Genomic DNA, 57,671 nt, shown 5'->3' on the forward strand with positions numbered 1-57,671 from the left:
ATCCTAAAGTTTTTGCCTTGGGAGTTGTCACATTTCTTTGTATATCGACTCATTTATATAGGTGATGGCGAAGTACCGTTCACCCAATATTTGCTAGCGGGGCTTATCTATGTACTTATATTTGCATACATATTAACAGCCGTTTTTACGAGAAAGAAACAATCCCTATACGATATAGTGTCAAAAACACATGTGGTTAAGGTCTAAATAACATATCTATGTGATATTTAAAATTTTTATTGCACCAACGGGAGCACTAGTTGAAGATATCTGCTTCAATATCTCGAAACCAAGTCTTCCGTTATAGGGGCGATTATCTAACAAGAGGAAATCGTCCTTTCGTTATTTATATAAGTGGAGTCGAATAGTAAAATAAAGGAAAGAAATTGAGGAGGACCTGAATATTGAAAGTAGAGGGAAAAGACTTGATCCTTAGCGTTTTTAATTAATAATTCTCCCACAATAGGAGGACAAATCTTATTCTACGCTGGGTTGTTATGTGGATTATTGTGTTTGGGAACATCTGCAATTATATGTTTCCGACTTGATCATCTAGATAATGAAGTGAGATTTAGATAGATTATCTTGAAATCGAGTCTTACAGAATAGGTACTTTAATGGGTTGTTAACAGGAAGGAACTTTTATTCAAGGGGACATAACAGATATAAATAAAGAAAGTGGAGATATGGAGATCGATATCGTTTCATGGACAACAATTAACAATCCAGAATCCTCTAAAGGGTCACATCAATTTGAAAAGAAGGCAAATTCACAAACTATACGAGTTTCTAATCCGGAAAAATATCATGAGAGGCAAAAAGTACAAGTAAAAGTCATAAAAAATTATGAAGAAGATGACTGGGATATAGATAGATTAAAATTTGATGTAAAAAAGTTAAATTAGTGAATTAACCTATTGGCTGCGTTAGTTGAAAACCTTAGATATATCTTGAAATCAAGTCTTAAGCAATCGGGGGCAATTCTGAATTAAAAAAATTGCCCCTTTCTTAATGTGATGGGGGAGTTGCCTTTGACTACGGGGAAGGATCGACATATGAAGCGATCATAACGGAATTAGAAAAACCCCATATCTTCGAATTCCGTGAAGTAGATGATTTGTTGCAAATTTCATTCCAAAAAGAAGGTGAAGGATGTAAAATGATCTTCACCCATACTTTTGACGACGATTCATGGGCAGTTAATACCGCTGCAGGATGGCACAGGTGTCTGGATGCCCTTGACCAGATTGTCCATGGGGAACCAGTTGAATTGAAAGACAATGCAGTTGATTTAAGAGAATATTATAAAGAAGCTTTTGCTTCCCTTTAATTTGCATGATTAAAACAGAAACGCTTGGATTTCAAATATCCAAGTGTTTCTGTTTCCTATTTCCTCTTTACAGTCTAGCTCTGTACCAAAGGGTCTTTATTATCTTGAAACTGATTTTTAAACAATCGGGGGCGATTATCTAAAAAAGAAATCGTCTCCCTTTTGTGTACTTGGGAACTGGTGTGGTGGAAGTTTAATTTCAAGATATTGGTCTAATTATTAAGTGGATTACCTTGTAATAGAGACTTCTTAAATTTGTTGAATCTAAGAGTACTTACTCCTCTTTTGTGCTAATTTTATGGAGGTTTTTGGGTTATAATCCAGAAGTTATTCTACATAAGGGCAAGTTGAATTAGAAGGATAGGGCGATTTAAAGGATAACGTGAAATACGTTTACTTAAATTAGTAAATTACAAGGGGGAAATTTTGGTGTGCAAATAATGCTTCGAAGCGTAATTGAAGATGACCTTCCGGTTTTCTTCAAACACCAACAGGATCGGGATGCAAATTATATGGCGGCATTTACAAGTAAGGACCCGGGGGATTGGAGCAGTTTCTTAACCCATTGGAATAAAATTCTGGAGGATAAAGACATCATCAAGCAAACGATCATTGTTCAAAATAATGTTGCTGGAAATGTTCTATGTTTCGAGCAGTTCGGCGTACCAGGAATTAGCTACTGGATAGGAAAAGAATACTGGGGAAAAGGAATCGCTACCAATGCTTTAAGAGAATTTTTAAAACAAGTTACCATTCGTCCACTTTATGCCCGTGTTGCCAAAGACAATATTAGGTCACTCAAGGTACTGGAGAAATGTGGTTTTACTATCTATGGTGAAGATGGTGGGTTTTCTAACGCACGTGGTGAAGATGTAGCAGAATTAGTTCTTACACTTGAATAAAGATTATTAGCATTACAGAATATCTGTTAATTACGGGTGTCTTGGTTAAAAAGATACTTGTTAATTAATTTTTTCTGTTAAAGGGCGTTTGTGAGGTTTTCAGACCTCACAAAAAACCTCACGAATCGGAAAAGTTTACCGAAGTGAAACGAATGTATGTTCTGTTTTTTGTGATGTAGTTTAACCAAATTGAGGAAATTAATGGGGCGAAAAAGTGTAGGAAAACTCATTCAAGTATGGGCGGCATGATGTAATAACGCCCAAAACCCTTTAGTGGTGGGGTTTATAGCCTTGTTAACCTCTTAAATGACATACATTTTTGCCATTAAAAATTAAATATAGGTTTTAAATTAGCCTCTCAACAAAACAGTTGAGAGGCTTTTTGTTTTGTTCGAAGTATTTTTATATTTGTCTAGCGGCTTTTTTGTTTGCTGAATTTGAAGCTAGCTAGCGATGAAGAACCATATGTGAACAACGGTGCTAAAATCCCTAATAACAACGGTTTCAAATTCCCCAATAATAACAGATAATCATTTCTATACTAGATAAAGATTTGGAGTGTAGAAATGATGATCAAGATTGGGGAATTCATAATGATTAGAGAACTATTTCAAAAAGGGTGGTCAATCACAGCTATCTCTAAAGAGATGTATTTGGCAAGCGAAAAATGTATGAAATGGCAATCAAAAATGCATGCCACTCGCCACCTCGATTTTCACTGATGTAATAATGACTCTTTATAACGAAAACTCTCTCCTGTAAATACGACTAAGTGAGAGTGATGGATTAGGCGATCGATAACCGCCTCGGTTAATATAGGGTCACCAAAGACGTGATTCCATTGGCCAAACTGTAAATTAGTAGTGATGATGAGGCTCTTAACTTCATAACACATGGATATCACCTGGAAAAGAAGCTCTGCTCCTTCTTTGTTCAAAGGGATATATCCTAGTTCATCTAAAATGAGTAGATCTAACTTCTGAATCTGTTTAAGCAACTTAGGAAGTGTTTTTTTTGGTTGGCTTCAATTAACTGATTGACTAAAGATGCCACGGTATAGAACCTTACTTTACTGCCAAAGCTATGTATGGCATTTAGACCAATCAAGGTTGCCAAGTACGTTTTCCCGGTTCCCACCCCGCCATAGAAGATCATATTTTCTTTGTCCTCTATGAACTCACCATTCAAAATTGCGTCTCGATCAATCCCTTGTGGGATTTGAATATGCTCCCATACATAAGGATGGTTACTCGTTTTAGGGAATTGAGCTTGATTGAGTAATAACTGGACTTTCCGTTCCTCACGATTTTTAACTTCTTTCTCGAATAGCTTACATAAGTACTCTTCATGGCTGTCGGCTTCGATTTCATGATGATGTTCTCGGATCCAGCTAAGCTTAAGACGCTTAGCGTACTCTTCGATTTGCTCTCTCATTTGGTCACCTCCACCGCAGTTGTAAAGAAGGTATCGTAATGGGAGAGTCCTCGTGTTGCTTCTGGGATGGAAGGTACTTTAACCTTAGTCTCCATTTCCTGATGCTCGCGATCATTCTTCCGTAATGTGTAAAAGCAATGCTTGATGTGGTCAGAGCTTGGATGACTATGTGCTGATGCAAGTTCCAACGCTTGGTTTAACGTTTTAAAATCATTGTTTTTCAATAAATTGCCTAAAAGCCGTAAGGCTGCTTTTTGCTCTTCTTCCGTACAGTTTTGAAAATACTCAGTCCATATGGGGGGAAATTGATTATATAAATTACTATATTTTATCGCTTCTGGACGTCTAGAAAGTAAATGTAAATAAGGCTGCCAAATCATAGATTTCCTCTTCGCCCCATACAATCGGGAGTGCCTTACAATCACCTCATTTTGATCGTTAAGAATGACAATCTCGTTGTAACTAATTTGACCCCGTACTGATTGCTTGGCGAACCGAGGAGAAGTAGAATATAGCTTTTTATCAATGGTCACCATGCCTGATTTATCCGCCTTCACTTCCTCTCTTCGGACACAGTCAAATTTCTTCTCAGGAAGAATAAGCCACTCCTGTTTATCTTCTAAGAACAACTGTGATTGAAGAACCTTTTTATCATAATGCAGTCGATCTCGATCTTCTTCAGCTAGTTGCCATTGAGCTTCATTAAAATGATCAAGATCAGTAATAAAGCATTCAGGAAGCAGGAAGTTGTTTCGGACATATTTAACCATCGCTTCCACATGGCCTTTCTCATTGCCCTTTCCAGGATTGCAGAATTCGTATTGGAAGCCGTAGTGTAAGACAAATCTTTCAAAGGTATCGGTGAGCTCACGCTCTCCTTTGGCACCAATCTTCTTTACTGCCGGAGAAAGGTTATCAAATCGTATCGTACGTGGAACGCCTCCCATGTAATGGAACATACGCTGCAATCCTTCTAATAGACATTCAGTATTTTCCGAAGGAAAGATCTGATAATAAAAAGAATTGCTATAAGGGAAGGACATTACCAGATAAGGGAGTCAATAACTTCACCATGGTACTGGAAAGGCGCAGTGCCAAAGTCGACTTGTGCTGTTCCGGGGATGGTTTCTAATGGCAGTGAAGATCCCTCTGCGTACTCTAATAATTCTTCTTTTCTCTTAGACACGTAATTACGTACACTTCGGTCAGAACCTTTAAAACTATGATTTTTAACTAATTGCTGATACATACGTTTAGCTGTTCTATGATTTTTCTTTTTCTTCTTTAAGTCTTCTTTGATCCACTTATCAATGATTGGTTTTACAGGGTCCATAACGGGAGAAGGGCGTACTTTTACTTTTCGCTGCTTGAATTCCTCTTGATTCGCATATTTCTTAACCGTTCTGGCATCTATTTTCATTCTTCTGGCTACATCTGAATATGTACACCCTTTTTGGTTGGCTTCCAATCTGATATAATCAATTTGTTCCACTTGTAACATCTCCTAATTACCTCCTACTGAACGTTGTTGGTCCAACGAGGAGTTTAAAGTTATTGGGAGAGGTTGGCAAGTGGACTTTTTTTTATGCCTTCATGTTCGAAGAACACCTACATAAACTGACTGCCATTACCTACATTTTTAGAATGCCATAAACAAAAGAGACTGGCTTTGACCCTAAAACTATCAGGAAGTACATAAAATCTGAAGAATTACCAAGGATGAAGAAAGTACCTAGTAAAGGTAGTAAGCTAGATCCCTTCAAAGATTACTTAGAGAAACGTATGAAGGAAGGTACCACGAACTGCACCGTATTATTAGATGAAATTATATCTATGGGGTACGAGGGCAAAATGACAATCCTCCGGGATTTCATTCGACCATATCGGGTGCGACCAAAAAAGCAAGCTACTATAAGATACGAGACTCCTCCTGGGAAACAAGCTCAGATGGATTGGGGACACATTGGTAAATTCGCTGTTGATGGTGAAATGAAGGATATTTATGCTTTTGTAATTTTACTAAGTTATTCGAGGCTTAAATATGTAGAGTTTACAGACAGCATGGATTTAGAAACGTTAATGAAGTGCCATATGAATGCCTTTGCTTATTTCAATGGAGTGCCTGAGCAAATCTTGTATGACAATATGAAAACTGCTGTTATCAAGCATAGCCCAGTCGAAATAAGATTGTTGTTCCAAAGGCATGTAAACCACACCGGCCACAAACAAAGGGAAAAGTAGAAAATGTTGTTGGATATTTAAAGAAGAACTTTCTGCAGCGCAAGCATGAACCTACGTTAAAAGCATTAAATGAAGATGTGAGAGTGTGGTTAGATCAAGTAGCAAACCGTAAGGTTCATCAGACAACGCTCGAATCACCTCATACTCGTTTCCAGCACGAACAAAAGCATTTAATGACTTCAAATACGAAACCATTGTTCCCTATTCATCATTGGGAAATTAGAAAAGTGAGTAAGGATTGCTTTGTTTCCTAAGTAAGAGGTATTCAGTATTTTTTCGGTACGTTGGACAAGAATTAAAGATAAAAGAAACATTAGATCATCATTTAGAAATTTATGACCATTATGAATGCGTGGCTAAACATCCTATTATGACTGGAAAGGTGAGAGATCATATAAACCTTGAACATTATAAAGGACTGCAAACGACTACTGATGGTTTGCCGACCCCCAGCCGTTTACAGTCCCCTGATATTGAAGTAGAACAACGTTTCCTTCAAATCTATGAGCAACTAGAAGGAGGTGATCAATCATGAACACAAACCTTTTAGTTGAACGCTTAGAATAAATCGGTTGGCATTACACCGCCGATCAAATAGATGGTCTGCTTGAAGACGCATCTAAAAATAATGTACCATATTCGGACTTCTTAATCACGCTATTATCACAAGAAATCGAACAAAAGGAAAAAGCAGCTTTAGATAAGCGTCTAAAGAAAGCTAAGCTTCCCTACATTAAAAGCATTCATGACTTCGATTTTAGTTTTCAACCAAGTATAGATGAACGAAGAGTTAAAGAAGTGTTATCGGGTCGATATATCCATAATGGAAATTAAATATCTAAGAGACTCATGCATAACTCCCATGGAGAAGACTCTATTGGATTCTTGTATTCTACTGGGGGCTTAATGGGGAGGTAGTAAAACTGAACAGGGAGAATTTCAATTTTTCGGAAAGATCGATTATTGTAAAAGGAAAAGGAGATAAAGAAAAGAGAAGTCTATTTTAATATAGGTTGTTCGTTTTGGTTGCAGAAATATTTAGAGGAGTGAACGGAACGGAATGGGGTAAAGAGAAGACATAAGAATAGAATGAGTATTGAGGTTCTTACGCAATAAGAAGTGATTGCTCAATACTATATTTCTTATTTTCTTATACAAAGTGTTTAAAAAGGCAAAACTAGGAATTAGGCTTACGTAACAGATTAGGAATAATAGTAAATTTTTTGGAGGGTTAATATGATTAATGTCTACATTTATGCACTGGATACATTAGCAGACTGGGAGCTTGGATATGTAACGTCAGAACTAAATTCGGGTCAATACTTTAAAAAAAGTAGTGCTAATGTTTCCGTTAAGACCGTTGGGGTTACCAGGGATGCAATTGCAACAAAGGGAGGTATGAGAGTTATACCAGAGGTAACCACCAATGAAATCATTTCTGCTCCAACAACAGTTTTATTGTTGCCAGGAGCAGATACGTGGGATGACCCGAAACACATACCGATTATAAAAAAGGCTACTGAACTGTTAGAATGTGGCGCAACTGTTGCTGCAATTTGCGGTGCTACAACTGTACTTGCTGAAGCTGGCTTATTTGACAAACGTATACACACAAGCAACAGTCTTGATTACCTCAAGATGGTAAGCCCGAATTATAAAGGAGAACCTTATTATAGAAATGTCAAAGCAATTTCTGACCAAAACTTGATAACTGCTAGTTCTGCTGGTGCGCTGTTATTCGCTCATATTATATTAGCTAAGTTAGATGTTTTCTCTGAGGGAACCCTTGAGGCTTGGTATAACTATTTCAATACGGGTGATTCTAAATACTTTTACGATTTAATGCAGACACTGACACCAAAATTAAAATAACTTAGCAAGTTTAAAAAGGTGGTCTAAACAGTGGTTAAGTATCCTCAGCATTAAAAACAGAGGAAGGGATTGCTGTAACAGCGTCATCAAGTAGTAGAAAAGCATTAACAAATGCTAATTATAAAGCTAAGGAAAACATTGAAAAAGGAGGCAGATTAATGACAAACCAAACAACAACGAAACCTTTATATGAAACTTTTACTAGTGATAAATTATATAAATATTCCGAACTTATCTAATGGCCCGATGACACGCGGACTCTCATCTGGCAACGTTCCCGATGAGGAAGTGGAGACGTATTATATAGCAGACGTGCTGAGAATGAAGTCGGATTGATTATTACAGAAGGAACAGGAATTGATCATCTAGCTTTTGTATCTGGTGTGATGATTCCTATGTACATGGAGAGAAGACGTTGTGCTGGGCCAATGGTGTAAATGAAAGCGTACATGAGGGCGGCGGTAAAGTTGCCACGCAGCTGTGGCATGTAGGAATGACTCGCAGCAAAGGGAATATTCTAAGAAGAGGCATAGTCGTAAGATTGGATGGGGAGAAAGCGAATGAAACATCATTTACATAAGAAGTAGAGGCGTTGGTGGAATCCTGTTCCAAATCAGCAGCGGATACCATAACGGTCGGTGCGTTTATTATTGTTCCCAGAAGAACTGGTCGATCAAATAACTTAAACATTGCAAGCTGGACGAAAAAACCATCTGGCCAACCGGCTAACCTTCTGTCGAGTTTGACGGTGTCTTTATACGAAGTAGAGCAAATGATCTGTTATCCTTTAATAAAGAAGTACACAAAAACTATATTAATGATAAAGTTCGAATACAGGCGTCCTTCTATCAGGACGTCTGTTTTTTGTCTTCATTTACAAATGTCCCATAAAGGTAAGCATAGAAACAGGGAATTTTCTTGTCCAAGTTCCATAAGCGGAATTTTACTTTTCATTTAAAAAAGTTCGACTAAGCTGTTGTAAGCGCAAGTGAAGCATTGTAATAATGTGGGCGGAAGGAGGGGAGGGATATTAACATTTAGAAAAAGACTCAATATAAAAGGAGGGCCCAATAATCAGTTATACCATTTTTATCCAGATTATCGATGAGCTGGTGAAATGATTAGACTTAATCTACAATTCCTCAGAGGAAGATAGCAAAGCTCTCCATGAATTTTCTTCATCATAAGGATTGGTTGGTGCCTTCAAATATTTAATGACTTTTTAAAGTTCTCAAAATCTTCCGGAAACCAGCTTATCCTAAAGATATTATTTTGTGAATCGATCAATGAACAGTGTCGTCTTAGTGTTAGGTTATATAAGAAGAGCAGTAGCTTTTGCAAGAATAAGATTCAATGCATAAATTAAAAGCACAATTCTATTTCAGCTACTTTAGTTTTTACAGAGTTGGGTTTGGTGTGAAGATACAATACTTGCAGGATTTTACGGACTCTAAAGCATTTGGATGCTCTCTAGAGGTCGTTACACGCTTGGAGAACAATGGGCACCGGGCCAGGAGAAAACCTGGTCTCTGTTATGACTTCGTCTAGTCGTAACCGCGTTCCCCGCGTTTAATTTTGAGTAAAGTGTATCGGTCCTTAATGAAGCTTCCAAACTAAATGTAGCCTTGCTAGTGTTTATTTATTATCGAAAAGTTGGAAACGTTTAATCTTGAACATATAAGGCTCTGATAGTATTATTCCCATCCTTTAACAATTTTGTGGTAGTTCTTTTAAACTGCATTTTGAACTACTTCGGAGATGTTTACCAGTCAATTTTATGAGAGACCTCTTTGGTGAATCTAGTCATACAGTATTACTTATAGGAAGGCGCCTTATCCCTTTTAAAGATGAGTATGTGTTGATTATATCGTTCATTAAGGACAAGCCATTAACGAGAAATTTAGTTATTTAGGATAGATAAATCAGTGGACTGAATTGGCCGAACATCGAAGATAACTTTAGTTATATTGCATTGATACCGTATGACTAACAAGGTTATATTAAAATTGCCAAAAAATTCAAAAGGAGAAGGTGCATGAAAAAAGTAATTACAAGTGTTTGTCTTATCTCTATTATTGTTCTAGGAAATGTAACCCCTATCAATATCCAAGCTACAGAAGTGGAAAAAGAGAATATCTTACCTAACCAACATTGATGGAAAACGTGTGGACATTTTTAGGATTAGTAAGTGTCCGCACGTTTTATGTTATGTTTATTCTAAACTTTTTCATTTGTTTTTTTATTTCATCACGCATATGGAATTGTTCAGTATTTTCAAAAATGCTAACAGCACTAAATATGTATGAGCTTCCAAGTTGTTGATTATCTAGGTTTAAATAACTATACCCCACCATATACTTTAATTCACCTAATAAGTAGAGGCTTTCATTGGTTTTACAAGATTCAATACCATCTAGAGAATATTCTATTGCTTCCTCGTATCGACCCATTTGTGCCAGGTTTCTAGAAATACTATAGAGAATTCTAACTTCAAATAATTCATCTTTTACTTTTGGCAATGATCTTAAATGCTTAAGCACATCTATGTAAGTAATGTAGGCGCTATGATAATCCTTCGTTTCATTTTGAATAATTCCAATACTATTCATTATCTCTAATTCTCTCTCTTTATGAAATTTTGGGTTATAAGTCATGTTTTTTGCTTTTTCAAGAAGATTCAGAGAAGCAGTTTTATTTCCTTCTAAATAAAACTTGACAATTCCTAAGTGCCAAAATAAAAATTGTTGACTTTCATTATCACTAAATAAAGGGTTGCGTATCGATGATTGTACTATTTCGTTGACACTTTTATAATCTCTCAAACGTATAAAATACCTTATTTTCTTTCTTATTTTTTTTACATAATCTATATCTGGGTTATGTGTAACTTCAAAAAAATAATTCATATCAACACCTAATCTTTGCGCAAGTGGATACAGTGTGACGCTATATGGAAATTCACTTCCCTTTTCAAGTTTGCTAATCTGCGCTTGAGAACATATGCCTTCTGCTAATTCTTTTTGAGACATATCAGCAGCTAATCTTAGCTCTTTTATAACTTCTCCAATCTCTTTCTTTTTCATTTAAATACCTCCTAATCACTTTTTGTTTATGAGAACCAAAAGTCCTTTAGAAAAGTTGTGAAGAGTTTGTTACATCTATTTGCTCGTATAATATTGTAACAGAATATTCCAATTGGAGGTGTTTTTTTTTGTAAAAATTATTCAAGTGAATTTAGAGGTGATTTTGTCAATGTACAACTAAAAAGTGCCTTACTCAATATAATAATGGTTATATTCGGTGTTTAAATACGGAACGTTCATTTATGCTGATAAACATAATTAATAGTTTATGGTGAAGGAGGTTATTTTAGATTTCTAACTTACTGATGAACAAAATAATAAGAACATATTTTTGTTTACCAGTAAATGTGAAGTATGAAATCAAATATCTACTAAGTTAATGAAGGAGGACAGTAATTTGCAAAAATTAGCCCCAGAAAAAAATAAGATTAATATACCTCCCGAGCTTAGAATTTCTCGTGAGTATAAACCAGAAAACACAATCGTAAATGTTAAAGGGAACCAAATTGGAAATGGTGCTCCCCACTTTGTTATAGGCCCGTGTGCAGTTGAAAGTTACGAACAAATGAAATCCATTGGTGAGAAGATTTCAGACACTGGTTTAACACTTTTACGAGGAGGAGCGTATAAACCTCGAACTTCCCCTTATGATTTTCAAGGAATGGGTGTTGAGGGGCTTAAAGTACTAAAATCTATTGGAATGGAGTATAACCTAGGTGTAATAAGTGAAATTTTAAGCATTAATCATTTAGACGAAGCACTTGATTGTATAGATGTTATTCAAATAGGTGCTAGGAACATGCACAATTTCGAATTGTTAAAAGCTATTGGACAATTAAGTAAGCCAGTTCTTTTAAAACGGGGATTAAGTGCAACAATTAAAGAGTTTAAATACGCTGCTGAATACATTTTATCTGAAGGAAACGAAAATGTTATTTTGTGTGAAAGAGGTATAAGGACTTACGAACCAGCAACACGTAATACTCTTGATATTTCTGCAGTACCAATATTAAAAAAGGACACTCACTTACCAGTTATGGTAGATATAACTCATTCAACTGGTAGGAAAGATATTATTACTTCTGTGGCTAAAGCAGCCATAGCCGTTGGGGCAGATGGAATTATGGCTGAAGTACATCCAGATCCATTAAATGCTCTATCAGATTCAAAACAGCAAATGGACTTTAATCAATTGGATGAATTCATGATTGATATGTTGGAATTTGTCAATGCAGTAAAACATTTAAAAAATTAATGTTCTACGAACTGGCTATGTTGGAGAACTTTTTTGAGTAGAGGTGACTTTAATGCTTGCATAGATCGTGCATACATAGTATCAAATGGACTTTAATTAAGCAGATACTTTTGGAATTAAACGTAATTAGGCAGTTCAAGAGGTATTAGATGGCGTATAAAGTACTAGTAAGTGACCCTGTTAACCAAGAAGGGTTAGCGCCTTTGTTGGGCGAACAAGGTGTAACCGTTGATCTTATGAAAGATATAGAGGGGTATGGCATTGAGGATGTCATCCAAGAATATGACGCTCTTATCGTACGTAGTGAAACCAAGGTTACTCGTAATCTCTTAGCTTCTGCAAAGCAATTAAAGGTAGTTGGTCGTGCAGGAGTTGGCGTGGATAATATAGATCTAGATGCAGCTACAGAGTACGGAGTCCTCGTCATCAACGCACCTGATGGAAATACGATTTCTACAGCAGAGCATACATTTGCTATGATGTCTTCTCTTGCTCGTCACATCCCACAAGCTCATCAGTCAATTTTGAATGGAAAATGGGAACGTAAGTACTTTAAGGGTATCGAATTAAACAAAAAGACTTTAGGCATAATTGGTATGGGTAAAATTGGAACAGAAGTTGCTAGGCGAGCAAATGCTGCCAAAATGGAAATCGTGGCATATGACCCATTTCTTACTAAAGAAGATGCTCAGAGATTTGATGTTATGCTATGCTCCCTTGATAGTTTATATGAACAAAGTGACTTTATTACTGTGCACACGCCGCTAAACAAAGACACAAAACATATGATTAGCGATAGAGCATTTGAAAAAATGAAGAATGGTGTAAGGATACTGAATTGTGCTCGTGGTGGAATTATAAAAGAGGATGCCCTATTAAATGCTATTAAAAATGGAAAAGTGGCAGGGGCAGCTTTAGATGTGTTCGAAGATGAGCCGGCAACAGGACATCCATTACTTGATTTTACAGAAGTTATTGCTACCCCACATTTAGGTGCCTCTACTAAAGAAGCCCAAACGATAGTAGCTCATAATGTAAGCTCAGAGATCCTTGAGATTTTAAGTGGAAAACCATATAAAAATGCAGTGAATAAACTACCTGTTTCATTGAAGGTTGGGTCGTGATATAAGCAAACACAATAGTATGAAGTGAGTGTATTATTTCCTCTTGACTTATATCTAATATTTCTAGCTAACCCTTTCTTTCTAACTCTTTATCCTTGGCGACCATGGTAGATTCCAATGATATGATTATATTTCCTAAATTTAAAATTTTGGTAATTCCATTTTTGAAACTAGGAGGAGAGGGATCGTGATACATACATTAGCCGATATACCTCTAAGTGCTGAATCAAAAGCTCTAGTAGCTCAAGGATATTTTACGGGCGCTTCCCTAGAGGTTTCCACAGTAATAAAACTGAATAACTATGAACCTTTTAATCAGAATGTATTTCGAGAGCTAGTGATTGCTGGTTGGGGTGAGAAGCTCGGAAAATATATTGAAGTATTTGAGAACAGGGATGCAAAAAACTTTGAAGCTTTGCTTACAGTACAAGAAGCAGTTAGATCTGGTCATGCTCTTTTCGCAATATGCAACATAAGAACAGATGGGAGACAATGTTGCTTCCTATCGATCCATCATGCTCTTGCCGATGAGCATACACTCAATATATTCAGCTGTTTATTTCAGTTGGCACACGAAGGAATGATGGAGTTAGCGCTGCATGATATAAACCAGGGGCGACAGGCTTATTTTAATTACGTAGAACGCCAGCACTCAATTTCGAAAAAGAATGTATATAAGAAGGAAATACGAAATAATCAATTGAAGCCTGTGCGATTGTCTAAGAATGGAGCTCTTGCATGGAACTCAAAAGTAAAGCGGGTAGCTCTTAGTAGAATAATACCAATTATAGATATCGATATTACCACAGTCGTTGATTTTTTGAGTATAAGAGGCGTGATATCAGAGGGAAATACAGCATGTTTGTCAAAAAATTGTCGTTTACCAAGCGAGTCAGTAGCTATAGGCATGATGACTAGTCTCAATGCATTATCTATTGAGGCGATGACGAGGGAGACCTCTCACAATCTTACAAGTTTGGAGGCGCTAGCAAAGCATAACCTAGACGCCCGTATTGAACTAGAGTGTTGTCGCAAGTCGGAGTTGTTCATTAATGGTGCAACACCACGTTCAATACCTGCGTCGCAAGTAATAAACACTGTATTTCCAGTTGGTATGGATCTGAGGAGAGTGAGTCCATCGGAGTTCCGACTCGAGTTTGAGGGCAGTTTTTGTGATGAAACAGCAGTGAATGACTTACTTACTGAACTTGCTAATTTTCTATCGAATAAAAAGGCGTACAATTAATAGAACCTATTAAAATTATTCTATTACTCTAATTTAGATTTTGCATTTTAGGCATGTTAGTTAAAAAAATTTAAGGAGAATGATATGGGAGGAAGAATTGATTTAGAAGAGAAAACACTTGCTGAGCAAATCGATTGGATTACTACTATTTTTAGTGACGTTCTTGATATAAAAGAGGTAAATTCAAATGACAATTTTTTCGAGCTAGGTGGAGATTCCTATGATGCTATACGAGTAATGTCACGTCTTGGTAGCGAACTTCATATTGTTGCCATATTTGAGAACCCAACGGCTGAAAAACTTGCTAGGTACATCCTAGAATATGCTACTACTAAGCGTGAAGCAAGGCTAATTCCCCTACACGAAGAGTCTTCAGCTGATGGAACTATAGCGGTTATCGGCGTCCCTTTCGGCGGGGGAGATCCAACTGCATATAGAGATGTTTTCCGCGGGAATGAGAACGTTCAAGTTTTTGGCGTGGACTTTGGAGACCTAGAAGTGAAGAACTCAACAGAATTCTCTTCAATGATTAAAACATTACTAATAGAAATTGAAAAGATAAATGTAGATCAACTTATTGTATATGGGCATTGTGCCGGATCAGCAACAGCAGCTTGTATTGCTAAGGCTATAACAAATAAAGTCAGTTCTCTTTCCTTAGTTGTCGCGGCTTCTCAACCAATAGATAACCCTGACGCATCAGTGCGTCAAGCCGAAATCACCTCAGATTATGATTGGAGCGAATACCTCCGATCTTTAGGCGCATTCAATGGGTTATCTGACGAGGACGTCGAAGGTATGTTATCTAAAGGCAGGAGGGACCACCAAATAGCTTCCGAGGCATATCGAGAGCTGATAAACAATCAATGGAGAGAAATACCGTCACTAGTAATATTAGGTGATGAAGATCCAGCTACACCTTCCTCAAGTTCTGCAGTCAATAAGTGGCGTGATTTTATAGATGTCTCTGAGACAGCGACTATATCTGGAGGTGGACACTACTTCATACGTACTCATACTGAAGAAGTCTCAAATATCGTTCTAAAATTTGCACTACAAAACAAGAAGGAGTGAATTTATTATAATGATTAATATTGGATTAAAAGAAGGCCAAGATTACCTGCAACAGAAGGGGATGAAAGATCTAGATACACATGACCCAGAACTTGCAAGAATATTAGACGCCGAAGTAGGCCGTCAACATCGAACACTCTCTCTAGTGGCTTCATGTTGTGCTGTTACTCCTCGGGCTTTAGCAGCATCAGCATCAGCATTAGTTAATGTTACAGCAGAAGGAACACCAGGTAGAAGGTATCACGCTGGTTGCGAGAATGTTGATCTGGCTGAGTCCCTTGCAATTCAAAGAGCATGTGAACTTTTCGATGCCCAGTATGCTGGCGTTCAGCCTCATTCAGCGTCGAGTGCTAACTACCAAGTACTTTCAGCTTTACTTAAGTCTGGGGATACAATTCTAGGAATGAATCTTGATCACGGTGGACACCTGACACACGGAAGCCCTGTTACTTTTTCAGGAAGTTACTACAATGCAATTGGATATAGTACTACGTCTGAAGGAGTTATTGATTATGACCAAGTTGATAAACTAGCCCAAAAACACCGCCCACGTATGATTATTTGTGGTGCAACTGCGTACTCAAGAGTTGTCGATTTTGTTAAATTTCGTGAAATTGCTGATAAGATAGGAGCAATTTTGCTTGCTGATATCTCACATATTGCTGGGCTTGTTGCAACTAAAAGACACCAAAGTCCAGTTAACGTTGCACACGTAACTACCACATGTACCCATAAACAATTAGCTGGACCGAGAGGGGGATTAATTTTATCAGGAAAAGATGCTAACGAAAAAGTTCCAGGAATGGATATAACTTTTAGTAAAGCCCTCCAAAAGGCAGTGTTCCCATGGATGCAGGGAGCTCCCGCGGTAAATGCAATTGCATCCAAGGCGGCTGCTTTTGGCTATGCAATGTCACCCAATTTTGACGCTTATATAGAGCGGATTCGGACTACAGCTGATGCTATAGCAAGTGCTTTTCAAGCAAAGGGGTACGATGTTATTGGAGGACACACTGAAAATCACACAATTCTTATTCGATTAGACGATAACATTACTGGTGCTATGGCTGAGGAGGCACTAGAACAATGTTCAATTATCGTTAATAAGAATCGTGTTCCTGGTGAGACAAGGTCTTCATTTGTAACTAGCGGACTACGAATTGGTAGCGGTTCACTTGCACAAAGGTACGTTGACCAGGAAGGTTGCTATAAAATAGTGGAAATAATTTGTGAGGTATTAGATAAAGTTACCCCTATTGATGATAGAAAGTTTAAATTAGATGAATTGGTAAAGGAAAATTGTCGTAAGAAGGTCGAAGCGTTGTGTTCAAGTTATCCTCTTATTGATTACACGGAACAACAGGATCAGAATATGTAATTTGAAAGTAGGTTGTAGCAAAAGACTTACCTTATGGTATTCAGTATATAACAACCTTCCATTTATTGTTATTTTTTACTAAAAATTCAAGCGGAAAGGTGCGAAATTTCCTCTTTTATGGATAAGAGGTATTCTACTTACAATTAATTGTAAGGTTATAGCAGAGTAGAGAGTTTATTTGGAGGTTAAAGTATGATGTCAAAACTAAATCAATTTTTCTACCTAAGTATAAAGGTGGGTAAATAGTGAGCAGTAAAATGTATTTGGAGGGTATTCCTGACAATATTCTAGCTAAATGGATCGTGTTACAGCATTTTGAGCGTTTTCAAAGTGCAACTTTAGCCGAAATTGCAGAGTCCTATATAGGAATTTATTCAACAAGACCAACGAGCTGGTTAGCCATTCTTGCTCGTAATCAAGAAATCAATGGAAAAAACTTGATCTTCATGGAAACTGATCCAGACCTAATCAGAATACCAGGGATGCGACGCTCAAAGTTCTTATTACCAAAGCATTTGGCTTCCAAAGTATTTAGTGCAACTCGACTTCCTGTTGCTAATCATGAGTGGCGGTTGCGGGAAGTCAAGCTAACGTTGGCCGACTATAGAAGGGTACTTCCAGACCTTACTGAGTTTACAAAAAAATCACCTAAGAAGTTGCAAGACATTAAAAAATTTCTCGAAATGAACGGTCCTCAAGCCCGGGCATGTACCACGGTGGCAACCTATGAAGGAAAAATGATTAGGACTGCTCCATCCAATCATTGGTCTAATCGTTGGATGTATATGGCCTGTCCTAGCGATTTCCTTCAAGGTGACGATTCATTAAGTAATTGCGATGAACTAAAGTTGGATATAGCTAATCGATATATCGAAAATTATGGACCTGTATCAACAGAGGATCTTGCTTGGTGGATGTCCATATCAAAAAAGAAGGCACGCTCATTATTGGAAAGAACAGATGCTGTTGAGATTGAAACGGGAGTTTGGATTAGCGTTAACAAAATTGAAGATTTTGAGAATTTTATTTCCAATGATAGTAAATTACCACCTAAAAAGGTACGTTTTTTACCAGCTTGGGATCCACTGGCAATGGGGTATGCTCCCAAATCTAGGCAGCGAGAATGCTTGGGAATTAATGAGATCGGTGGTTACGACTCATCAGGAAATGGGCGCCCGGTCGTATTAATTGGAAGTCGAGCAGTTACTACATGGAACATTAAGGGAAGTGGTTCAAAGCGTTCCCTATCATTAGATTATTCAAATGTACCCCGCAAAGTAGGAGCAGTTCTTAAGGAATCTGCTTTGGACTTAGCTAACAAAATTGGAATAAAGTACGAGTCACTAATCTAGTTCAAAAAGAATAAAGAAAATGAATTCTGTAATAACTAACTACTTAATGGGGAGTGAATATCGGATGTTAGATAGTTCTAAACCGAACACACAGTTATTAGAAAGTAGGTTAATTAATAGATATTCTGGTGTTGAGCGGACTATATGGGATGTACTTTTGAACAGAGATTCTGCTCACTCATTAACAACAAACTCTGCGCGAATAGAAGAAGAGGTTTTTTTACCTGAAGGATTAAGTGCATCTATTGAGGATATTACTGCGGTTGCTGCTATGTTGGGCTCTTTTTTCAGTCCAGATGGACGAGTGGCAATTAAGAAACATGTAAATGGATTAGCAACTTGCTTCGAAATAGATGGAAATAAGTTGCGAAAAGCAGGGGATGCCCGAAGTTACATTGATCAAGAAACCCAGTCGGCTGACCAAGCAGAAGTTGATTTAAGTGCTACTGACATAGTGGTAACTGATGGGGAAGTCTCTCCAACAGCTGATTCAATGGTATGTTTAATCGTTCAAGATGAAAGGTGTTTGCTTTCAGTTCGTGCAGATCTTTTTAAGCAATCTATGTTTGCACATTTACGTAGCGTTACATCCTTTGCATGTGCTAGAGTTTTGAATCCAAAGGCGGAAACTTCACTTGATATTTTACCTAAGCACACTTCGAGCGGGTTACACGAACGTAAATCATTGGTTGAACGCATTCTCATACATACTCAAAACAAGCCAAATGAAATTGCAATTGTGGATGATGCTCTTGGCGAGACGCTCACTTACGGGGAGCTTTGGAATGCATCCGAAGCAATAATTCAACAGATGAGCAAACAGGCTACCATACATCAGTCACATATGAGGGTAGCGCTTTTTATGGAAAGAGGATGGAGATACTTAGCTACAATTATTGCTGTCCAACGTATAGGTGGTACTTGCGTGCTTATTGATTCTACTCACCCCGATGAACGAATAAAAGGTTTAATTGAAGAAACGAACCCTGATGCTGTAATTACCGTAGGAAATATGATTGAAAGAGCGAGAGGTCTAGTGGATTACCCAATAATTCCCTTAAGAAATGAAACAAATGTTGAAAAGTCCTCCAACTTGGAATTTGGAAAGAAGGTGGAAACTAATAATGAAGTGTGTTTCATCGCTGGAACTTCCGGAACCACTGGAAGCCCTAAGGCTGCCTGTCTTTCCTACCGTGGGATGACTTCTACAATAGACGCTATTATAGACGCTGCAGAACTCAGAGAAAACACTCGGGGTTCTTGGCTGTCTTCTCCAGGATACGGCATGATTGAAGTAGATCCATTGCCGGTTCTAGGCGCAGGCGGTACAGTATGTATCCCTTCATCTGATGCTTTGCAAGACATACGGATTATGACTAAATGGTTTGAAGAGAAAAAGCTATCCCATACATTGGTTATGACATCAGTTGCAGAAGCCATTTGGACCAGTAATTTTAATAATAGTTTGAAAACGATGTTGATTGCTGGTGAGCGATGCAAAAAGTGGCCACCTTCTACCCTCAATTACACAGTTCTTAATGTTTATGGATCAGCAGAAGCAGCAGTTGTATCAATAGAGGACTTATCAGGTCCTCGTAATACGATTTTGCCCTCAGTCGGAAAGGCTGTTTCTGGAGCAAACACTTACGTGGTTGACGGTAATGGGCAGGAATTGCCAGCTGGTTGTGTAGGAGAACTAATCATAACAGGCGAAACACTTTCGGTGGGGTACTTAGATTCTGAACAAACTGAAAAAGCTTTTGATAAAAATAGTTTCGACAATACATCACGATTACAATATGTTTCTGGAGACAGAGCACGTATTGGATTGGATGGAACTGTAGAGATTTTTGGCCGAACAGATGGGCTTGTGAAAATTAGGGGGCATCGAGTTGACTTAGCTGAAATAGAAATCACTGCGCTTAAAGTTCAAGGTGTTATGAAGGCTGCTGCCCTTTGCTTCTCAGAAAATTCCGGAGAAACAATTGTGCTTTTTCTAGAAGAGTCTAATGATGTTAAGGATATTAAAAACAAGGTAAGTGATTATCTAAGAGAACAACTGCCTTCCGCTGCTCATCCTAGTCAAATTAATACCATGGTATTACCGCTAGGACCAAACGGCAAGGTGGATTATAAAGCGCTAAGAGATTATGAGCTTGAGCAAGATACATCAGAAACCATATTTATCCCTACTACAAGAACCGAGCAATCTTTAAACGACAGCTGGATTAACTGGACTCGATGTGATTATGTAACCCTTGAATCGAATTTCTTTCATTCAGGAGGTGACTCTCTAAAAGCTATGCGAATGATAGGGGAATTAACTCACAATTATGGTATCAACATTAAAATGGTATCTTTTTTAGAGAATCCGGTGTTTTCGAATCTTATTCGCTTAGCTAATGAATCTCTTAATGCTAACCTGCCAGTATTTGAACATCTACCTGCAGATGAACAATTAAATCCATTCGAATTGAATGAAAGTCAACAAGCCCTCTGGATAGGTCGTGGTTCTGACTTCAACTACGGTGGTGTTGGTTGTCAAGGTTACTTTGAATGGGAGGTAGAGGATTTAGTCTATGACCGATTCACGTCAGCAGTTGGTATGTTAGTAGATCGTCACCCCATGCTTCGAATGACAATAGATAGTACTGGTCGCCAAAAAATTGAAACAGTGAATGGAGAGACTGCAGTTGAGTATATAGATTTAAGTGAACTTTCATCAGAAAAGATTAGTAGAGAGATTGATCAGATTCGCGCGCAAATGGCGAATGATGAAATAGGAACAATGCAGTGGCCTCTGTTTCGATTCGTAGTGAGTCGCATTAGTCCGAGTACTAGCAGAATTCATTTCTGTATTGATATGCTGATTGCCGATGCTTGGTCAATATTCCAAGTAATCATCCCTGATCTAATTGATCTATATACAAAAAAGGACCCGCAATTACCACAGATACAGACTACATTTAACGATTACGTTACATATCGTTATAAAGTGCGGAGAAGTGAGCAATACCGCTTCGACCGAGATTATTGGATACAAAAAATTAAGGACCTTCCAGCTGCTCCAAAGTTACCACATTTGGAGCAAGGTGAAACTACCACACCTGTAAGGTTCGAAAGACATGAAGGAAGACTGGAAAAGGGAAAATGGAATAGGCTGAAAGCTAAAGCTCAAGAAAGAATGATTTCTCCTTCTGGAATAGTGGCTTTGGCACTATGTGAAGTGTTGCGTTATTGGAGTGAAGAGAATAGGTTTACGTTAAATTTTCCAGTTTCAGACAGAATGCCTGTTAGTAATGATATTGATTTAGTAGTTGGGGATTTTACTAATACACTGCTTGTACCTTATGAAAATGAAGATAAGGATACTATAGAAACACGAGGCCAACGCTTACAAGATGCGATATGGGAGGCTCTTGACCATCGCTTATTTACCGGAGTAGAGGTATTACGTGAACTAGCTAGAGTTAAACGTACTGGAAGTGAGCCATTGATGCCTGTAGTGTTGACAAGCCTTCTTGGACACCCAGGTCGACATGATGTATCCCAGTTAGGTAAAGAGGTATTTGGCGTTTCACAGACTCCACAGGTGACACTTGATGTTCAAATTAGAGAGTCAGAGGATACCCTTTACTACAAATGGGATTATTTAACTGGAGTCATTAGACCTGACGTTATCGAGGTGATGTTTGGTACATTCTGTGAGTTGTTAGAAAAGTTTGCGGATGATTCAGATATCTGGAGTGAAACATGGTTAGACCTTCGACCACCCTCCCAAAAAATATTGCGCGAGAAAGTCAACAGCACTGAGGAACCAATCCCTAACTATCATTTGCGTGACTTGTTACTAGAGCGAATTGAAGAAAATTGGAACGATCCAGCAGTTATAGACATTACTGGTGAATATAAATGGGGTGAGATCGGTCATGCTGCTGTGCAAGTTAAGACAATGATTAAGCAGGTTTGTAACTCAAGTGATCGGTTTGTAGGTATTTTGTTACCTAAAGGAGTTGCGCAATACGAAGCTGTTTATGGTTGTTTGTTAGCAGGTGTTGGTTACATCCCAATCGACGTTGATTTGCCACTTGAGAGAGTGCAGGCGATACTTTCACAAGCAGGAGCGCGCGTAGTGATTGCTTTACCTGATACTAGGGTACCTAGCGGTATTTGCAGGATTGAGCACAGTACTGAAAGGATTTGGAATTCAAATAAACAAATTAAAGACCTTAATCTCGAACCTGTTTTGGAAGACTATTCACCATATGTAATTTTTACTTCTGGGTCGACTGGTGAACCTAAGGGTGTTGAAGTTCCGGAAGTAGCAGTGGTCAACCACATTAGCGATGTTATAGATCGCTTTAACTTGGATAAATCAACCCGACATCTGGCTACGGCTGCACTGCATTTTGATATGTCAGTTTTTGATGTCTTTGGTCCCTTATTGCATGGAGGGTCTGTCGTGATACCTAAATCTGAAGCTGGACCTGATCCAGAAAACTGGCTAAGACTTCATCGCCGACACAAAGTAACATTTTGGGCTTGTGTTCCCGCAATTATGGAATTGGTGTGCTTCGTAGCTGAAACATCAAATGAGGTAGACCCCGTCAAAACTTTAAACAACATAATAATGGCGGGTGATTGGATCCCACTGTCACTACTACCACGAGCTAAAGCTGTCTTTCCTTCTGCTCGAATGTTCTCATGTGGTGGGCCAACTGAGACCACAAATTGGTCAGTAATTCATGAAATAAATGAAGATGAAGGAAGTATCTGTCGATCGGTCATTTATGGTTCACCGATGCGAAATTCAAAATATCACATACTAAGTGAAAACTGGATAGACTGCCCAGATTGGGTACCTGGCGAGATGTTAGTAGAGAGCGACGTTTCTTTGGCTCGAGGATACTTAGGAAAGCCAGATATAACCAAGCGTTCATTCGTATATCATCCTAGGACAGGGCGGCGAATGTACCGGACAGGAGACCTTGGTCGTTATCTCCCCAATGGTGAAATAGAGATTCTCGGCCGTGTAGATAACCAAATTAAAATAAAAGGCTACAGGATTGAACTTGGCGAGATAGAAAATGTAGCCGCATCTTGTAGTGGGGTATCTAGAGCTTGCGCCATTTCACTGCCAGGTCCAGATGGAAAGCCAAAGCATATTGGATTAGCTTATATAGGCGAGTCTGACTCTGAAGAAATATTAATGGAATTAAAAAAACATCTACCGAACTATATGGTACCAAAGGTGCTAAAACGAGTTTCTACACTACCATTATCCAAAAACGGCAAGGTAGATGTAAGGACTTTGCGTGAAACATTAAAAAATAAAAACAAAAAAGAGTTAAATAACGGGGATAAAAATGCTATTTTGCGAAATGTAATACGCTTCATTTCTAGTCATTTATCACAACCAGTAGTACTACCAGATGATAACTTCATAAAATTAGGCGGTAATTCTGAGGATGCGATGAAACTAAAAGACGAAATGGAATCTCAATTATTTGTGGAAGTTTCGATAGAGAGTATTATGCACTCTGAGACAATTGACGAACTCGCCAATGAACTAGCGGAAAGGGTGGAACGATGAAAAAGGAAGGTCTAGTATCATCAAACGAAAAATTAATAAACTCGGAAGAGGTAGAAAGTAAAGATCGAAAGTTCACCATACGAGAAGTCATCAGGATGGTATCAAAGCATCTGGAACAACCAGTAGTACTACCAGAAGACAATTTCTTTGATTTAGGAGGGGATTCTTTAACAGCAATGAAACTAAAAATTGATTTGGAATCTCAATTCTCAATTGAAGTTTCATTAAAAAGTATCATGCTAACTGAGACAATTGACGAGTTCGCCAATGAACTTGTAGAAAGGATGAGGCCATGAAAACAATGAAGTTAGATCAAGAATGGTCTGGGTATGTGGATTCATATATAAATGGGGAAACACAGTTAGAAGGGGTACACCGTATGGCTGAGATGCGTGTGGAAGAAATATTAAAATATGTAGAGGCTCAATCTCCATTTTATAAAGAACACCTGCGTAACAACAAGGCGTGTTCCAAAAATAACTACAGAACACTCAAAGGTTTACCTTATACTACCAAAAATGATCTTCGTACTGCGGATACGGAAGTCTGTTGCGTTCCATTCGATGAAATTGAATCGTACTATGAAACAACTGGTACTACAGGGAAATCAACACCATGTCCCAGAGCTTCAATTGATGTTCAGTCGAGTGGTGCATACGTGAAGAATGCAGTAAAAGAGATTTACCAATCAACTTTCGGCACTATGAATGCTTTAACTGCAATAATGGGTCCATCTGAGCTGTATGCTTTCGGAGACACGTATGGAGGAGTTTGTAAGGATTTAGGGATTCCCTTTGTACGGTTATGGCCTGAGAGTCCCCGGGTAGGACTTGAAAAAGCCGCGGAACGTATAAATAAGCTAGGTGTTAAGTCGCTTATTTGTTCACCTGCTGTGGCGCTTGCTCTCTCACGTTTCTATAAAAGTATCGGGATAGATCCCCGTGATACTTCGGTGGGACAAATCCTTGTTCTAGGAGAGATATGCACACCTGAAATGCTCACAAACATTTCTAGAATTTGGGGTGTCCAGTGTACCCATGGATTATATGGGTCGCAAGAGGCGCATACAGTGGCTACAGGTTGCCCTGAAGGAAATTTACATGTTTCAGAAACAAACTATATTATTGAAATCTTGCCTTTAGATGGGTATGCAGTTGATGATGTCGGTGAACTATGCATCACGATGCTTGTACCTGGTGCTAAACCATTAATACGATTCCGTACTGGGGATTTGGCAAGGCTTTCTCCTTCTAGTGATTGCGGGTGTGGCAATAAATCACGTTGCATACGGATATTTGGTCGGATCAATGACACCGTGACTATCGGTGGTCGCCAAATGTATCCTTCTTCAATAGAATCGGCGGTTTTGAATGCAGTCGATTCAGCTTGGGGATATCAGGTTAACATTAAAAAGGGAAATAGCGATACAGACGAATTAGAAGTCGAGCTTGTTGCTGACATAGGAAATCAATCTGTAGTTCTGATTGAGGAGCAAATGACTAGTCATTTTGGTGTCCCAGTCAAGCTGTTATTGCAAAGTCGTTTGGATCCAAGGACAGAGACCGGTGCCTACGTTTCTTGGAAACACGCACGAATCCAAGATTGGAGGTAAATTCATGAACAAGCAAGAACAGATACATTCCTGGGTGGTTGAGCGTTGTGAAGTTCCTGGGGCAGCATCGGTAGCTCGAGTCCGTAAGTGTTTATTAAACTTGTTTCCCCAATCGGCCTTGTTTGAAACTGGTAATGGTTTTGAAGAAATCGATGGTCAGGAAACGACCTTCATGGTTGACTTGCTCTTGGATATTACTCTTGTGGATGGGATTTGGCGTGTATATGGAAGTGGACCTTTTGAAATGATTGCTAATGAATGTAGAGACGTGATAAGTGACGATACACAACCTTTGTGGGATCGCCTTAGAAATGTAACAAAAATTCTCGCGTTGCCAGAGGATTACCCTCTTGTGTTGGTTCTAGGGTATAGTGCAGCTCGTTTTGTTGAAAATCTACCAGGTATGTCCATTGAGGAAGGGGAACCTGAAGTAGTAGTCCGAGTTTATAGACACATTGTTCGTTATGATGCTGAAGGACGTACACAAATTGATGTTTTAAAAAGTAAAGTTGATTTTATTCCAGATACTAAAAAATTAATCCAAGCCATTACAAACCCAGAATTGTCTCAAATCTCTAATGATTCTTGGGATGTGGGAGGTATTGAGGACCTAACAGATCGCAAAGTCTTCTTTTCTGCTGTTAACCGTGCCAAAGAGTATATTCGCAAAGGTGATATATACCAAGTGCAATTGTGTCGGACTGCAGTATCAAGTGCGACTATCCCTCCAGTGGATCTATACGAAAGACTAGCAAAAATTAATCCAGCTCCTTACATGTATTACCTGGACCTTGAAGACAGGCATGTAGTTTCTTCTAGCCCCGAGCTCATGATTCGTATTAGTGATGGTATATCTCAGGTTCGACCAATCGCAGGAACGATGGATCAGAAAAGTCAGGGTGGCAGTCGCTTGGACCATATTCCAAAAGAGGCAGCTGAGCATTTAATGCTTGTTGATTTAGCCCGTAATGATTTAGCTCGATGTGCTATTCCAGGGGGGGTAAACGTACCTTTGTTCATGAAGTTGGATGCATATGGACCACTACTTCACTTGGTATCCACTGTTGAAGCCCCTGTCCGTAAAGGTTGTGATATTTGGGATTTGATTGAAGCCAATTTCCCTGCGGGGACAATGACAGGCGCACCCAAGGTTCGTGCCATGGAGATTATTTCAGAACTGGAGGATACAGCTCGAGGATTGTTCACTGGTTGCGCTGGATATATAAAAGGAAGTAATAATGGAGTGCTAGCCTTAACTATCCGAACAATTGTAGGAGACTCAGGGCGCTATATGTTACGAGCAGCTGCTGGTGTTGTCTCTGACTCTCGGGCCTCGGCTGAATGGGACGAGGCAGGTGCGAAAATAAGATCATTTGCTAGATCGATAGGAGGGAACAAATGAGAGTTTTATTGATAGATGCCTTTGATAGTTTTGTATTTGTTATTGCACAATATTACGAAAAGCTTGGTGCACAAACAAAAGTGGTCCGTGTAAATGATGAACCGATAGGGCAATATCAGCAGTGGCAACCACACCTTCTAGTACTTGGTCCTGGGCCAGGGACACCTGAGGAACATGGCTACCCTGAAATCATACGTACAGCAGGTGATAAACAAGCTATTTTTGGGGTATGTTTAGGGCACCAAGCCATCGGGGAGTTTTTTGGTTGGCAACTTAATAATGCACTTACTATCGAGCATGGCAAGAAAGCGCAAGTTCAACATGACGGAAAAGGTATCTTTCATAATGTTCCATCATCATTTTCTGTAGTACGTTACCATTCACTTACTCTCACAGATCCTGGTGATGAAACAGACCTAATTAATACAGCAACGACCGAAGAAGATTGGGTAGTAATGGGGGTTCGTCATAAAACAAGACCAATAGAAGGCGTACAATTCCACCCTGAAAGTATCGGGACAGAACACGGAATTGCAATAGTTCGAAACTCATTAAGGTTAACTAATCAATATGTTAATGACGAGGAATTACTCCCTGTATTTTAGTTTCTCTCTAATGAAAAATAATAAGTTTTACTGGGGTGTTATGGTTTCACCCTAGACAAGATAATATTAGATAAAAAGATTGGAGAATGGAAAAATGAAACAATCACCTAAAAAAGATTTTATATACGAGCAGCGATGGAAGGCACTTGCTGTTATCTCTGTTATTCAGTTCATATTATTGCTTGACGCAACTGTGGTTAACGTGGCATTACCAAATATCAAGGAAGAATTAGGATTCACCGCATCTTCTTTAACATGGGTAGTAAATGCTTATTTAGTGGCTGCTGGTTCGTTCCTACTGTTAGGTGGACGAATTGGTGATGCTTTTGGATTAAGACGTACATTACAAGTAGGTATTATAATTTTCGGTGCTTTTTCACTTCTAGCAACTTTATCTTCTAATGCGAGCATGCTCATTTTAGGACGTATTGGACAGGGAATTGGTGAGGCCCTTGCAGCAGCAACTGGCTTAGCAATTGTCTCTTTATTATTCCCTTCGGGTCCTGAACGTGGGAAAGCATTTTCAATTTGGGCTGCTCTGGGTGGGATAGGTTCAATAGTAGGTGTTATGCTATCCGGTTTACTAACAGAGTATTTATCTTGGCGGTGGGTCTTTGGGATTAATGTTCCAATCACTCTAATTTTATATGTAGCTGTAATGGTGATTGTTCCAAAGCTATCCAATCAAGCATCTACTCGTCTGGATTTTGGAAATGCAATTGTACTGGCAACTTCTGTATCTATGATAGTAGTTGGTACAATTGGTTCCGGAATTCAAGAGGTAATATGGTTACGAATTGCATTAATTGTCCTTGGATTATTGGGTATTATTGGGGTTCTTAGGCGCTGCAAGCGATCAGAAGGCGGAATTATACCTGCCAGATTAATGACCCGATCACCAAGAGTAGTTGGTTACGTTATTGTTGCAATTTTAGCAGGTACATCTGGTGCCTTATTCTATCTGGGTGTTCTGCAAATGCAAGATTTAATTGGCATGACGCCAATGCAGACAGGTTTGGCTTGGCTTCCATTTTGTATTGGTTTTTTCCCAGGCTTATTCCTCTTTCAGTTTATTATTAGTAAATGGAGTTCACGGACTGCAGCACTTGTTGGTCTTACGATTTCCTCTTTAGGTTTCATAATGTTTGCTTTTGGAGTAACTTTAGAAAGTTATTGGGTTGGTATGATGCCTGCTATGATTGCGACATCGGTTGGTTTTGGCTGTGTCTCACCTGTTTCTCAATCCCTAGCAACTTTAGATCTATCTGAAACAGACGCAGGAGCTGGTTCAGGGATTACAACCACAATCCAACAAATTTTCCAGGTTTTTGGCATTACCATTTTTGCGGCAGTAGCTATCGGCATTACTGAGGGAACTGGTGTCACGACAATAAAACCTGATGGATTCATTGTTTCATTCGGTCTTGCAGCTGTAGCAATGATTTTGGGTGCAGTACTTATCTTGGTTAAGGGAAGTGCTCTAGCATCAAATACTGAAAGATACAGTGAGAACACAATTAGGGAAGTAAAAACTTAATAAGGAAAGCTCACCAGCAATATTTAAGAACATAATAATAGAGTCATAGATGCTAGCCAATACTTCTGTTCCAGTTAATAATTATAAAAGGAGGATAAATTAATGCCCCAAGATTACTTAGTTAATATAAGGGAAAAGCAAATAACTATTCCTAGCACTGCGGGACTGCGTGAAAAATGGACCGGGGCGATGCTAGATCCAACTGGCCGCGCTTACGCTGGAGCAATACGCATTGACTTCTCATTGAATTGCGACAAAGAAAAGGTCATTAACATCGTTACAGACACATTGGCTCAATTCCCAATTTTAGCAGCCCAATTTAAGATGGAAAATGATATCCTTGTCGGATACGCGCCAAAAGAATCTGTTTTACGTGAAACACTTAAGGAGCACTTGAGTACTGAGGATACATGTATTTCTGATGAAGCATTTCTTTCTTATTGTGCAACAAAAGCTAGCGATCCGGGACTAAGATTAGCGTCAAATACGGATGATACGGGGTTCCACTTATGGGTTGGATTTTGGATTTACACATGTGATGGAGCATCAATTGACTTACTTATTGATGAAATAGCTAATCGTTACATGGGAAGAGCTCAAAAGTCGTTTAAAAGCTGGACCGAATATACTGAGGTGGAAATAAACCAATCATTAAAGAGAGAAAAAAGCAAACACTCTGATGAAGTTTATCCTGTGCCTGGCCCATACGGCATTGATGCAGTCCGTGCAACACCTCGTGTGGCTGTAGGACAATCGAAGAGCGTTCAATTTAGCTCTTCTGTCCCACGTAGTATGGTTTTAACCTGTGCAAGAGCCTATCGTGTTACACCTTTCGTTTTATTGTTCGCAGCCTACCAACATGCAATCAGTGCTGTTAGTGAAAAGAATACTATTATCACGGGTGTTCCGTTTGTCAATAGACAAAATCCGGATGATTTCACAGTGGTAGGCCCTTTATCCAACACAATACCGATTACAACACATCATAAGTCGCACGAATCTCTGGCGTCAGTAGTTAATAAAGTTCAGCACGCGGTTTTAGAAGCAGCAGGAAGACAAAGTCTCGAAATAGCTGCACTTTATCCGGAAGGAATTACATCTAGGAACGTAGGGTACGATCTTCCTTTCCCTCAGCTTTTCAATGCATGGAATTCTCAACGTGAGGGAGCCCAAATCTCTCTGGGTAATTCTAAGAGTATGAGACTTAGCTTACTACCTAATGATACGTATAGAGCAGGGTTTGAAATTACCCTTGATGATAGCTCTGAATATATCTCCGGTAGGATTGATATGGACACTCAGGCTTATGGTAAATTTGCCGATAAAGTAATCGAACAAATGATGGCTGGTTTAAAAAGCCTCAACTAAAGTTTAAAAGTCTTTCAAAAAAATGCATCATAAGTTTACAAATGTAAATTAGGTAGTAAACAGTTTTATCCATACTGCAAAGATTAGAGGAGTGGTTCTTATGAAAGGGCATGTAGCAGTTGTAACAGGTGCAGCTAACGGGATTGGACGTGCTGTCGCAAAAAAATTTAGAAAAAATGGTTACAGAGTTGCATTACTAGATAAGAAATTTAGCAGTAAATACTCTCAAGATGCTTCGTTGTGTTATGAAATTGATGTCACAAATAGTGAACAGGTAAGAAGAGTGTTCCAAACTATCAACAGTGAGTTGGGTGATATAGACATACTCGTCAATGCAGTGGGGGGAACATTACATACAAAATCGATAGAGGCAATCGAAGATAGTGATTGGAATGCAACTATTGATTTAAACTTACGGACTGTATTTAATTGTACGCGTGAAGTAATTTCTGGAATGAAGAAGCATGGTTGGGGGAGGGTGGTAAATATATCCGCTGTCGCTGGAAGAACTTCTACTTTCTTTGGTGGAGTAGACTTCACTGCTTCCAAAGCAGCTTTAATTGGTTTTACAAGACAATGCGCGTTTGAACTCGCCCCTTATGGTATCACTGTAAATGCAGTAGCTCCTGGACTGACGCTTACAGAGCGAGTTGGGGCCATGTGGGATGAATATTCAGAAGAGAAGCGAACATCTATATTAGAGCAAATTCCCGTAGGGCGTCCTTCAACGGTAGAAGAACAAGCTGACACAATTTGTTTTTTATGTAGTGAGCAAGCATCTTACATATGTGGTTCTACACTAGACATTAACGGGGCGATGTTTGTCGGGTAATTGAAATTATTCAAATTGTTGACGTCTTTATGGGGAGTGTATTTGTCTGCTAAAGTCTTGTAATTTTAAAAACTTTATTTTTCTATGATGCAAAAAACCGTACAAAATAGAAGTAAGTTTGTTCTCTCCACTTAATAATTTATTTATAAGATAGGTAGATTAAATGAATATATATGCAGTTAAAGTACCAAGTGGATTAGCTAGTGACAAATTCCATTTTTATTTAAACAAAGTTTCTTTAAAGAGACGAACAAAGATCGTGAGGTATAAAAGACAAGAAGATGCCATTAGAAGCATTTTTGGCGAACTACTATTATATGCAATTGTTGAAAGAGAGAAAGGTATTGGAAGTGACCTTCTATCATTGTCATACACTATATACGGTAAACCTTACTTTAGAGAAATATCAAGCTATCACTTTAATATTTCACATTCAGGTTGTTGGGTAATTGTTGGAACTGATTCTCAACCAATTGGTGTAGATATTCAATTGATGAGTTCTATAGAACTTGATGTAGCAGAACAATTTTTCTCCATAAAAGAAAATCAATACTTGAATTCTCAATTAGAGCATGCCAGGTTGTCCTCTTTCTATGACCTTTGGACACTAAAAGAAGCATACCTTAAAGCTATTGGAAAAGGACTCTCAGTACCTTTAAACTCTTTTACTATTGGGATTGACGAAAATAAAAGGTTTGTACTGCTTACTAATAGTCAGTTAAGTCAAGGCCCCTTTTGGTTTAAACAATTTGATATTGATCCAGATTATAGGCTATCTGTATGTTCTATGTCCAATAGCAAAAAAAATATAATAACTAAATTTGATTATAACGACTTAGTACCTTCTTCTCTTATTGTTTGAATAATTCTAATACAATGTTTTGTCGGTATTTCTTTAGCTTTTCTATGAATGTCAAACTATTTTTAGAGAATCCGTTTATAAATATTGGATCAAGTTCTGCTCTACAAAGCATTCTTTCAGTTTTTCCCATAGACTACTAAGACATTTCGTCCAAAACATAATAATTTGGACGCTACATAAAAAATATCAGCAAGTACTCATGAAATTGCCATACTTAATTTGGTCAATCTTTAACACAAGCCTTTGACTCATCATTGTAGATAAGTGAGTATAGTGTATTTAAAAAAATGTAGGTTTCGACAATCGGGACAACTATATTATTCTGTGTATGAATACAACATGCATGGAGAGGTGGTTAAGTTAGGTTGATTAGCTATAACAAGTCCCAACTGGTTCATTGCAATATATCCTTAACCGCGGACAGAGACTCCATAGCAAATTATACTTACCTCACCATATTATTGATTGTCATTTCCTACATTTCTTGATTCCCAAAAACAATGACATACTTCATGACATACTATTGTTGATTATTCTATAGATACTAATACAAAATGATTGAACTTCAGTACTTATGTAATACAGATTTCGCTATTTATACGCTGCTTTTTTATTGTATTTATCCCGGCGAAGCCGTGGGCGGCATGATGTGATAGCGCCCAAAACCCTTTCAATATAAAGTTTGAGAACAATTTCACTGGAATTTGGTGGTTTTAAAATCATTAATCTACAGGCCTCTCAAGAGTTTAAAAAATTTTGAGAGGCATTTCTTTTATTCTTAAATATGAGCCGGGAGGTATCTTTTATAAATCAGTTACTATCTTTCTGAGAGGTAGCTGTTAACATTCCAAGTGTATGGGCATATGATGGTTTATAATCATTTGCCCATGGAGGAATGTCGTGTGAATAACTTTTCTTATATGTATCCTTACCCGAACGCCTATGCTAATATGCCCATGTTTAATGGTAGAAGTATGATGGGTCCTGATGACTGGCATATGGCAAATAGAACAGGTTTTGCAAACCAGTATTGGCCATATCCAAACGTGCAGGGGTATGCCGGAGTGATGTTTCAAGATCATGGCAAAGAGCCCTTTGTAGTGAATATTAACCAAGCTACTCAGCAAAACAATACGTTTCGTACTACCATATGGACTGGAGACCATTTGCAAGTAACACTAATGAGTATTAACGTTGGAGAAGATATAGGCTTGGAGGTTCACCCTGATGTGGATCAATTTTTACGTATCGAAAAGGGGCAAGGATTTGTTCAAATGGGTAATAGCGAAGATAATTTAAACTTCATAAAACATGTCGGTGATGACTCTGCTATTATGGTGCCTGCTGGTACATGGCATAATCTAACCAATACAGGCAATACGCCGTTAAAGCTTTACACAATCTATGCACCGCCTGAACATCCATTTGGTACTGTTCATGAATCAAAAGCAGATGCAATCGCTGCCGAAGAAAGCCAAGGCTAATCATTAAAAAAAGATTTTGCCATGATGAAGAGCACAATTTTAGAGTGAGAGTTGTGCTCTTTAGTTATCTTTTAAGTTCATAAAGATTAAAACGTCACTATTCTTTATGATTAAAAAGCATAAATCTAGACAAAGCAAATATGATCCGATACAATACATCGTATAGTATATATAAACCAACTTATAAAGGAGATATAGAAATGGAGTTTTCACAGGATTTAAAATTACGATTAAAGCGGGCAGAAGGACAGGTCCGTGGCGTGCACAAAATGATGGAGGAAGAAAAAGAATGCAAAAATGTTATCAGTCAGCTGTCTGCAGTAAGATCGGCCGTTGACCGCACGATCGCCACAATTGTTGCTGAAAATTTGCAACGATGCATTCAAGAACAGGCGGACAAGGGAGAGGACACTACGAAAGTAGTTCAGGAAGCCATCGAATTATTAGTCAAAAGCAGATAAGAAAAAGTTAAGAAGCAATTAGATTTGCTTTTTAATTTTCGTCTGTTACCATACCCATAGATGTATAAGTATGAAAGGGGAGGCGAACATGTCAGATCAAAAGAAAACAACGATCGTTTTGTTTAGTGGTGATTATGATAAGGCGATGGCGGCGTATATTATTGCCAATGGAGCTGCAGCCTATGACCATGAAGTAACGATTTTTCATACGTTCTGGGGGTTAAATGCCCTGCGCAAAGATAATAAAGTGTCAATGAAGAAAGGGTTTATGAACAAGATGTTTGGGAAGATGATGCCTAGAGGTGCCGATAAAATGGGGCTTTCTAAAATGAATTATTTAGGGATGGGGCAAAAGATGATCAAAAATGTTATCAAGAAACACAATGCCATGCCTCTACCTCAATTAATAGAAATGGCACAGGAGCAAGATGTGAAATTGATTGGTTGTACGATGACTATGGATTTACTTGGCCTTCAAAAAGAGGAGCTCCTTGACGGTATTGAATACGCGGGGGTTGCTGCTTATATTGGAGATGCAGAAGAAGGTAATGTTAATTTATTTATATAATTTTTTGGAGTTATTATACCCATACATGTATAAGTAATAGATGGGATATAGAATTAATAGGAGGGAAAGTTATGAAGGAAATTACAGCAAAAGAGCTAGAGAAGAAAATAAGAGATGGAGAAAAGGTAAACATTATTGATGTGCGAGAAAATAAAGAGGTAGCACAAGGGAAAATTCCTGATGCCCAGCATATACCGCTAGGGCAAGTGCAGGATCGATTGGATGAAATCGATAAAGAACAGCATCATTTTATCGTTTGCCGTTCCGGTGGTCGAAGTGGAAAAGCATGCGGAATATTAAGCAAGCGAGGGTATGATGTAACCAATATAGCTGGCGGTATGCTTGATTGGTCGGGAGAAATAGAGAAATAGGGAGGTATTCACATGAATATTGAAGCAAATGAACGATTAGATGCTAAAGGATTAGCGTGCCCTATGCCGATTGTCAAAACGAAAAAGGCATTAACAAACTTAGAACCAGGGCAAGTCATTGAAGTTCAAGCAACAGACAAAGGGTCTACTGCCGATATAAAAGCCTGGGCGGAAAGCACAGGACATCAATACCTTGGTACGGTTGAAGAAAGGGAGGTATTGACACACTATGTGCGTAAGGCAAGTGAATCCGAAAAAAATGGAGAAACAAAACACGAGGATGTTACAGAACTAGAAGATCTTCGAAGTAAAGTAGATGGAGATGAAGATCTATCGATTTTAGATGTACGTGAACCAGCAGAATTTGCTTTTGGTCATATTCCGGGAGCTATCAATATACCCTTGGGTGAACTTGAGGAACGTTTTGAGGAATTAAATGAAGATGATGAGCTGCACGTCATTTGCCGTACAGGTAGCCGCAGTGATCTAGCTGCCCAAAAGCTAAGTGGTAAAGGATATAAACATGTAAGAAATGTTGTTCCGGGTATGGCTGAATGGGAAGGTCCAACTGATAAAACTAATTAAAAAATATATTTGTGGAGGGATAAAAACATGGCAAATACGAAAGTCGCAATTATAGCAGCTAATGGAAGTCTCTTTGATGCGTATAAGGTATTTAATGTAGCTACAGCTGCTGCAGCATCCGATGCAGAGGTAGGAATATTCTTTACGTTTGAAGGGTTAAACCTCATTCATAAAGAAGGGCACAAAAGTTTGCCTCTGCCAGAAGGGAAAGAACACTTCCAAGAAGGGTTTGAAAAAACAAACGTTCCCTCTATTGAAGAGTTAGTCGGGATCGCTCAAGAAATGAATATTAAATTAATTGCTTGTCAAATGACCATGGATGTTATGAGTTTAGAAAAAGGTGATTTTGTTGAAGGAATTGAAGTAGGCGGAGCTGCTTCGTTTATTGATTATGCGAAAGACGCTAATATGTCATTAACATTTTAAGTAAGGGAGGAGAAACAAATGACTGTAAAAACGATCACAACAGGTGAATTAGCAAAGAAAGTTGTCAATCATGAAGAGACATTGATATTAGATGTTCGGAATACGGATGAATTTGATGATTGGAAAATTGAAGGCGGTAAAGTCAAGGTTTTTAACGAACCCTACTTTAATTTGCTCGATGGGATTGAATCTGTAGAAAGGGACTTGCAAAAAGACCAAGAAGTGATCGTCGTATGTGCGAAAGGCGGGTCTTCCCAAATGGTTGGCGAATTACTTGAGGAAGCTGGCTATTCTGATGTTTATTCCCTAGAAGGTGGTATGAAAGCCTGGAGTGAACACTTAGAGCCAACAAAAGTCGCTGATTTAAACGGCGGAGGAAGCCTTTATCAATTTGTCCGTCTTGGAAAAGGTTGTCTCTCCTATTTCATTGAATCTGATGGAGAAGCTGCGGTTATAGATGCCAATCGAATGACGGAAATCTATGAAACCTTTGCAAAGGAAAAAGGTGTGAACATTAAGCATCTGATCGATACCCATTTACATGCGGATCATATTTCTGGTGGACGCCAATTAGCGGAAAATGCCAAAGGCACGTATTATCTACCACCAAAGGACGCAACAGATGTTACGTTTGACCATACAGCTCTTCAAGAAGGCAGAGATATAGTTGTAGGGAATACGAGGGTAAAAGTACAACCGATTTATTCACCGGGTCACACACTTGGAAGTACGTCCCTCATCATTGATGACCAATACCTTCTTACAGGAGATATCCTGTTCATTGAGTCCATTGGTCGTCCTGATCTAGCAGGAAAGGCAGAAGATTGGGTTGGAGATCTGCGTGAAACATTATATAAACGATACAAAGAACTCTCTAATGATTTGGTAGTGCTCCCTGCTCACTATTCCTTTGCCAAAGAACTTGGCAAAGGTGGTAAAGTGTCTGCCCGATTGGGAGATCTTTATCAGAAAAATTCGGGTCTTCAAGTCGATGATGAAGGTGAGTTCAGGAAAATGGTGACGGATAACCTTCCGCCACAGCCAAATGCGTATGACAAGATTCGCCATACCAACATGGGGAAAGTAAATCCGGATGAAGAAGAACGTAGGGAAATGGAAATTGGACCCAACCGTTGTGCGGTTCACGGGTAATTAAAAGGAGGAGAAAATCATGGAAGCAGTAAAAACATTAGATGCAACAGGCTTGGCTTGCCCAATGCCAATCGTCAAAATAAAAAAAGCTATTCAGGAATTAAGCTCAGGGGACGTATTAGAAATTCATGCAACGGATCAAGGAGCTAAAAGTGATCTAGCGGCATGGGCAAAATCAGGTGGCCATGAATTATTAAAAGATACAGAGGAAGATGGCGTACTGAAATTTTGGATTCAAAAAGGCTAAGAGTGAAACAAAAAGGGGAGGACCGTGTTCTCCCTTTTTACTAAGGGGGAAGAGGATGGAACTAACGTTTATTTTAACGATATTTCTCATTGGCTTTACAGGATCCTTATTGTCCGGCATGCTGGGCATCGGTGGTGCCATTATCAATTACCCCATGTTACTCTATATTCCGATCTTGTTTGGATTTGAGGGATTAAGCGCTTACGAAGTATCCGGTGTTGTGGCTGTGCAAGTGTTTTTTGCGACATTATCTGGTGTTTGGGTCTACCGAAAAGGCGGATATTTAAACAGGAGTTTAATTGTAACCATGGGGATCAGCATATTAATTGGAAGTTTGATCGGGGGATTTGGATCACGACTCTTAACAGAGGAAGGTATCAACCTGGTATATGGGCTATTGGCGATCCTCGCTAGTGTGATGATGTTCGTCCCCAAAAAAGGCACAGATAAAGCCAATCATGAAGAGCTTCATTATAACAAGTTCGTCGCGGCTGTTTTAACCTTTGCTGTTGGAATTGGGGCAGGCATTGTCGGTGCAGGAGGGGCTTTTCTCCTTGTTCCTATCATGTTAGTCCTATTAAAAATCCCAACCAGAATAACCATTGCGACTTCATTAGCTGTAACGTTTATTTCATCTATTGGTGCCACAACAGGGAAAATAGCGACAGGGCAAGTTCCGTTCCTTCCAGCCCTTGTTATGGTGGCAGCTAGTTTAATTGCCTCACCGTTAGGAGCAACTTTAGGTAAAAAAATCAATAGCAAGTATTTGCAAGGTATATTGGCATTATTAATTTTTGCTACAACCATTAAAATCTGGTTCGATATCTTGTATTAATCTTGAACGGTCTCAATATAGGATTCAAGGGCAGGGTGATATTCTTTTTCGTAATGCCCCTTAGGACAGGATTTAACCACCTGGCTAGAGAGTAAACTTGTTCGATTTACTGTTAAATGTTCTTTGCATTGAGGGCATTTGTCTTTAAATAGATTCTTTATCGTCATGTATTTTTAACCCCCCTCAAAAGAAATGTGAAAAAGCTCATCTGCTTACTTGGTATTATAACAGGAAATTAAACATGATAAAAACGTTAGATTGGAGAAGTGAGAAGCATGGGAGGACATCGATTTAATCCTGAAAAAGCTGATAAATTGTTAAGTGAAGACAGACAACAACAATTACCCTATAAACAGTTCATGAACATGCTGGAGTTAAAAGAACGTGACGTTGTAGCCGATTTAGGTGCTGGAAATGGTTATTTCACTATACCTATGGCCGAGCATACAAAAGAATCTGTCTTTGCCTTGGATATTGAGCCTACAATGATTGAGATGTTAAAGAATCGGGCAACAGAAGCCCAGGTTAACAATATTGAGTATCTCGTTAGTGATTTAGAACATATCCCAATTGCCTCACAAACGATTGATAAAGTGATGGTCTCCCTAGTTATTCATGAAGTTCCGAGTATTGAGAATGCCTTAATTGAAATTAGGCGAATTTTAAAACCGGGTGGACTCGTTTTGTTTATCGAGTGGGAAGCAATTGAAGCAGACGATGGTCCACCAATCCATGAAAAAATTCCTTCAGAGGAATTGTCTGAGGCCTTACAAACTCAGGGCTTCGACACAACAATCTTTCAACTTTATTCAAGTCATTATGCCATTAAGGCAAAATGAGTTTAAGAGGTTAGGGTAAAGGGGACCTTATACAAAGTATTAGAAAGGGGACAGTACAGTGTTTCATTATACAGTGGAAGCCAATCAAACAGTTGATGAATCAGTAAAGGTATTGGAAGAGGTACTTAGAGAGGAAAAGTTTGGCGTTCTTTGGGATTTCGATATCAAAGATACTTTGAAGAAAAAGGGATTCGAATACGATCAGAACTATAGAGTCCTTGAAGTTTGTAATCCAGAGGCGGCAAAAGAAGTTTTAACACAAAACTTTATGGTCGGTTACTTTCTTCCTTGTAAGATTGTTGTGTATGAAGAGCAAGGAAAAACAAAAATTGGGATGCCTAAGCCAACAACACTCATTGAGCTAACGGGGGATGAATCATTAAAAGCATTTGCAGAAGATATTGAGTCTAAGCTTGTTGCATGTATGGACAAAGCCGCCAATAATTAATATCACTGCGTTAGAAGATAAATGGATAATGTTTGAATTAGAGCCTCATTTCACGGTTTATAATCGCGAAAATGGGGCTTTTTTTGCGCGCGGGTTATACCTCAATCATTATTACTTTTTTTAAATACACTTATTTTCATGAAACTTTCACATTCCAGTTTTATGATATACATAATTTGATTTATAAAGGAGGGAGTTCAACAGTGCCAACAGCTTGGGTGATAGGTCCTCTGATTATTAAAAGCTCCTTCATAGTACTTTTGGGGAGCTTTATACTAGGCTTTTTCTTTTTTCGAATCATTGGTCCCTTTTCAAAGTTAGAAACAAAGCAACGATTAAATGAACTAATTTCCCTGCTTATTGTATTTGTCATTTCACTTTGGATTGGAAAGATCATAATCAACTTTTCTACATTCTTAAGTGATCCACGTGCGATACTAGCCTATCCAAGTAATTCAGAGGCCTTTTATATTGCGCTATTATTCACTTTAATATATACCGAGTACAAATTAATTGATCACTATCAGGAGTTTCTAGTTCTACTCCTATCATTTATGTACGTTTTCCTATCTGCTTCCTTTGTTAATGAATTTATTCACATCACCTGGGGGTATGGTGTAGAGGATTGGGGCTACCTAATGTTATTGGTTACCCTCTTGATTGTCCTGATCCTGCTTCAGGGCAAGATAACAATTGCACAACTGACGTCTGTCAGTATTTGGGGATGGAGTCTGGGGCAGTGGTTCCTATCCGTTTTTTATCAGACAAGTGTTTTTCAATTTGACTTAGACCAGTGGTTTTATAGCGTTCCTTTTATTAGTAGTATAATACTATTTTTTTATAGAAAGAAGGTTACATAAATGGATGCTGCAGCTGATATTACGATATGGCTTGCCTTAGGTGCGGGTATTCTGTCTTTCCTCTCCCCGTGTACTTTGCCTATTTTCCCAGCGTACCTATCTTACATTACGGGGATGAGTGTGAAGGAAATTCAGCATCAAAATGAATGGAAGATACGCAGCAAATTGTTGTTGCATGCTGTTTTCTTCTTGCTTGGTGTTTCGATGATTTTTATTAGCCTGGGTGTAGGTGTCTCCTTTTTGGGACAATGGATCCAAGGACTGTTATCAGGTGAATCTGGATTATTCCTCCAACGGATTGCTGGTCTTTTTATTATCATTATGGGACTTTTCGTTGCAGGGTGGCTCCAAGTGACATCGTTTATGAAGGAAAAACGTTACCACTTTTCTAAAAAGCCAGTTGGGTATTTAGGGACTATCTTCGTTGGAATGGGTTTTGCAGCAGGGTGGACACCTTGTATTGGTCCGATCTTTGCATCAATTTTAGTTGTAGCTGCCAGTAACCCAACACAAGGAGCCTTGTACACAATCATGTATGTCATCGGTTTTTCGATTCCGTTTTTGATACTAACCTTTTTCCTTGGATCCACAAAATGGATTGTACGGTATAGCCAAAAAATTATGAAAGTAGGGGGAGCCGTTATGATTGTTATGGGTGTACTTCTATTTACAGGGCAAATGGCACGCTTATCTAACCTTTTATTGCGGCTGGTACAAGATAGTTGGTTCTCTAACTTAGGATAAAAGGAGGGATTTACACATGAAAAAGACGTTAATTATCACTGTTATGATTGGAATGTTTGGATGGGCAGTGTATGATCTTGCTTTTCAAGCGGATTCTATATCAAATCCAAATACAAATGAAGAAATGGAACAAGAGGTACCTGACTTTTCTAATGATAAGGTGAACAACACTTCCGGTACAGAAGCTTCCGTTGGCCTAAACATAGGTGATATCGCTCCCGACTTCAAGCTTCAGACGTTAAAAGGTGAGAACGTAAAATTATCAGATTACCGCGGAAAACGAGTAATGGTGAATTTTTGGGCTACTTGGTGCCCTCCATGTCGAGCTGAAATGCCGGATATGGAAAAATTCTATCAAAATAAGGACGTGGTAATTTTAGCTGTTAATTTGACTCAGACAGAGGGCAATTTGCAGGAGGTGAAAGACTTTGTGAATGAGTATAGGTTATCGTTTCCTGTATTATTAGATAATGAAAGCAAAGTGGCTATGAATTATGAAATACGCCCGATCCCAACTTCTTTTATGATTGATTCAAATGGAATCATTCAACACAAAGCCCTGGGTGCGTTAAATTACGAACGTATGGTTCAAGAGTTCAAAAAGATGAAATGATCCTCTCTTGTTAAGTACAATAAGGTGGAGGTGATCCCATGAAACAAACCATATTAGTTGTAGAAGATGATCCATTAATCCGTGAACTTGTTAGTATTTACTTAAAAAAAGCCGATTATGAGGTAATAGAGGCTTCTGATGGGGAAGAAGCAAAGAAGGTCTTTTTAACTTACCATCCATGTTTAATAATTCTCGATTTAATGCTGCCTAAACTGAGTGGGGAAGCATTGTGTAAATGGGTTCGGGAACAGGAACAAAATGAAGTGTCGATTATCATGGTCTCTGCTAAAACACGTACAAATGATAAAATTAATGGATTAAAATTAGGTGCGGATGATTATTTAACAAAGCCGTTTGATCCAGAAGAACTTGTCGCACACGTTGAAGCAGTTCTGCGGAGAACGGGACAGTTTTGCCAAAAGATTGTCTATGAAGGCCTATGCATAAAGCCGCGAAAAGGAGAAGCTCTACTTTACGATAAGCCACTTAGTTTGACCAAACATGAATTCAATCTTCTTTATCATTTTATGGAAAATCCAAATGTGGTTCTTTCGAGAGAAGCATTAATTCATCAACTATACCCCTTAGCTGATAAAACGATTTTGGATCGTACCATTGATGCACACATTAAAAAGCTTCGGGTAAAAATCGAGGATAATCCTGCATTACCAAAACGTATTTGTACTGTTCGAGGAATGGGGTATAAGTTTGTTCAATAAAATATCATGGCTTCCAAAACGATTTTTATGGCGTCTAACCCTTTTAAATATAGCTGTTGTTTCTGCTTTTATCGTTCTTAGTAGTTGGGCTATTTATAACACGGCTTGTTTTTTAGTCGATGGAATGGCATTTATGAATGTCGATAAACAGGCCCAATTTAATTCAACTCTCTTTCATTACTTATGGGTTTTCAGCCTTACGGCGATTGTTGTTGGTAGTATGATCCATTTTTACTTAACAAAAAAACTGATACATCCGTTAAGGGAGTTGATTGAGTCCACTAAAAGTATGAAACGAGGCCATTACCCAGCTCCTATTGAAAGTAACTCCAAGGACGAAACAGGGGAATTAATAGGACACTTTAATGGGTTAGTCAGGCAATTACAAAACAATCACCAACATCGACAAAAGCTAGTATCTGACTTATCGCATGAATTCCGTACGCCCTTATCTAATTTAAAAGGATACCTTGGTGCTTTAAAAAATGGTGTGATTGAAGGTGATCAACACCTGTACCAATCGCTTTATGAAGAATCCCAGCGTCTTACCAACATGCTTGAACAGCTGGAGCAATTAAAGGAATGGGATTATGTCTCACACCAATCTTTTTCCGCAAAGGAAGCTGTGGATATGGCTTTATTAATTGATCAGTCCGTAGAGATGTTTCGATGGCCTCTAGAGAAAGTAGGGGTTTCAGTAGATGTTCAAGCAGATCATGGGAAGGTGAATGTCTATAATGAAGGGATCCAGCAGGTTATCAGTAATTTGCTCGACAATGCCATTCGTTACTACCAAGGTTCTGGCCCAATTGTGATCAAGGGTAAATTACAGGAGTCCGAATACAAGGTTTCCGTTGCGGGTCCGGGTCAACCTATACCGACAGAAAAACAGAACAAAATATTTGAGCGATTTTATCGAGTGGATTCCTCTCGTAACCGCGAAACAGGAGGGACAGGGTTAGGGCTAGCGATAACAAAAGAAATTGTAGAACATCATAATGGAAGGGTTGGCGTCAGTTCAAGAGGTGATCATCATACCTTCTGGTTTATTTTACCTCTTTGTTAATATTGATTACCAAGGACTTCTCAGCAAAGGGCATTCTTATTATAAAACACCAATATGTAGATCCGATAATTTAGCAAAGTTAAGGCATACCTGTCCCTAAAAAGTATTTACAATCTGATATTTTAATTTTTAGGAGCTGACGATTCTTAAACAGAGCATAAACAATTAGAAATAAAGTTGCGGATAGAACACGCATTGTAACAACTTGTGTTGGTGTAAAGCCTATTTCATAGAGATACGTTACAAATACACTGACTATTCCTCATAACGATGCCCCGGCACTAATTAATAACAATGTGGATTTGTTTTCCATCGGTCTATTCCTCCACTGTAATTTTTTATGTCTTTTTATTACTTATACAAATGAAGAGACAGACGCCCCTCAGGATACTTTCTGTGTCGCTGCATAAAGTTCATCCTCTTTCTTCGGTATGGTTAAGAAAATGACAGCAACAATAATGCAAATACCTCCTAACAGTTGGTAGGCTCCGAATGATTCGTTTAACCAGGTCACTGAAATGATTGCGGCCACCAGAGGTTCAATGCTAGCTAAAATGCTGGTTTCTGTTGGAGATAGGTATTTTAAGCTTCCTATATAAAATAGAAATGAAAGAGTTCCGGTTAAAATAATTAGGATCATCATAGAGAAAGTGTTGATGGTTAATGTTTCGGTTAGGGAGTAAACACTAAATGTTTGATGAGATAAAAATAATACGATCCCTCCAATGAACATACCCCAGCCGACAATGACTACGGTCCCCCACTGGTTGATAAGAGACGCAGGATGGAGTGTATAGAAAGTAAAACCAAGCATCGTCAGAACACCAAAGACGATGGCTTTTTTTGATAACACAACATGCTCCACTGATCCGTTGGTAATCAAAAAGTAGAGTCCCGTTAAGGCTGTAATGATAGCTAGGAATTGCGTAAGAGATGGCAGTCTTTTAATCTGAATGGCGACGTAAATGGTGATCAAAACGGGTCCAAAGAATTGAAACAGCATCGCAGTGACGGCATTGCTTACGTGGATGGCTTCAATGAAGGCATATTGAGCTCCCAGCATGCCAAAAACTGCAAAAATAATAAGTTGGATCCAATCACGGGGGTGCTTCCAAATCTCGAAAACATTCTTCTTACGGAAAAATAGGTAACTCAAGATAAAAAAACCTGCTAACAACAATCGAACGACCAAAAAGTTTATGGATGATAATTCAGTATGATGAAAGAGCCATTGAATCATAGGACCGGACAGTCCCCATAACGTTGCGCCACTAATAATCATAATAAGACCTATACGACGGGATTTTTTCATGATGGAGTCCCCCTTGTTATTCTTTCTTGATTTTAGCAAAAAGAACTGGTTAATATGGATGTATTATAATTAAAAACTGATGCTATTGTAAGTATCAGTTTTATAAAAAGTAATGGGGTCAGTAATATATGTTGGAATTAACACCGAAGCTTAATCCTCATGGTGGAGAACCGTTATATGAACAGTTATATCACCATATTAAACAAGAAATGGAATTGGGAAATTTAACATCTGGGACAAAGCTTCCTTCTAAGCGAAAGCTATCTCATCATCTGCAAATCAGTCAGAATACAATTGAAACAGCTTACGGACAGCTTGTTGCGGAAGGTTACATAGAAGCACGCCCCCGCAAAGGGTTCTTTGTATGTGAAATGGAACAAAACCTATACGAGATACAGAGAAGCGTCCAGTACGTAGAAGAAAGATTATACGGTGACCATGATTTTACCTATAATTTTGCTTATACAGGGGTGGATACCGATTTATTTCCATTTGGACTATACCGTAAGTTAGCAAGTGAAGTAATACAAAACGATAATAAAGCTGTGTTAATGATGGGGCACCCGCAAGGTGAATGGGAGCTGCGACAAACCATTGCGGAATATATATACGAATCCCGTGGTGTGCGATGTTCTCCAAGTCAAATTATTGTCGGAGCCGGGACGCAATATTTAATGAAAATTTTATTTCAGCTGCTGCAAGGAAGTACTTTTGCTGTGGAAGATCCTAGTTATCACCGTAAAATGGTTACGTTCGAAAAGGAAACAAAGCATGTAGAGATGGTCCCGCTCGATGAAGACGGGGTGCTTATCTCACATTTAGAGGAAAGCGAGGCGGATGTGGCAATTGTTACACCCTCCCACCAATTTCCATGCGGGATGATTATGCCTATTTCAAGGCGAATGCAGCTGCTAAATTGGGCGGAAGAGAAGGAAGAACGTTATATAATTGAAGATGATTATGACAGTGAGTTTCGCTATAGAGGGAAGCCAATTCCGGCATTGCAAGGGTTGGACTCAAATGACAATGTGATATATATGAGCACATTTTCTAAAGCGTTACTGCCATCGTTGCGTATAAGTTATATGGTTCTGCCTAAACCGCTTGCTCAAGTGTACCAAAAAGACTATTTCTTTTATGCGCAGACTGTTTCACGAATTGATCAGGAAATTTTACAGAGGTTTTTACAGGAGGGGTACTGGGAAAGACATATCCAGAAAATGAGGGGTGTCTATCGTAAGAAAAGAGATGCACTTGTTTCAGCGATTTCAACATATTTTCCGGAATGCGCCGAAATCATTGGTCAAGACTCGGGCTTGCATATATTGGTACGTGCCAACAATGGCATGACAGAGCATGGACTCATTGCACAGGCGGCAATATACAGTGTAAAAGTATACCCTGTTTCGGATTATGGGATGAATGATAACAAAACAGTACTACTTGGCTTTGCGGCTTTGTCTGAGAAAAAAATACAGAAAGCCGTTCAGCTGTTGTCGGAAGCATGGTTTGGGTAGATGTTAAATAAATAGTAGGCTAAGCTCATCTTCTAGATAAGAAAATAGGATTGGGAGGGGAAACCAATGAACTCAAAGGCTTTCTTTATGGCATTCATCACAATTATGATATGGGGATCGACTTTTGCTGCTATTCGTGCCAGCTTACATGGCGGCTACACTCCAGGACATTTAGTCCTTATACGTTATCTTATAGCGTCAGGAGCTTTTCTCCTTTATGCTCTGTGGCCAAGCGTCCACTTTCGGTTACCGAAAAAGGAAGACCTAATCAATATCTTCATCCTTGGATGGATTGGTATTAGTATCTATCATCTAGGGGTAACGTTTGGTGAACAAACCATTTCAGCCGGAACAGCAGGAATGCTGATTGGTTCAGCTCCAGTCTTTACTGCATTAATTGCTGTCATGGTATTAAAAGAACGTCTGGGCTTTTTTGGGTGGATAGGTCTAGGGATTGGTTTAACGGGGATTATATTAATTACCCTTGGATCCGCAGGTCCAGCCTTAGACATCTCCGGAGGAGCATTTCTAGTATTAATGGCCGCTGTCGCCACATCAATATTTTTTGTATTTCAAAAACCTTTCTTAAAACGTTATCGTCCGATTGAATTGACGGCTTATTTTACATGGGCGGGGACGTTACCATTTTTTTGTTTCTTTCCCGGACTTTTTCAATCCGTTCAAACCGCAACGATGGAAGCCAATCTATCAGCCCTTTATGTCGGCATTTTCCCCGCGGCGATTGCTTATGTCACATGGGCAACTGCTCTTTCGTTAGGTAACGCTAGTTCCGTTACTAGTATGATGTATTTGGAACCAGCGATAGCGATCCTCATTGCATGGATTTGGCTTCATGAGTGGCCCAGTACCCTTTCCCTTGTTGGGGGAATTATTGCAATTTCCGGCGTAATTATCGTTAATGGGTTAGGAAGAAAGTCTCGAACGCCAATAAAGAACACAGTATAAGAATTGAATAGTTATGATCAGATTGAATTGTTTTCGCCTTAGGAAGCATACGTAATTAATCTATCAAGCGAGTGAATCCAATCATTAGTCTAGGAAAGCATATGAAAATTGTCGTGTGCAACTCGGTCTATTTTCCGTGTCGCGCAAAAAGGTGTTATATTTGAGGACTTATATTAATGTACTATTCCAGATAGGAAACATACCTGTAAAGGAATGAGTTAATGGGTTTGATTTATAAGCTTTTTAAATAGTAGCCCGATTCCTATCCCCGGCGCCACGCACAATATGGGTAACCATATGGGGCCCAATAATACACCCATGACCCTCAAATCCGGAGAATAGATTAGTCCAACAGTTACGAAGTAGGCAGAAATTACAAATGGCAAAAATGAAAAAGGTTTTTTTCCACCCCCGGCATCTTTATAAGCATCCCATGCCGAAAACATATAAAGACATGGATAAAACATTAACCATTGATAATTCGTTTGTTCAATCGCTTTGTCAATTTGCCCATGAAAACTTAAAAGGATTACTTTGTTAAAGTTGGATTGAACATTCACCAGAAATTCCAGTGCAATTAAAAGGAAGCCTTTAAGGAACTTACCATTTAAAATTTGTCCAAAACCTGGAAATGCAATACTCCAAAAAGTCTTTCATATTTATTATATTTATTCATACTACCCATCCAAATAATAGAAGTTATGTTTATTCACTTATAATTCCCTAGGGGTATCTTCCTAATGCTACAGAAAGAGAAAGACAATGCGTATATGCATTGCCTATATACCTTTAACTAATCTATTCTTTTGATAGTTTTCTCCTGTCTGCTGCTTGAGGGGGTTCTTCCATCCACCCATGTTCAATCATGATCTTGCCTCCATCTTCAGCAAAGTCAAATGTATCTTTCATTATTTTATTCAATTTTAATGTTAAGTCATTCCGCATACTGAATGCGGATCCGAAAGTATTCCCACTGAGACTAAAGACAGATAACATATTGGTAATATACATCATTAACTTATCAGAAAAAGGTGAGAGCGTTGATTCTGTTATTTCCCCAGCCCAAATGGAGGGCGGATGAATATCACTTTCCAATAAGATATCTTGCATGGTTGTGGTGACCTGCTTGGCAAGTTCTTTTCCTCTAGCAAAGTATTTCTTCGATTGATCATTCTCGGCAACTTGTGCAAAGCTTGTCATCAACTGTGTTCCAATTGCATTAATTTCTAGAGATTGATACAGTAAACCAATTTCTACCGTATTAAGAACCCGTTTCGGCTTTAAAATGTTCATACCGCTCATATAGCTTGTCTTATCAACATACTCAACTTCTTTTGGTAAAGGAACAATTGGCGGGTGGATCAAAATTCCCTGTTCCAAAAGGTATTCCGTGACCTGATTAGAGGTATCTTGTAAATCATCAATAAACCTATTATATAACTGGCGAATATCCTTTCGGTAAGACATCCCCAGGTGCAAAGTATACAAGCCCATCAAAACCTCAGTCATCGTACGTATAAAAAACAAATCAAAACCACCGTCATATAATCGGGGAGCTTCTTTGTTTACGTCCTTTCCAGTATATCCTTCAGGAACCACGGCACCTTCCCTTTCAAAAACGGTTTTGATTGCCTTAACATTAAGGGTTTCCTTATTATAATGGTTTTGAAATATTGATTTTACTACTTCATCATTACTTAGTTCAAGAAAATACTCTAAGACTCTTAGCAGCATTGTTTTTTCCATAAGCCTGCCACAAATTCCCTAATTCGGAAGCTGATATTTTGGCTTGTTCACTGTTCAAGTCTAATACCTCCCTAAAATTCAAATTGTATATCAATTATAACTTTCCCCATTTTATGGTTTTTAATAATGGGATGCTGTTCATACAAATTCAAAATCATAGGAGTGTTAAAAAAGCTGAGGGCGATCAGTTAAATAAGCTTAAGGTGTTTTATTGGCTATATTTTTACATGTTGGTGAAAGATGGCTAAACAAAAAGAGTAGACAAGCCATGATGTAATCTTTCTAAGATCCTTTGATCTACATGAGGAGTGGAACACTGCAAAGAATGTGGATTAGAATTTCGCTAGTTTTAGTCCATATTAGTTGGTTTTCCGTCTAACTGCATCCTTGAAAACGTTTTTTTAGAGCTTTATCCTAATAAATTACTGTTAGTCTTACTATGTGAAGAGACGACTAAATGGGAGGTCAAATCGATCTGACCACCAAAAAGACGGTGACCACATAATTGACCACGTATTACCTAAAAGGGTATGAAAATGGACGAAATTGTTTTAGGTATTGGAAGGGGATTTATTGGTATTTGTCAGTTATGAATGGGAACGTATGTTTGTGAAGTCGTGTGATTAAACGGGTCATGTAAAAAAGAGAGACTCCGAATGTGGAGTCTCTCTTTTTTTGTGCTATTTGTTTACATAATATTTTTATAATGAACCGGTATAATTGCATTCCTTCCGTAGGGGAGGGGAGAGGTTAAGATATATTTTTTTGTTGTAGTAAAAAGCGAAAGTAATTGTCGATTTGTTTAATATCATCCGGTTGGATACCGAACCAAGCCTTTTTGTCAAAGAATACAGGTTTGGTATAGCCTTTCGTTTCCAGGAGCTGCTTAATTTCACGCATCTCATCTTCGCGTTCATCACTTAAACCGAGAAGATAATCTGCAGTGGTATGAAGAGCGTGAGCAATCTTCGTAAGATCGTTCAGATCCGGTGAAGTATAACTACGTTCCCAATTCGATACGACTTGTGCGGACACACCGACTTTTTCAGCTAACATCGATTGTGTTAAACGCCTCTCTTTTCTAAGTGAACGAATTCTATCATGGACCACTTTAAGACGCCTCCTTTTCTATACTATAACACACACTAACGGTATACGATAGTAAAACTAACGAATATTTTGAATTTAACTAACGCAATCCGTTAGTAGTGGTAACGGATTGCGTTAGTTAGTGCTGTGAGGTATGATTGTAGAGCTATTCATGTATAATGGAGATGTGTAGAGGAGGTGGAATGATGAAACCTTTAGTAATCTCTGTGGTCGGTCCTACAGCAGTAGGGAAATCGAATTTAGGTATTGAAATTGCCCATCGTTTTAATGGAGAAGTAATCAGCGGTGATTCTATGCAAATTTATCGCACGATGGACATTGGAACAGCAAAGGTGACAAAGGAAGAAATGCAGGGAATCCCTCATCATATGATTGATATCAAACAACCAGATGAGAGTTTTTCAGTAGCTGAGTTTCAAGAAAAGGTACAAAAGTTAATTCGCGATATATACAAAAGAGGTAAGCTTCCAGTTTTGGTCGGGGGTACGGGTTTATACATACAGGCGACACTCTTTAATTTCAATTTTTCTGAGCAGAAAAAGGACCCTGTTATTATGGAAAAGCTTGAAAATCAGTTAGATGAAAAAGGTAGAGATTTCATGTACAAGAGGCTTAGGGAAATTGACCCTAAACAGGCGTCACGGATTCATCCTAATAATGAAAGGCGTGTACTCCGGGCATTAGAGCTTTATGAAACGACAGGACAGGTGATGAGTGACCATCACCAGGAACAGTCCCAGGACTCTCCTTTTCGGCCTGTATTAATTGGGTTGGAAATGGATCGAGAACGATTGTACGAACGGATCAATCGAAGAGTGGATGACATGGTTGAAGAGGGTTTACTGGAGGAAGTACAGCATTTATACCATGAGGGATTGAAGGATGCCCAATCCATGAAAGCCATTGGTTACAAAGAATTGATTCCTTACCTTGAAGGCACGTGTAATTTGGAGGAAGCAGTTGAACGGTTGAAACGGAATTCAAGGAGATATGCGAAACGTCAATACACCTATTTTAAAAATAAATTGGATGTTACCTGGTACGAGGTGACACCGGAAAATTATAAGGAGAAATTTGAAACAATTTTAGACGATTTAGCAGGAAAGATAGACTAAAGCGTAGAAACGTATTATTACAGATAGAAAAGAGGAGGAAGATCCATGGCCCAATCGGTTAATATCCAGGACAACTATTTAAATCAATTAAGAAAAGAACGTATGCAGGTGACTGTCTTTCTGCTCAACGGTTTTCAATTGAGAGGAGTGGTCAAGGCTTTTGACAATTTCACTGTCCTCCTAGAGACAGAAGGAAAACAGCAGTTAATCTTCAAACATGCGATTTCTACATTTGCACCAGTTAAAAATGTTTCACTGGATAAAGAATAGTGTAAATGAATGGGAGAAGCGGATGCCTTTAAGAGGGTGTCCGCTTCTTTATTGTCCTCTCCCTCCGTCATTTGTACATCCTAATTCTTAGGCGTTTGTCACAGGCAACCCCTATAGAGCGTATGATGAAGGAGAATAAGGAGGGATTGATGTGCAACCCCAAGCTAAATCAGCGAAGCCCGGAACCATCAATATAGTGTTGAATGAGTCGAAAGAAAGAACGGCACCTAGACAAAAAGGGCTTGTGCGTAACCAGCCGGCTGCCCCCTTTCTAAAAATAGACGAATTTTTTTCTAACATTATTGGTATGGATGATCTGAAGTCACGTGTAAAGGAAATATATGCTCAAGTGCTCGTCTCACAGAAGAGGGTGGAAGCAGGTTTGAAAGGGAGCGGCCAAGTATTGCATATGGTTTTTAAAGGGAATCCAGGGACGGGGAAAACGACGGTAGCCCGTATGGTAGCTACACTGTTCCGAGAAGTGAATGTATTAGAAAAAGGTCACTTTATCGAAGCAGATCGCAGTGATCTTGTAGGGGAATACATTGGCCATACGGCTCAAAAAACGAAGGAGCTTATTCACAAAGCACTCGGCGGCGTCCTTTTTATAGATGAAGCTTATTCGCTTGCCAGAGGCGGGGAGAAGGATTTTGGGAAGGAAGCTATTGATACATTAGTGAAATGTATGGAAGATCATCATGATCAATTAATTATTATTCTTGCTGGTTATCCAGATGAAATGGATGATTTTCTAATGATTAACCCCGGCCTGGCCTCAAGATTTCCAATTCAGTTGACTTTCCAAGATTATTCAGCGAAAGAACTTTCGCAAATTGCTTTTGGAATGATTGAAGAACGGGAATATTGTTTAACGAAAGAGGCGGAACGGAAACTCATGCAACACTTACTGTCCGTATGCTCCCGACGTAAGGTGAACTTTTCGAATGCGAGATATGTAAGAAATTTGATTGAAGAGGCGATTCGAAAACATGCATGCCGGGTCATTGGAAGTGCGAATCCTAAAAAGTCAACTTTAATGACTTTGGAAGCAAAAGATTTCCGTATGCCCGTGGAAGAATCTTTTATGTCCTAAATGGATCTATATTCAGGATTGAGGTTTATTTGTTATGATGAGTGGGATAAAGGCAGAGAAAAGAAGGTGATGAGATGAAGGGAAAAGAATTAGTGGTGTTAGTTGCTAGAAAGGACCCATTTGAACAGGAAGATCGATTTCAATCCTCGCTTGAGGAGCTCCAGTCCCTGACAGAAACAGCGGATGGTGAAGTTTGCAAAATTATTACGCAAAAGCGTGACCGGGTCCACCCGGCTACATATCTAGGTGAGGGCAAACTTCAGGAAATCAAGGAAGCAGCGGAAGAAACCGAAGCTGAACTTGTTATTTTTAATGATGAATTGTCACCAGGCCAACTCAGGAATATTCGTGATAAAATCGGGGTGCGGGTGATCGACAGAAGTCAGTTAATCCTCGATATTTTTGCAGGGCGTGCACGTACAAAAGAAGGTAAATTGCAAGTCGAGCTTGCTCAATTACAGTATTTGCTGCCTCGTCTTTCCGGACAGGGAACAGCTTTATCCCGTTTGGGAGGCGGGATTGGAACACGTGGCCCCGGGGAAACAAAACTTGAAACAGACCGGCGTCATATTCAACGGAGAATCGATGATATAAAGAAGCGTCTGGACGCAGTTGTGAAACAGCGGGAGCAATATAGGAAGCGCCGAAAAGAAAACCGAGCATTTCAAGTCGCGATCGTTGGTTATACGAATGCTGGAAAATCCACGTTCTTTAACCGGGTTACGGATAGTCAATCATTTGAAGAAGATTTGTTATTTGCGACCCTTGATCCATTAACAAGACAAATGAGTCTGCCATCCGGTTTTCTTGCTCTCATATCTGATACAGTCGGCTTTATCCAAGATCTGCCTACCACATTAATTGCTGCTTTCCGCTCCACGCTGGAAGAAGTAACAGAGGCGGATTTTGTTCTTCATATGGTGGATGCCTCTCATCCTGATCATCTCCAACAAGAGAAAACGGTATTGAACCTATTGGATGAGCTGGGGGCAAGTCACTTACCGGTGCTCACGGTTTATAATAAGAAGGATTTGCTTCAGGAAGATTTTATACCTCACTCGTTTCCATCCCTGACTGTAAGTGTCCATGATCCTATTGACCGAAAACGAGTGTTGCATAAAATTGAAGAAGTTCTAAAAGAAGAATGGGATGAATATGACGTCTTTGTTCCTGCTTCAGAAGGCAAGCGCCTCCAGCAATTCAAAGCCTATAGTATGATTACATCCGTCACCTTTTATGAAGAAAAAGAAGGATATGCCCTACACGGCTTCCTGCATCCTGAGCATCCTTTAAAACATCAACTATTATGAAGAAAAATGTATAAAGAAGAGAAAGAAATAAAGTAGGGAAGAGGTTACACCATGAATATACAGGAATTGAAAGTTCGAGTTGAAAATGAAATTAAGCATCAGCATACAAAAGTCAACGAAATTGTTGAATACAATCAGGAAAAAGTTTTACAAGCTTTTCAAAAGTTAAAGGTCAGTGATTCGCACTTTACCCCGACTACAGGTTACGGATACGACGACTTTGGCAGGGATACACTGGAAGCCCTCTATGCTGAAATCTTCTATGCAGAAGATGCTCTTGTAAGACCTCAGTTAATTTCGGGGACTCATGCGATTACAACAGCACTGTTCGGAGTTCTTCGGCCAGGAGAAGAACTCCTCTACATATCGGGGGAACCCTATGACACACTAAGAGAAGTCGTTGGTTCTGAGGAAAGCGGAGATACAGGATCCCTGATTGATTTTGGTATTCGTTATCAAGCTGTACCGTTGGATAAAACAGGTACTTTTTCAAAGGATAAAATTGAAAAAGCTATAAACCAACACACGAAAGTGGTTGCCATCCAACGCTCCAAGGGTTACGAAGATCGACCTTCTTTTACAATTAATGACATCGAGGATATTATTAAATTTGTTCGTGGCATTAAGCATGATGTCATTGTTTTTGTGGACAATTGTTATGGTGAATTTGTTGAAGCCAAGGAACCGATTGAAGTAGGGGCCGATCTTATTGCAGGCTCATTGATAAAGAATCCAGGGGGAGGCATTGCTCGTATTGGAGGGTATATAGCTGGAAAGCAAAAGCTGATCGAAAAATGCAGCTATCGGCTAACAGCTCCAGGGTTAGGTAAAGAAACAGGGGCAAGTCTAAACAGCCTTCAAGAAATGTACCAGGGAATATTCCTTGCTCCACATGTCGTTGGTGAAGCTTTAAAGGGGGCGATTTTTACATCAAAATTTCTAAAAGAGTTCGGTTTTGATACAAAACCTGCTTTTGATGTAAAACGAACCGATTTGATCCAATCGGTCAATTTCAATACCGCCGATCAAATGGTCAGATTTTGTCAATCGATCCAAAAGGCTTCTCCAGTGAATTCTCACGTTAAGCCCGAACCAAGTGCCATGCCTGGTTACGATGATGAGGTAATCATGGCTGCGGGAACCTTTATTCAAGGAGCGAGTTTGGAATTAACAGCGGATGGACCCATTCGACCACCTTACACTGCTTTTGTTCAAGGGGGGTTAACCTACGCTCACGTTAAACTAGCAGTAGTTCAGGCTGTTGAACAATTAATGAAAGCGGATACTCTCGAAGGTGTTATCAAGTGAGTTGGTATCCCTTTCAAAAAACGCCTGTGTCAATATGTGAACATTCCTCACATATGTTGACATATTTACTGCTTGACGTATAATTAAATTATCATTCTTATGGGGAGGAGGCACATCGATGAGTGATGAAATTCGTCGTTCCATGCCATTGTTCCCGATGGGGATTGTTCAATCATTGACTGACCTTACTGCACGTCAAATCCGGTATTATGAGCAACACGAACTTATAAATCCGGCACGTTCGGAAGGAAACCGCCGTATGTTCTCTTTTAATGATGTCGACCGCTTGTTAGAAATTAAAGACTTAATTGATCAAGGAGTCAACATGGCGGGTATTAAAAAAGTTCTGAAGCTTAATGAACAGCCAGAAACCGAAGGATATGATGAAGAGAAAGTTCAAGAAGTGCACAATGAGCTTTCTGAGAAAGAACTTCGTCGTATGCTGCAACGAGAACTATTCACCGCGGGAAGACAAGGTAAACTAGGCATAAGGCAGGGAGAAATGTCGAGGTTTTTCCATTAATCATGTGTTGAGAGGAGAAATTTAATGGGTTTAACAAAAGAAGAAATTTACAAAAAAATCGATGAGGAAAACGTCAAGTTCATCCGATTGCAGTTTACGGATATGCTTGGCACCATCAAAAATGTAGAAATTCCACTTAGCCAACTAGACAAAGCAATCGATGGTATGATGATGTTCGATGGATCCTCTATTGAAGGATTTGTGCGTATCGAGGAATCTGATATGTATCTAGTCCCAGATCTTGATACGTTTGTCGTTTTCCCGTGGACATCCGAAAAAGGGAAAGTGGCACGTTTCATCTGCGATATTTATAACCCTGACAAGACTCCTTTTGAAGGGTGTCCGCGCTACAACTTAAAGCGCAATATTAAGAGAATGGAGAAGCTTGGCTTTTCTGCTTTCAACATTGGAACAGAACCAGAGTTTTTCTTGTTTAAATTAGATGAAAAAGGCGACCCGACAATGGAATTGAACGACAAAGGAGGCTATTTCGACCTCGCACCAACTGACCTTGGTGAAAACTGTCGACGAGATATCGTGCTGGAATTGGAAGAAATGGGCTTCGAAATCGAAGCTTCTCACCATGAAGTAGCGCCTGGGCAGCATGAGATTGACTTTAAATATTCAGACGCTGTCAAACATTGTGATGACATTCAAACATTCAAACTTGTAGTTAAAACGATTGCAAGACAACATGGATTGCACGCTACATTCATGCCGAAGCCATTGTTTGGTGTGAACGGTTCAGGGATGCATGCCAATATGTCCCTTTTCAATGAAAAGGGCAATGCTTTCTACGATGAAAAAGGAAAAGAGCAGTTATCTGACGTCGCTTATCAGTTTACTGCGGGGATTATTAAGCATGCAACCAATTTCACTGCTGTGACAAATCCGACAGTGAACTCTTATAAGCGTCTTGTTCCTGGTTATGAAGCACCATGTTATGTTGCATGGTCCGGACAAAACAGGAGTCCGCTTGTTCGTGTACCAACATCTCGCGGCTTGAGCACACGTATTGAAGTGCGTAGTGTGGATCCAGCAGCTAACCCTTACATGGCAATGGCTGTATTACTTGCTGCAGGACTTGACGGAGTAGAGAATAAATTAGAGGCTCCCGCTCCAGTAGACCGCAACATTTACGTTATGGACAAAAAAGAGCGTGAAGCTCATGGGGTCCGAGACCTTCCAGCAACACTTTACGATGCATTGGAAGAGCTTCAGCAGGACACCACAATGGTAGAAGCTCTTGGAGAACACCTTTTCGAGCACTTTATAGAAGCGAAAGAAATTGAATGGGATATGTTCCGCACGCAAGTACACCCTTGGGAACGTGAGCAATATCTTCAAACTTATTAAAGATCTAAAAGCCTTGGTGCCATTGGTGCCAAGGCTTTTCATGTTATGTGGGTGGCCTTCATAAAATGTATTGAATATGTTCACACCCACTAATCACCCACAAAAAGTTAGAAAGGTAATTTGTTCATGTGCTCTTCAAAACGTTCGATACTTTGTTGTTCAATTCGTTTTGAAATATGGGAGTATACATCAGATGTGATTTGCATGCTGCCGTGACCTAATCTTTCTTGGATATATTTCATATCATTACCGGCTTCTAACAGCAATACAGCGTGGGTGTGTCTCAAGGAGTGGATAGGTAAAGGTGGAAGATCACAACGCTTAAGAATTCTTGAAAAGGCGTTGAAAAGAGTTGATTTCGGTATGAAATTACCATCTTTACGACAAAGTACTAAGTCAAGATCATGACGATAAACATCATTAAGTGCAGTTTTATTTTGATTCTGCTGTTTCAAATGGAATTGTAAATCATTAACCAATGATTGGCGAATGGTTATGGTTCTCTCTGAGTGATACGTTTTTGTT

Annotated in this window: 49 protein-coding genes and 6 pseudogenes (1 of these 55 running past the window's edge); 48 read left to right on the top strand and 7 right to left on the bottom strand. The window is 39.0% G+C overall.

Annotated features, from left to right (window positions below; translation table 11 throughout):
- From BLW54_RS20855 to BLW54_RS09160, 4 genes and pseudogenes are all read left to right on the top strand, one after another.
- A pseudogene (locus BLW54_RS20855) lies at nt 1-207 on the top strand (RDD family protein); the annotation flags it as partial.
- 479 nt (nt 208-686) lie between these two features.
- Nucleotides 687-905 (top strand): hypothetical protein, encoded by a 219-nt coding sequence (locus BLW54_RS09150; protein WP_074734165.1) that lies wholly within the window; start codon nt 687-689, stop codon nt 903-905.
- Nucleotides 906-1,042: 137 nt separating this feature from the next.
- Nucleotides 1,043-1,330, top strand: a pseudogene (locus BLW54_RS09155) (SRPBCC domain-containing protein); the annotation flags it as partial.
- A 440-nt stretch (nt 1,331-1,770) separates the two neighbouring features.
- A complete protein-coding gene (locus BLW54_RS09160; protein ID WP_035508706.1) occupies nt 1,771-2,232 on the top strand; it encodes a GNAT family N-acetyltransferase in 462 nt (153 codons plus the stop codon).
- A gap of 715 nt (nt 2,233-2,947) precedes the next feature.
- Here BLW54_RS09160 and istB read toward each other — a convergent pair.
- A pseudogene (gene istB, locus BLW54_RS09165) lies at nt 2,948-3,666 on the bottom strand (IS21-like element helper ATPase IstB).
- Nucleotides 3,663-5,167: pseudogene (gene istA / locus BLW54_RS09170) on the bottom strand (IS21 family transposase). The pseudogenes istB and istA (BLW54_RS09170) overlap by 4 nt, the downstream one beginning before the upstream one ends.
- Nucleotides 5,168-5,328: 161 nt before the next feature.
- On the opposite strand from istA (BLW54_RS09170), the pseudogene istA (BLW54_RS09175) reads away from it, so the two are divergent.
- From istA (BLW54_RS09175) to BLW54_RS20685, 4 genes and pseudogenes are all read left to right on the top strand, one after another.
- Nucleotides 5,329-6,442, top strand: a pseudogene (istA, locus tag BLW54_RS09175) (IS21 family transposase); the annotation flags it as partial.
- A 116-nt stretch (nt 6,443-6,558) separates the two neighbouring features.
- Complete coding sequence (locus tag BLW54_RS20260; protein WP_500683378.1) at nt 6,559-6,741, top strand: ATP-binding protein; 183 nt, start codon at nt 6,559-6,561, stop codon at nt 6,739-6,741.
- A 402-nt stretch (nt 6,742-7,143) separates the two neighbouring features.
- Nucleotides 7,144-7,779 carry a DJ-1/PfpI family protein gene (locus BLW54_RS09185; protein WP_074734168.1) on the top strand — a complete coding sequence of 212 codons (636 nt, stop codon included), beginning with the start codon at nt 7,144-7,146 and terminating at the stop codon, nt 7,777-7,779.
- 415 nt (nt 7,780-8,194) lie between these two features.
- A complete protein-coding gene (locus tag BLW54_RS20685) occupies nt 8,195-8,359 on the top strand; it encodes a hypothetical protein (protein WP_167358798.1) in 165 nt (54 codons plus the stop codon).
- Between the two features lie 1,621 nt (nt 8,360-9,980).
- Here the strand turns inward: BLW54_RS20685 and BLW54_RS09190 are convergent.
- Nucleotides 9,981-10,862 carry a helix-turn-helix domain-containing protein gene (locus BLW54_RS09190; protein WP_074734171.1) on the bottom strand — a complete coding sequence of 294 codons (882 nt, stop codon included), beginning with the start codon at nt 10,860-10,862 and terminating at the stop codon, nt 9,981-9,983.
- 385 nt (nt 10,863-11,247) lie between these two features.
- On the opposite strand from BLW54_RS09190, the pseudogene BLW54_RS09195 reads away from it, so the two are divergent.
- From BLW54_RS09195 to BLW54_RS09345, 31 genes and pseudogenes are all read left to right on the top strand, one after another.
- Nucleotides 11,248-12,117: pseudogene (locus BLW54_RS09195) on the top strand (bifunctional 3-deoxy-7-phosphoheptulonate synthase/chorismate mutase); the annotation flags it as partial.
- A gap of 149 nt (nt 12,118-12,266) precedes the next feature.
- Entirely contained in the window at nt 12,267-13,241 is a 975-nt protein-coding gene (gene serA, locus BLW54_RS09200; protein WP_074734177.1) for a phosphoglycerate dehydrogenase, read from the top strand.
- A gap of 187 nt (nt 13,242-13,428) precedes the next feature.
- Nucleotides 13,429-14,487, top strand: a complete 1,059-nt coding sequence (locus tag BLW54_RS09205; protein ID WP_074734179.1) for a hypothetical protein — start codon at nt 13,429-13,431, stop codon at nt 14,485-14,487.
- Nucleotides 14,488-14,571: 84 nt separating this feature from the next.
- Nucleotides 14,572-15,561: a phosphopantetheine-binding protein gene (locus BLW54_RS09210; RefSeq protein WP_074734182.1), complete on the top strand. Its 990-nt coding sequence runs from the start codon at nt 14,572-14,574 to the stop codon at nt 15,559-15,561.
- A gap of 10 nt (nt 15,562-15,571) precedes the next feature.
- On the top strand, nt 15,572-16,939 hold the full coding sequence (gene glyA, locus BLW54_RS09215; protein ID WP_074734185.1) for a serine hydroxymethyltransferase: 1,368 nt from the start codon (nt 15,572-15,574) through the stop codon (nt 16,937-16,939).
- 245 nt (nt 16,940-17,184) lie between these two features.
- Nucleotides 17,185-18,291, top strand: a complete 1,107-nt coding sequence (locus tag BLW54_RS09220) for a DNA glycosylase AlkZ-like family protein (RefSeq protein ID WP_244153500.1) — start codon at nt 17,185-17,187, stop codon at nt 18,289-18,291.
- A 64-nt stretch (nt 18,292-18,355) separates the two neighbouring features.
- Nucleotides 18,356-23,884 (top strand): non-ribosomal peptide synthetase, encoded by a 5,529-nt coding sequence (locus tag BLW54_RS09225; RefSeq protein WP_074734190.1) that lies wholly within the window; start codon nt 18,356-18,358, stop codon nt 23,882-23,884.
- The gene (locus BLW54_RS09230) at nt 23,881-24,180 is read left to right on the top strand and encodes a phosphopantetheine-binding protein (protein WP_074734193.1); all 300 of its coding nucleotides are present in this window, start codon (nt 23,881-23,883) and stop codon (nt 24,178-24,180) included. Before BLW54_RS09225 ends, BLW54_RS09230 begins: the two co-directional genes overlap by 4 nt.
- Nucleotides 24,177-25,496, top strand: coding sequence for a phenylacetate--CoA ligase family protein (locus BLW54_RS09235; RefSeq protein WP_074734195.1), 1,320 nt, complete (start codon nt 24,177-24,179; stop codon nt 25,494-25,496). The genes BLW54_RS09230 and BLW54_RS09235 overlap by 4 nt, the downstream gene beginning before the upstream one ends.
- 4 nt (nt 25,497-25,500) lie before the next feature.
- A complete protein-coding gene (locus BLW54_RS09240) occupies nt 25,501-26,898 on the top strand; it encodes an anthranilate synthase component I family protein (RefSeq protein WP_074734197.1) in 1,398 nt (465 codons plus the stop codon).
- Nucleotides 26,895-27,503, top strand: coding sequence for an anthranilate synthase component II (locus BLW54_RS09245; RefSeq protein ID WP_074734200.1), 609 nt, complete (start codon nt 26,895-26,897; stop codon nt 27,501-27,503). Before BLW54_RS09240 ends, BLW54_RS09245 begins: the two co-directional genes overlap by 4 nt.
- Nucleotides 27,504-27,597: 94 nt before the next feature.
- On the top strand, nt 27,598-29,040 hold the full coding sequence (locus tag BLW54_RS09250; protein ID WP_074734202.1) for an MFS transporter: 1,443 nt from the start codon (nt 27,598-27,600) through the stop codon (nt 29,038-29,040).
- Nucleotides 29,041-29,142: 102 nt separating this feature from the next.
- Nucleotides 29,143-30,408, top strand: a complete 1,266-nt coding sequence (locus tag BLW54_RS09255) for a condensation domain-containing protein (RefSeq protein ID WP_074734205.1) — start codon at nt 29,143-29,145, stop codon at nt 30,406-30,408.
- 100 nt (nt 30,409-30,508) lie between these two features.
- Nucleotides 30,509-31,240, top strand: a complete 732-nt coding sequence (locus BLW54_RS09260; protein WP_074734208.1) for an SDR family NAD(P)-dependent oxidoreductase — start codon at nt 30,509-30,511, stop codon at nt 31,238-31,240.
- A gap of 163 nt (nt 31,241-31,403) precedes the next feature.
- Complete coding sequence (locus BLW54_RS09265) at nt 31,404-32,102, top strand: 4'-phosphopantetheinyl transferase family protein (protein WP_083391499.1); 699 nt, start codon at nt 31,404-31,406, stop codon at nt 32,100-32,102.
- Nucleotides 32,103-33,004: 902 nt separating this feature from the next.
- Nucleotides 33,005-33,586 carry a cupin domain-containing protein gene (locus tag BLW54_RS09270; RefSeq protein ID WP_439330196.1) on the top strand — a complete coding sequence of 194 codons (582 nt, stop codon included), beginning with the start codon at nt 33,005-33,007 and terminating at the stop codon, nt 33,584-33,586.
- Nucleotides 33,587-33,786: 200 nt separating this feature from the next.
- On the top strand, nt 33,787-34,047 hold the full coding sequence (locus BLW54_RS09275; protein ID WP_208598919.1) for a metal-sensitive transcriptional regulator: 261 nt from the start codon (nt 33,787-33,789) through the stop codon (nt 34,045-34,047).
- A gap of 88 nt (nt 34,048-34,135) precedes the next feature.
- Complete coding sequence (locus tag BLW54_RS09280; RefSeq protein ID WP_074734210.1) at nt 34,136-34,615, top strand: DsrE/DsrF/DrsH-like family protein; 480 nt, start codon at nt 34,136-34,138, stop codon at nt 34,613-34,615.
- Nucleotides 34,616-34,686: 71 nt separating this feature from the next.
- Nucleotides 34,687-34,986: a rhodanese-like domain-containing protein gene (locus BLW54_RS09285; protein ID WP_074734212.1), complete on the top strand. Its 300-nt coding sequence runs from the start codon at nt 34,687-34,689 to the stop codon at nt 34,984-34,986.
- 12 nt (nt 34,987-34,998) lie between these two features.
- Nucleotides 34,999-35,571: a sulfurtransferase TusA family protein gene (locus BLW54_RS09290; RefSeq protein WP_074734214.1), complete on the top strand. Its 573-nt coding sequence runs from the start codon at nt 34,999-35,001 to the stop codon at nt 35,569-35,571.
- Nucleotides 35,572-35,598: 27 nt separating this feature from the next.
- Nucleotides 35,599-35,997, top strand: coding sequence for a DsrE/DsrF/DrsH-like family protein (locus BLW54_RS09295; protein ID WP_074734217.1), 399 nt, complete (start codon nt 35,599-35,601; stop codon nt 35,995-35,997).
- 18 nt (nt 35,998-36,015) lie between these two features.
- The gene (locus BLW54_RS09300) at nt 36,016-37,149 is read left to right on the top strand and encodes an MBL fold metallo-hydrolase (RefSeq protein ID WP_074734219.1); all 1,134 of its coding nucleotides are present in this window, start codon (nt 36,016-36,018) and stop codon (nt 37,147-37,149) included.
- Between the two features lie 19 nt (nt 37,150-37,168).
- Nucleotides 37,169-37,396: a sulfurtransferase TusA family protein gene (locus BLW54_RS09305; RefSeq protein WP_074734222.1), complete on the top strand. Its 228-nt coding sequence runs from the start codon at nt 37,169-37,171 to the stop codon at nt 37,394-37,396.
- A 55-nt stretch (nt 37,397-37,451) separates the two neighbouring features.
- Complete coding sequence (locus BLW54_RS09310; RefSeq protein ID WP_074734224.1) at nt 37,452-38,231, top strand: sulfite exporter TauE/SafE family protein; 780 nt, start codon at nt 37,452-37,454, stop codon at nt 38,229-38,231.
- A gap of 275 nt (nt 38,232-38,506) precedes the next feature.
- Entirely contained in the window at nt 38,507-39,070 is a 564-nt protein-coding gene (locus BLW54_RS09315) for a class I SAM-dependent methyltransferase (protein WP_074734226.1), read from the top strand.
- Between the two features lie 58 nt (nt 39,071-39,128).
- Nucleotides 39,129-39,518, top strand: coding sequence for a DUF302 domain-containing protein (locus BLW54_RS09320; protein WP_074734228.1), 390 nt, complete (start codon nt 39,129-39,131; stop codon nt 39,516-39,518).
- Nucleotides 39,519-39,721: 203 nt separating this feature from the next.
- Complete coding sequence (locus tag BLW54_RS09325) at nt 39,722-40,378, top strand: hypothetical protein (protein WP_074734231.1); 657 nt, start codon at nt 39,722-39,724, stop codon at nt 40,376-40,378.
- Complete coding sequence (locus BLW54_RS09330; protein ID WP_074734234.1) at nt 40,379-41,122, top strand: cytochrome c biogenesis CcdA family protein; 744 nt, start codon at nt 40,379-40,381, stop codon at nt 41,120-41,122.
- A 16-nt stretch (nt 41,123-41,138) separates the two neighbouring features.
- Nucleotides 41,139-41,735: a TlpA disulfide reductase family protein gene (locus tag BLW54_RS09335; protein ID WP_074734236.1), complete on the top strand. Its 597-nt coding sequence runs from the start codon at nt 41,139-41,141 to the stop codon at nt 41,733-41,735.
- 38 nt (nt 41,736-41,773) lie between these two features.
- A complete protein-coding gene (locus BLW54_RS09340) occupies nt 41,774-42,454 on the top strand; it encodes a response regulator transcription factor (protein ID WP_074734238.1) in 681 nt (226 codons plus the stop codon).
- Nucleotides 42,444-43,520 (top strand): sensor histidine kinase, encoded by a 1,077-nt coding sequence (locus BLW54_RS09345; protein ID WP_074734240.1) that lies wholly within the window; start codon nt 42,444-42,446, stop codon nt 43,518-43,520. Before BLW54_RS09340 ends, BLW54_RS09345 begins: the two co-directional genes overlap by 11 nt.
- Nucleotides 43,521-43,902: 382 nt before the next feature.
- On the opposite strand, the gene BLW54_RS09350 is transcribed toward BLW54_RS09345, so the two are convergent.
- A complete protein-coding gene (locus BLW54_RS09350; protein ID WP_074734242.1) occupies nt 43,903-44,832 on the bottom strand; it encodes a DMT family transporter in 930 nt (309 codons plus the stop codon).
- 128 nt (nt 44,833-44,960) lie between these two features.
- Between BLW54_RS09350 and pdxR the strand changes: the two genes are divergently transcribed.
- Both pdxR and BLW54_RS09360 read left to right on the top strand, forming a co-directional pair.
- Nucleotides 44,961-46,349 carry a MocR-like pyridoxine biosynthesis transcription factor PdxR gene (pdxR, locus tag BLW54_RS09355; protein WP_074734244.1) on the top strand — a complete coding sequence of 463 codons (1,389 nt, stop codon included), beginning with the start codon at nt 44,961-44,963 and terminating at the stop codon, nt 46,347-46,349.
- A gap of 66 nt (nt 46,350-46,415) precedes the next feature.
- Nucleotides 46,416-47,315, top strand: a complete 900-nt coding sequence (locus tag BLW54_RS09360; RefSeq protein WP_074734246.1) for a DMT family transporter — start codon at nt 46,416-46,418, stop codon at nt 47,313-47,315.
- Between the two features lie 798 nt (nt 47,316-48,113).
- On the opposite strand, the gene BLW54_RS09370 is transcribed toward BLW54_RS09360, so the two are convergent.
- Nucleotides 48,114-49,061 (bottom strand): DUF3231 family protein, encoded by a 948-nt coding sequence (locus BLW54_RS09370; RefSeq protein WP_083391501.1) that lies wholly within the window; start codon nt 49,059-49,061, stop codon nt 48,114-48,116.
- 750 nt (nt 49,062-49,811) lie between these two features.
- The gene (locus BLW54_RS09375) at nt 49,812-50,171 is read right to left on the bottom strand and encodes a helix-turn-helix domain-containing protein (protein WP_035505201.1); all 360 of its coding nucleotides are present in this window, start codon (nt 50,169-50,171) and stop codon (nt 49,812-49,814) included.
- Between the two features lie 185 nt (nt 50,172-50,356).
- Between BLW54_RS09375 and miaA the strand changes: the two genes are divergently transcribed.
- The 7 genes from miaA (at nt 50,357) to glnA (ending at nt 57,146) form a co-directional block, all read left to right on the top strand.
- Complete coding sequence (gene miaA, locus BLW54_RS09380; RefSeq protein WP_035505199.1) at nt 50,357-51,286, top strand: tRNA (adenosine(37)-N6)-dimethylallyltransferase MiaA; 930 nt, start codon at nt 50,357-50,359, stop codon at nt 51,284-51,286.
- A 45-nt stretch (nt 51,287-51,331) separates the two neighbouring features.
- On the top strand, nt 51,332-51,556 hold the full coding sequence (gene hfq / locus BLW54_RS09385; RefSeq protein ID WP_035505197.1) for an RNA chaperone Hfq: 225 nt from the start codon (nt 51,332-51,334) through the stop codon (nt 51,554-51,556).
- Between the two features lie 151 nt (nt 51,557-51,707).
- Nucleotides 51,708-52,649, top strand: a complete 942-nt coding sequence (locus tag BLW54_RS09390) for an AAA family ATPase (RefSeq protein WP_074734251.1) — start codon at nt 51,708-51,710, stop codon at nt 52,647-52,649.
- Nucleotides 52,650-52,723: 74 nt separating this feature from the next.
- Entirely contained in the window at nt 52,724-53,959 is a 1,236-nt protein-coding gene (gene hflX / locus BLW54_RS09395; RefSeq protein WP_035505193.1) for a GTPase HflX, read from the top strand.
- Between the two features lie 51 nt (nt 53,960-54,010).
- Complete coding sequence (locus BLW54_RS09400; protein ID WP_074734253.1) at nt 54,011-55,267, top strand: methionine gamma-lyase family protein; 1,257 nt, start codon at nt 54,011-54,013, stop codon at nt 55,265-55,267.
- A 118-nt stretch (nt 55,268-55,385) separates the two neighbouring features.
- Nucleotides 55,386-55,790, top strand: a complete 405-nt coding sequence (locus BLW54_RS09405) for a MerR family transcriptional regulator (RefSeq protein WP_074734255.1) — start codon at nt 55,386-55,388, stop codon at nt 55,788-55,790.
- A gap of 24 nt (nt 55,791-55,814) precedes the next feature.
- A complete protein-coding gene (gene glnA / locus BLW54_RS09410) occupies nt 55,815-57,146 on the top strand; it encodes a type I glutamate--ammonia ligase (RefSeq protein WP_035505186.1) in 1,332 nt (443 codons plus the stop codon).
- A gap of 107 nt (nt 57,147-57,253) precedes the next feature.
- Here glnA and BLW54_RS09415 read toward each other — a convergent pair whose 3' ends face one another.
- On the bottom strand, nt 57,254-57,671 hold the final stretch of the coding sequence (locus BLW54_RS09415) for a site-specific integrase (protein WP_074734257.1). 728 nt of this gene lie beyond the right edge of the window; only the last 418 of its 1,146 coding nucleotides appear in the window; the start codon falls outside the window, past its right edge; it ends in the stop codon at nt 57,254-57,256.

The sequence above is a fragment of the Halobacillus karajensis genome (assembly GCF_900108515.1).
Classification (GTDB): domain Bacteria; phylum Bacillota; class Bacilli; order Bacillales; family Halobacillaceae; genus Halobacillus; species Halobacillus karajensis.

What these genes read in the sequence shown, in the direction of transcription:
- BLW54_RS09245 (WP_074734200.1), top strand. Translation starts at nt 26,895, where the DNA reads ATGAGAGTTTTATTGATAGATGCCTTTGATAGTTTTGTATTTGTTATT.
- BLW54_RS09350 (WP_074734242.1), bottom strand. Translation starts at nt 44,832, where the DNA reads ATGAAAAAATCCCGTCGTATAGGTCTTATTATGATTATTAGTGGCGCA.
- BLW54_RS09190 (WP_074734171.1), bottom strand. Translation starts at nt 10,862, where the DNA reads ATGAAAAAGAAAGAGATTGGAGAAGTTATAAAAGAGCTAAGATTAGCT.
- BLW54_RS09295 (WP_074734217.1), top strand. Translation starts at nt 35,599, where the DNA reads ATGGCAAATACGAAAGTCGCAATTATAGCAGCTAATGGAAGTCTCTTT.
- BLW54_RS09335 (WP_074734236.1), top strand. Translation starts at nt 41,139, where the DNA reads ATGAAAAAGACGTTAATTATCACTGTTATGATTGGAATGTTTGGATGG.
- BLW54_RS09230 (WP_074734193.1), top strand. Translation starts at nt 23,881, where the DNA reads ATGAAAAAGGAAGGTCTAGTATCATCAAACGAAAAATTAATAAACTCG.
- BLW54_RS09340 (WP_074734238.1), top strand. Translation starts at nt 41,774, where the DNA reads ATGAAACAAACCATATTAGTTGTAGAAGATGATCCATTAATCCGTGAA.
- BLW54_RS09250 (WP_074734202.1), top strand. Translation starts at nt 27,598, where the DNA reads ATGAAACAATCACCTAAAAAAGATTTTATATACGAGCAGCGATGGAAG.
- glnA (WP_035505186.1), top strand. Translation starts at nt 55,815, where the DNA reads ATGGGTTTAACAAAAGAAGAAATTTACAAAAAAATCGATGAGGAAAAC.
- BLW54_RS09260 (WP_074734208.1), top strand. Translation starts at nt 30,509, where the DNA reads ATGAAAGGGCATGTAGCAGTTGTAACAGGTGCAGCTAACGGGATTGGA.
- BLW54_RS09235 (WP_074734195.1), top strand. Translation starts at nt 24,177, where the DNA reads ATGAAAACAATGAAGTTAGATCAAGAATGGTCTGGGTATGTGGATTCA.
- BLW54_RS09160 (WP_035508706.1), top strand. Translation starts at nt 1,771, where the DNA reads ATGCTTCGAAGCGTAATTGAAGATGACCTTCCGGTTTTCTTCAAACAC.
- BLW54_RS09210 (WP_074734182.1), top strand. Translation starts at nt 14,572, where the DNA reads ATGGGAGGAAGAATTGATTTAGAAGAGAAAACACTTGCTGAGCAAATC.
- BLW54_RS09275 (WP_208598919.1), top strand. Translation starts at nt 33,787, where the DNA reads ATGGAGTTTTCACAGGATTTAAAATTACGATTAAAGCGGGCAGAAGGA.
- BLW54_RS09240 (WP_074734197.1), top strand. Translation starts at nt 25,501, where the DNA reads ATGAACAAGCAAGAACAGATACATTCCTGGGTGGTTGAGCGTTGTGAA.
- BLW54_RS09310 (WP_074734224.1), top strand. Translation starts at nt 37,452, where the DNA reads ATGGAACTAACGTTTATTTTAACGATATTTCTCATTGGCTTTACAGGA.
- BLW54_RS09290 (WP_074734214.1), top strand. Translation starts at nt 34,999, where the DNA reads ATGAATATTGAAGCAAATGAACGATTAGATGCTAAAGGATTAGCGTGC.
- serA (WP_074734177.1), top strand. Translation starts at nt 12,267, where the DNA reads ATGGCGTATAAAGTACTAGTAAGTGACCCTGTTAACCAAGAAGGGTTA.
- BLW54_RS09405 (WP_074734255.1), top strand. Translation starts at nt 55,386, where the DNA reads ATGAGTGATGAAATTCGTCGTTCCATGCCATTGTTCCCGATGGGGATT.
- BLW54_RS09285 (WP_074734212.1), top strand. Translation starts at nt 34,687, where the DNA reads ATGAAGGAAATTACAGCAAAAGAGCTAGAGAAGAAAATAAGAGATGGA.
- BLW54_RS09305 (WP_074734222.1), top strand. Translation starts at nt 37,169, where the DNA reads ATGGAAGCAGTAAAAACATTAGATGCAACAGGCTTGGCTTGCCCAATG.
- hflX (WP_035505193.1), top strand. Translation starts at nt 52,724, where the DNA reads ATGAAGGGAAAAGAATTAGTGGTGTTAGTTGCTAGAAAGGACCCATTT.
- BLW54_RS09265 (WP_083391499.1), top strand. Translation starts at nt 31,404, where the DNA reads ATGAATATATATGCAGTTAAAGTACCAAGTGGATTAGCTAGTGACAAA.
- BLW54_RS09150 (WP_074734165.1), top strand. Translation starts at nt 687, where the DNA reads ATGGAGATCGATATCGTTTCATGGACAACAATTAACAATCCAGAATCC.
- hfq (WP_035505197.1), top strand. Translation starts at nt 51,332, where the DNA reads ATGGCCCAATCGGTTAATATCCAGGACAACTATTTAAATCAATTAAGA.
- BLW54_RS09360 (WP_074734246.1), top strand. Translation starts at nt 46,416, where the DNA reads ATGAACTCAAAGGCTTTCTTTATGGCATTCATCACAATTATGATATGG.
- BLW54_RS09330 (WP_074734234.1), top strand. Translation starts at nt 40,379, where the DNA reads ATGGATGCTGCAGCTGATATTACGATATGGCTTGCCTTAGGTGCGGGT.
- miaA (WP_035505199.1), top strand. Translation starts at nt 50,357, where the DNA reads ATGAAACCTTTAGTAATCTCTGTGGTCGGTCCTACAGCAGTAGGGAAA.
- pdxR (WP_074734244.1), top strand. Translation starts at nt 44,961, where the DNA reads ATGTTGGAATTAACACCGAAGCTTAATCCTCATGGTGGAGAACCGTTA.
- BLW54_RS09255 (WP_074734205.1), top strand. Translation starts at nt 29,143, where the DNA reads ATGCCCCAAGATTACTTAGTTAATATAAGGGAAAAGCAAATAACTATT.
- BLW54_RS09300 (WP_074734219.1), top strand. Translation starts at nt 36,016, where the DNA reads ATGACTGTAAAAACGATCACAACAGGTGAATTAGCAAAGAAAGTTGTC.
- glyA (WP_074734185.1), top strand. Translation starts at nt 15,572, where the DNA reads ATGATTAATATTGGATTAAAAGAAGGCCAAGATTACCTGCAACAGAAG.
- BLW54_RS09400 (WP_074734253.1), top strand. Translation starts at nt 54,011, where the DNA reads ATGAATATACAGGAATTGAAAGTTCGAGTTGAAAATGAAATTAAGCAT.
- BLW54_RS09225 (WP_074734190.1), top strand. Translation starts at nt 18,356, where the DNA reads ATGTTAGATAGTTCTAAACCGAACACACAGTTATTAGAAAGTAGGTTA.
- BLW54_RS09185 (WP_074734168.1), top strand. Translation starts at nt 7,144, where the DNA reads ATGATTAATGTCTACATTTATGCACTGGATACATTAGCAGACTGGGAG.
- BLW54_RS09280 (WP_074734210.1), top strand. Translation starts at nt 34,136, where the DNA reads ATGTCAGATCAAAAGAAAACAACGATCGTTTTGTTTAGTGGTGATTAT.
- BLW54_RS09370 (WP_083391501.1), bottom strand. Translation starts at nt 49,061, where the DNA reads ATGGAAAAAACAATGCTGCTAAGAGTCTTAGAGTATTTTCTTGAACTA.
- BLW54_RS09315 (WP_074734226.1), top strand. Translation starts at nt 38,507, where the DNA reads ATGGGAGGACATCGATTTAATCCTGAAAAAGCTGATAAATTGTTAAGT.